Here is a 56,787-nt window from a genome sequence, read left to right on the forward strand (position 1 = left end):
GAAATACACAGTTCATATTGACTTCGCAGTTATTACCGAAGTAGATATTATCTCCATAATCGGCGAAGAAGGGAGCCGTGATCCAGAGATTGGCGCCCCGTCCGCCCAGCAGTTCTGCCAAAATTCTGTCTTTTTCGGCCAGATTTTCAGATTCGGTACAATTGTAGTCACGGACAAGGTTTTTAGCTTTGTGCCATCGGGACAGGAGCTCACCGTCTCCGCAGTCATAGAGCTGTCCGGCTAACATTTTTTCACGTTCCGTCATAAAGTTCCTTTCTTTTGTTCTTTCTCTGATCCCGCTCATAACGGCGTGCTGCGCTCAATAACGTGATTCGTGATGCACGGAAACGGCTGAAGGCCGCTCGCGGAATACTAACTGTAAACAAAATGAGATTTCTTGCGTAATATGGTACGGTTTAAACAGCAGCCGTACGGTTCGGGCAAATAATTTAGAAAAAAGCTCCGTCAATCAAATCTTAAAAATTTCAGGCCTGCCTATTTCTTCCAGGTAAGCGGCCTTAACAAATGGCCGGGAATACGCGTTCCGCTATTACCTGCGGCTGTGTTAAGCTGGCTTTGGGTTAAGAAAATACATTCGCTGAGGTCTGCGTTTTTGATGTTGGCATCCCTTAAATCAGCGCCCAGAAGGCAGCTTCCCGTCAGGCGGCAGCCTTCCAGATTTGCCGCTATCAGGAGCGAAGAACTGAAATCAGCACCGTCCAACACGGCTCTCTGAAAGTTATGTGCAATGAGATTGGTTTTCCGCGGAGCGCCGTTTGAATGGTTCACCTTCATTTTAACAAATTTTATTGTGTTTTTAAACAGGAGGTTCACCTTTAATTTAAAGTTTTCGATATCAAATTCTAAAATTTCTTCGGGCGAGGAATGAAGCAGGCAATGCAGTTTTAAAATATGAATCCTGCTTTCTTCCCAGAGCGGTTCTGCCGGCAGCAGGTTAAGGATTTCCGTCAGATACAACTGTATCTGCTGCAGATAAAATGCTTTAACAAAAACATCAAAAATCTCACCGGCTTTATCGGGAGCCGATTTCCAGTTTATACCCGGGTACAGGGCGGCTGTAACCGGCCCGGCTCCGCAGCAGTCATAAGACAGACAGCCTTTTAGCTGCTTCGAACCAAGTTCACCGTGAATCAGGCAGCGGAAATTGCCGTCCAGGCCGCGGCACGGTTCCCCTGCCTTCTTATCGGAGGGGAAGCCGTCGTATCTGGAAAAATACAGGGCGACGCAGCAAAGCCCGGAGCAGCTGCCGCAATTGATACGGAATTTATTAAAATCATGATATTCATGCTGATACAGATGAAGTTTCAAGTTTGTACCTCCTTTTACAAAGCCGATCCCGAAAATAGAACTGTCACACTTGTGCCACTTTCTAACTGATAGTATAATATTTACAGCAGTATTTCAACCGTTTGCGAAGAAGTGCTACAAAGGAGCGCGAAACGTGACACAAAAGGAGAAGATATGAAAAAAGTAAATCCGATTGCGGAGCAGTCCAGAAAGTGGCTTGCCGATTCATTGTTTGAGTTGATGAAAAAACAGCGCTATTCCGACATTACAATCACGGCTATATCGGAGAATGCCCAGCTGGCCCGAAGGACATTTTACAGGAATTTCAGTTCCAGGGAGGAGGTAATCATTTACGCCTGCACGCAGATTTGTGAAGAATACATACGGTATTTAGACAGGGATATCGAATATTCGGTCCGTCATATCATAGAGGTTTATTTTACGTTCTGGCAGGAACATATGGACTTTCTGGAACTGCTGGCAGGTAATAATCTATTATGCCACTTAATCGATGTTTCCAACCGATACTGGCCGCAGATTTATGAGCGTTTCAGGAAATATTGGGGAGAGGAGTGCTCGGATAAGGAATTGGAATACTGCCTGCTCTTTAACATGGGCGGACTGTGGAATATTTTGATCAAATGGATTTACAGCAGGGAGAGGGAAAATCCCTGGGAGATGGAGCGGATGGCAGGCAAATCGCTCCGCTGTTTTGTGAAAAGCATTTAATGCACAATTAAAAAAAATCAGGATGAAACTTTATCCGCCCTTTCTCCGTCTAATATTCAGTACAGAAGAAAAGGAGTTGTTATGATGAGGCGGAAGAGAAGAAAGATTAAAAAGATGGCGCTGGCAATGCTGGTTCTTGGATGCATGATTGCGGCGGCTACGGCTGCATATGCAGGAGCTCCGTCTGCCTCTGGAAGTTCCGGGACAGAAAACAGAATTCCCAGTGAGAGACAGATGAGCCGGGAAGGACAGACGCTTCAGAATGAACAGGCGTCCCCCGTGGGAACGGCAGTCTCCGGGCAGACTGTGAGTCAGGAGACACAGGCGGAACTGGAATCCCGGGCCGCCGAATCCCTGGCGGCGGAAGTAGAGAAGGAGGCCGAAGAAGCAGGTCCTGTTCTAAGCGGCGGAAGATATATTGATCCTTCCAAACCGATGATTGCACTGACCTTCGACGACGGGCCGTATGCGCCGGTAGGAAACCGCATTATGGACAGTATGGAAAAATATAACGGCCGCGCCACTTTCTTTGTTGTGGGAAACCGCGTGGCGGATTACAAGACGGAAATCAAGAGAATGCATGACAACGGCCATGAAATTGCCAATCATACATATGACCATAAATATCTGAACAGGCTGAGTGCGGACGAAATTGTCAGCCAGGTGGAGCTTTGCAACCAGGCTGTTGCGGCTATAACGGGGGAGAGCCCCAGACTGGTGCGTCTGCCGGGAGGAAGCAAAAACAGCACGGTTTTAGACAACGTCCATTATCCGATCATTTTGTGGAATATCGATACATTGGACTGGAAAACAAAGAGTGCCGACAAGGCGGCGGAGGCCGTGCTCGGTAAGGTGAAGGACGGAGATATTATCCTGATGCACGAGCTTTATAATTCGTCGGGAGACGCGGCGGTCCGGATTATCCCGGCCCTGTCCGAACAGGGCTACCAGTTTGTGACCGTGAGCGAACTGATCCGCTTCCGGGGCGGGGTAAAGAACGGGGGAATCTACTATAGCTTCCATCAGCAAAAATAAAGAAAATAATGAATGATTACAGAAAAAGGGACTTTCCAGTGGACAGATGGAGAATCCCTTTTTCTGTGCATGGAAACCGCCGTCTTGTTTTGAAGAACGAGGTAAGCTATAATAACCAGAGGGCAGATGTTATGCCGGTGTATTCCGGCATTCCTGCTCACTGGAAAGGGGCGGGAAAATGAAGTCTATTATAAAATACATCATCCGTATATTCTACGCTGTCATCCTGTTTGCGACGGCCAATATACCGGCTCTCGGACTGCTTTACAGGAGGCCTCAGTGGCTTTTTCTGATTCTGCCGTGTTTTGTGCTGGTGAATATCCTGCCGCTGCCGGAAGGCAGGAAACTGCCGAAACGGCGGCTTGCCGTGTGTGCGGGCGGCTGTGAGCTTTTAATCCTTTTTCTCATCTCTATGGCCGCGTCGGCTGTGTACCTACTGTCATTGATACCGTCTTCATTTCCCGGCAATGCAGTGCTGTGGTTTGGAAATCTTCTCTGCGTCGTGCTTGTGGAGGCTGCTGTGTTCTGGAATGGAATTATCAGGGTCTACGCTACATCGGCCCAGATTGGAATCAAATGGCGGGTGATAGGCATTATCTGCGGCTGGATTCCGGCGGCCAACCTGATTGCCCTGTGGAAAATCATCAGAACGGCTTCGGAGGAAGTGAAATTTGAAAGCGGTAAGATACTGAAAAACCGCGAAAGAGAGCAGGAGCAGATTTGCAGGACCAGATATCCCATACTGATGGTCCACGGTGTATTCTTCCGGGATTTCAAATATTTTAACTATTGGGGCAGGATACCAAGTGAGCTTAAGCAGAACGGAGCCGTGATTTATTACGGCAACCACCAGTCGGCGGCCTCGGTTGCGGACTGCGGGGAAGAGCTTGCAAAACGCATCCTGCAGACCGTCAGGGAGACCGGCTGCGGGAAGGTCAATATCATAGCCCATTCGAAAGGCGGGCTGGACAGCCGGTATGCGATCAGCCTGCTGGGCATGGAGCGGTATGTGGCAACGCTGACAACGGTGAATACACCCCACAGGGGATGCATCTTCGCCGATTACCTTCTGGGGAAAATTCCGGTGCAGGTGAAGGAAAAAGTGGCGGCCAGCTACAACACGGCGCTGAAAAAGCTGGGTGATCAGAATCCGGATTTTCTGGCTGCGGTTGGTGATCTCACGGCCTCTTCCTGTAGCCATTTTAACGAGATTGCCCCGGATAAACCGGGCGTATATTACCAGAGTACAGGATCCAAGTTAAACGTTGCTTCCGGCGGCCGTTTTCCTCTGAACTTCTCCCATGAGCTTGTGAAACATTTTGACGGGCCCAACGACGGACTTGTGGCCGAGAGCTCATTCCAGTGGGGAGAACGGTATACACTTCTCACAACAAAGGGGCGCAGGGGCATCTCACACGGAGATATGATTGATCTGAACAGGGAAAATATCAGTGATTTTGACGTGAGGGAGTTCTTTGTCGGCCTGGTAAGCGATTTAAAAAACAGAGGATTTTAGAGACGGGACAGAAAGAGATTGAACAGAAGGAGATTAAATATATGAAAATGATACTCGATGTGGACACCGGAATTGACGATGCACTCGCAATTGCTTATGCCGTGGGCGCAGAGGAAGCAGAACTTAAGGGAATTACCTGCTGTTTCGGCAATGTCAGGGTGGAGACGGCGGTCAGGAATACGCTTCAGATCCTGCACGTCCTCGGAGCCGGAGACATACCGGTCTATGCCGGAGAAAACACCACATTTGCCGGAAAAGATTTTATTCCGGCCGAGGTGTGTAAAAGAGTCCACGGTTTAAATGGAATCGGGGACGTCGAACTGCCGGAAACTACAAAAAATGCAGAAAAAGAAGATGCTGTTACTTTTATGGCATCCATGGCGGATCAATACGGGAGGGAACTTGTCATCGTGGCGACGGCGGCCATGACCAATCTGGCCCGTTTTATCGAGCGATATCCGGAAAAAGCGGCCGGGGTCGGCTGCATCTGCGTCATGGGCGGCGCAGTTACCGTTCCAGGCAATGTGAACCGCTACGCCGAGGCCAATATCCTGGCCGATCCCGAGGCGGCGAAATATGTTCTGGAAAGCGGAATCCATATCCTGATGATCGGTCTGGATGTGACACTTAAGACGATGATGAGCGCGGAGGCGATGGAAGAATGGATTCGTCCGTGGCGGGAGGCCGGGACAAGAGCGGGAGATAAGTTTGCAGAGATGGTCCATTATTACTGTTCCCATGAGGTAGGGAAAGAGGGAAAACGGGAAGGCGCGATCCATGACCCGCTGGCGGTTGCCGCAGCGATTCATCCGGAGCTTATGGAATTCTTTGAGACAAACCTGACCGTGGAGACGGACGGAAAGTCGAGGGGCAGGACAACAGGGGATTTGAGCCGGCTGAAATGTCGGGAAAAGACGGTAAAGGTCTGTGTGGATGCCCAGGTTGATTCATTTTTAAATGATTTTGTAGGAACAGTTCAAAAAGCGATACATAGGATTTAGCCGCTTTTGCCATACTATATCAGAGACATCATGTCGCACAAAGCGATCCGCCGCAGGCGGAGGATTCTTTAAACGGAATTCTTTCATATAGTTTGGCAAAAGGAGGCATTGTATGCAGAGCATAAGACTGAAGGAAGATTTTTACTGGACGGGAATTATAGACGAAGGCCTGCGGGTATTTGATATCATCATGTATACGGAATTTGGCACCACCTACAATTCTTATGTACTTAAAACGGGGGACAAGACAGTCCTTTTTGAGACGGCAAAGGCTAAATTTTTCGACGAGTACCTTACAGAGCTTAAGAAAATTACCGATATCGATAAAATCGATTATCTGGTGGTTGACCACACGGAGCCGGATCATGCGGGCAGCGTGGAACTTCTTCTGGATATCAATCCCAATCTGAAGGTGATTGCAACCAGCTGCGCGCTGAATTTCCTTAAAAATATCGTAAACCGGGATTTTTACAGCATCCAGGTCAAGGACAATGAGACAATGAAAATCGGAGACAAGACGCTCCGGTTTATGACGGTTCCAAACCTCCACTGGCCGGATACGATGTATACCTGGATAGAGGAGGACAAGATTCTTGTCACCTGTGACTCATTCGGCGCCCATTACGGTGTGGAGGGCGTGCTGAGAAGTCAGGTAAAGGATGAGGAGAATTATAAAAAAGCGGCCAGATATTATTTTGACTGCATCATAGGCCCCTTTAAAGGATTTATGATGAAAGCGCTCCGGAGAGTGAAGGAGCTTGATCCGGTTATGATTTGTACGGGCCATGGCCCGGTGCTTGACACAAAGATTGAGGAAGTATTTGAAATGTATGAGGACTGGTGCACCGTCACCAATCCAAACAGCAGGAAAACCGTGATTATTCCCTATGTCAGCGCCTACGGCTATACGGAGGAGCTGGCCGAAAAAATCGCCGACGGAATCCGCGGCAGCGGCCCGGTGGAGGTGAGGCTCTACGATATGGTGACGGCCGACGCTGCAAAGGTAGTGGGGGAACTGGAGTTTGCCGACGGAATTCTCTTCGGGACGCCAACGATTGTAGGCGAGGCGCTGAAACCCATATGGGATTTGACCACATCTATTTTTCCGGCCACCCACGGGGGAAAATATGCTTCCGCGTTCGGCAGTTACGGCTGGAGCGGAGAGGGTGTTCCCCACATTATCGGACGCCTGAAACAGCTTAAGATGAAGGTGCCGGATGACGGTTTCAGGGTGAAGTTTAAACCGGACGAGGTGGCGTTAATGGACGCCTATGAATACGGTTATCAGTTTGGATGCCTTGTGCAGGGAAAAGAAAAAACGGAAGGAAAACGGGCTGAAAATGCGGCAAAAGGACCGAGGAAACTCGTAAAATGTCTGGTCTGCGGTGAGATTTTCGATTCCTCGCTTGATACCTGCCCTGTCTGCGGGGTGGGGCGTGAATACTTTGTGGAGGTTGATACGGAAGAAACCGATTATCATCACGACACGGAGGACTTCTATGTAATCATCGGAAACGGAACGGCGGGACTTTCTGCCGCCGAGGAGATACGAAAGAGGGATAAAACGGCTTCGGTTGTCATGGTATCCGATGAACCTTATGACACCTACAACCGCCCTATGCTGACAAAATCCATGCTGGCCGGGCTGCAGCCGGAACAGATTGCCGTGAAAGAAAACGAGTGGTACGAAAAAAACAATATTATCCGTGTCCTTGGCAGGCACGTGGCGTCCATCGATACGGAGATTAAACAGATTGTTCTGGAGGACGGCACAAAAATGGTGTATACGAAGCTGATTTACGCGCTGGGGGCCGAGTGCTTTATTCCCCCGATTAAAGGCGCCGGACAGGAGCATGTGGCAGCCGTCCGCCGTCTGGACGACGTAATGAAAATTATCAGCCTTCTGCCTGAAACCAGGAACGTATGTGTCATCGGCGGAGGCGTCCTGGGTCTGGAAGCGGCCTGGGAGTTCAGAAAATCCGGCAGGGAAGTAGCCGTTGCGGAAGCGGCCCCGGGGCTCATGATGCGGCAGTTGGATCAGGGTGCTTCCGACATGATAAAAGAGATTGCAGCCAGAGAAAAGATTCGGATTTTCACCGGGGTTCAGGCCGAGGAAATCCTGGCAAAAGGAAAGGGCGTGAGGCTCTCAAACGGGGAGAAGCTCCCTGCCGATCTCGTCATAATCTCAGCCGGAATCAGCCCCAACACGGAGCTGGCAAAGCAGTCCGGCATTGCCGCACAGAGAGCTGTGGTCGTCAATGAGAAAATGGAAACCAATGTGAAGGATGTCTACGCATGCGGAGACTGCGCCCAGTATCAGGGCATGAATTATGCACTGTGGAGCGAGGCGTCGGCCCAGGGTAAGGTGGCCGGAGCCAATGCGGCAGGAGAGGCGGTCGAATACGAACCGCCGTCCATGGGACTTTCCTTCCACGGAATGAATACAGCTCTGTACGCGATTGGAGATACGGGAAAGAACGAAGCGCTGTCATACCGGACCGAGGAGAAAAAAGACGAGGCCAGGAAACAGTATGAAAAATATTACTACGCCAACGGGCAGTTAAAAGGCGCGATTCTCATCGGCGATCTTTCCAGAATGGCAGAAGTGACGGAGAGAATAAAATAGGAAACAGCAACAAAAAACAGCAACAAAAAACAGGCGGCATGGGTGCGGATTAACTCTGCATTCATACTGCCTGTTTTTCTTCCTTTTCCGAACAATTAAATGCAATGGAACGTCTGTCACGGGCGTCTCTCACCGATTTCCGGCCTCCTCTTCCTACTGACAACGGCAAAAACCAAGCTTTTCTATCAGTTCATCAGGATTTCCGTAATGCAGCTTGAGATTTAAAAGTTTTCCGATCCCGAGGCTTAAAATTCCAAGCATGGATTTTCCGTCCACAATCTGGCTTCCGAACTGCAGATCCAAATCACCGTTAAAACCGTCGACTGCCCGCAGGTATTGCCTGATATCCTCTAACGTATCAAATTTCACCTTAACTTCACTCATGTGAGATCCCCTCCTATATATTTATATTTTTCTTTCTCAGAATGGTGAATGATGTTTACATTGTAAGGGGTAACGGGGAGAATAGCAAATAAAGATTTCGTTAATCTTTTACACATGCGGAAGGTTAGTTGAGATGGGAGGACGCCTCTGTAAGACGGCGGACGGGGTAGTGGGAGGTTGTGTATGAGTCTTCAGTCCCGGTTTGTAAGTTGTGGTGAGGGGGAATCCAGGAGAAAAAATTCCTGCGGGGACTCGCTCCCGCTTGTGGAATGCGCAACGGATGCTAAGCTCGAAAGAACCTCGCTAAGCACCGGCGGATTCCAAGGTCCCCTTCGGAAAGTTTTCTCCTTCCTTCCCCGGGCAGGTTGTTGACGGGACTGAAGACTCAGGGAAGGTTATTGCCCCGTCCGCCGGCTTCAGGGGCTGATTGTCTCTTTCGTCAAGTGTGGAAGAGGTATTGTCGCTTCCACTATATAGTCGTAACTATTTTACATTCTGATGATATTGTGGGCTGCATAAAAAGAGTATCAGAATAATAACTCTAAGATTATAAGATTATAAGTTTACATAGTATCATAGTGTACAGGATGTAGTTTTCAGGCATCCAAAGCAACGTAGTGGCAGCGACAAGCGCCTCCTCCATTGAAGAAAAAGGACAGATCAGCCGCCGCAGGCCGGGGACCGGGCAGCTATCTTGGCTGAGTCTTTCGTCCCGGTCATAACCTTCCTGCGGGGAAGAAGGGAGAAAAAGATTCCGGAGGGAACCTGGGAGTTCATCGGCACTTACCGAGGTCTTTTCGAGGTTAGTGTCCGTTATGTACTCCAACGAGCGCGAGCGTTTCCCGCAGGAACTTTTTCTGCCCGGATTCCCCGCCCGCGACACCCTGACGCCCGGGACGAAAAACTCATCGATCCCCCTCACCATCCCGGTCCCCGGCCTGACGGCGGCGTCCTCATTTCTCAACCACCCCCTATTTTATTGTAACAATCACTTTATTAGGAAGACATGTAATCGCCTCGCCTTTCTGCCTTTTCTCCCCTTCCTGCACACAGATTTTATCGGGGCAGGAGGCCTCGAAGACAGAAACGGCGCCATTTTTAATAATCATATGGTTGGTCCCGCCGTCAACGCCTTCAATCATGAAATCTGCATCCTGGCCAAGTGGAAATTCCCGGATCGTTTTCCCGTTTACGCTGACCACAACCACCGACGCCTCCCCTCTGTTCAGAAAACGGTATCCTGTGAAGAAAATCAGGGCGGCGGCGAGGAGGCCGCAGATGAGAAAGATTTCATTTTTCTTTTTTCTGCTGTCGCTGTTTAAACTGCTGTCTTTTAAGCCGTCATCTTTCATAATAAGCCTCCTTTTTTGTTAACCGGCATCGGGGAGAGGAAGAACTAGCTGTTCTGCTCCATCCGAATAGTGAATTTCATAATCGTCTGTTATAAAGTAAGCGTAAATGCCATCCATTGAATTGACAAGCTCAAGCCCTTTTTCAAGCCCCAGTGAAAAACAGGTGGTGCTCAAAGCATCGCCGTCCACCGAGCGCGGTGAGACGATCGTGACGGCAATCAGGCCGTTGTCATAGGGATAGCCGGTGGAGGGATTTAGAAGGTGGTGATAATTCTTTCCATCCACAATAAAATGGCGCTCATAGACCCCGGAGGAGACGACGGAGAGGTCGTTAATGCTCAGGTTTGCGATAATCTCATTGCGCCCCTCAAACGGCTTCTGCAGCCCGATTTTAAACGGTTCTCCGTCCGGCTTTTCACCGACGCAGAGTACATTGCCTCCCAGATTAATAATTGCGCTTTTCACATTCCGGCTTATCAGGTATTCCTTCAAACGGTCTGCGATAAAGCCTTTAGCAATAGAACCGAGATCGATTGTAGTGCCCGGTGAGTGAAACGTGAGCACATCGCCCTCCAGGCTTACATTTTTCCAGTCCACGCGTTGCGCCGCAGCCTGAATTTCGTCTGACGGTGGAACGGCCTTTTTACCATCCGTGAAATTCCACAGTGAGCTCAGCGGTTCAATCGTGATATCAAAAGCGCCGTCCGAAATCCTGCTGTATTGGAGTCCTTCGCGGATCAGGGCCGCCGTATCCTTCGTGAGTATAAATGTATCTTCTCCGGGAGCACGGTGGTTCAGCCGGTAAACTTCACTGGTCGTTATTGTTTTGCTGAGCCGGTTTTCATATTCGCGGCACAGCGCCATACACTGTTCCAATATCTCCTCATCATCGCTGTCATACAGGGTAACCGTGACAAATGTATTGAGAAGAAAGTCCGAACGGGTAATCGGCTCCGTCTGCCTGGGCCGGAGTGTTAAAACAACGGCAAAGACCAGAAAAAGCACACCCAGCGCGGATAAAAAGATCTGAAATTGTTTTTTTTCCATTGTATAGGGATTCCTCTGTGAAAGTATTTGTGATTTGAACCATACCAATCTTAGCAAAGAGGGTAATCAAAGTCAAGGGGAGGAAGCGGCGGAGGTAAGGACACGGGTTACTATTTACAGCCCTGCAAAAACCAATTAAATCCCTCCCTCTTTACAAACCCCCCATATTCCGATAAAATAATAACAAAACTTGCACTTCCCGGAAACCCGTCGACCCGACCTCCCATTTTCAAGTATAAAACAGAAAGAGGACACCCTCTATGAACTATAGAAAAGAAACACGCAGAGGAGACCGTAAAGCGGTAAAAGTGGCGCTCTATGGAATCCTGCTCTCACTTGCCATGCTGCTCGGCTATGTGGAAACCCTGATTCCGATCAGTCTCGGCGTTCCCGGTGTGAAGCTGGGACTTGCCAATCTTGTAAGTATCGTATCCCTCTATATTATTGGAACAGGGGGAACGATTGCTATTGCGCTCTGCCGCATCGTTCTGCTGACCGGTTTTGCATACGGCAATATGGCCATGATGATGTACAGTCTTGCAGGGGGGGCGCTCAGCCTCGCTTTGATGATTTTCTGCAGAAAGAGGGATTTATTCGGTCAGGTGGGAGTCAGCATCATCGGCGGCGTGGGGCACAATGTGGGGCAGATTCTGGTGGCTGCAGCCGTGGTGGAAAACACCGGTGTGTTTTACTATCTGCCTTTTCTTTTGGCGGCCGGAACCGTGGCAGGGGCAGTGATAGGCCTGCTCGGCGGAATTGTGACAAAACGTCTGGAATCGTACCTGTGAATGTGCTATACTAATAAGCCGGGCACAACGCAGATTCTGCCCGCAGACGGCACCAACAAAAAGACAATAAATGAAGCAGATTGCGCGAAGCGCATTAAAAATATGAGGAGGCGTGGTATGGTATACGAAGCAATTAAAAAACTGGTTGAATATGGTCTGGCGACAGGACTGATTGAGGAAGAAGACCGGATTTATGCGACGAATCAGATCCTGGATGTGATGAAGCTGGACGAGTATGAAGAACCGGAGACGGAGCTCGGGGAAGTGAATCTGGAAGAAACGCTGAAAGAGCTGATGGATTTTGCACATGAGTCAGGAGTACTGCCGGAAGACAGCGTGGTTTACAGAGATTTATTCGACACAAGGCTGATGAACTGCCTGATGCCGAGGCCGTCCGAGGTCGTGCGGAAATTCTTTGGCCTTTATAACCACCAGTCGCCTCAGGCCGCCACGGAATATTACTATAAGTTAAGCCAGGACTCCGATTACATCAGAAGATACCGCGTCTGTAAAGATATGAAATGGGTGACTGAGACAAAGTACGGTGATTTGGATATTACGGTAAATCTCTCAAAGCCGGAGAAGGATCCGAAGGCAATTGCCGCCGCCAAGCTTGCAAAACAGAGCGGTTATCCCAAATGCCTGCTCTGCCGCGAAAATGAGGGGTATGCGGGACGCGTAAACCATCCGGCCAGGAATAACCACCGCACGATTCCGATCACGGTAAATGACAGCCGGTGGGGCTTTCAGTATTCGCCTTATGTTTATTATAATGAGCATTGCATCGTATTTAACGGACAGCATATACCGATGAAAATCGAGAAAGCTACCTTTATCAAACTCTTTGATTTTGTCAAAATGTTTCCTCACTATTTCCTGGGTTCCAATGCGGATCTCCCGATTGTCGGCGGCTCCATTTTAAGCCATGATCATTTCCAGGGCGGCCATTATACTTTTGCCATGGCGAAAGCGCCGATTGAAAAGTATTTTACATTTGAGGGTTTTGAGGATGTGGAGGCCGGTATTGTATACTGGCCGATGTCGGTGCTTCGCACGCGCGCCAAAGATCCGGAGCGTCTGATTGAACTGGGGGATAAAGTCCTCACGGCCTGGAGAAACTATACGGATGAGGCTGCATTTATCTTGGCCGAGACGGATGGGGAGCCGCACAACACGATCACTCCGATTGCCAGAAAAAACGGCGAAATGTTTGAGCTGGATCTGGTGCTGAGAAACAATATAACAACGGAGGAGTTTCCTCTGGGACTTTATCATCCCCATCAGGAACTTCACCATATCAAGAAAGAAAATATCGGATTAATTGAGGTGATGGGCTTGGCGGTGCTTCCATCCAGACTGAAAGACGAGCTGGCAGAACTGGGAGAGTACATTACCGCGGGTAAAAATATAAGGGGCAGCGAGGAACTTGAAAAGCATGCCGACTGGGTGGAGGCGTTCCTTCCCAAATATGGAAAAATTACAAAGGATAATGTGGAAGAGATCCTGAAAGACGAGGTGGGACTCGTATTCGGGAGAGTACTGGAAGATGCCGGAGTCTATAAATGCACGGAGGAGGGCAGGACGGCTTTTGCCAGATTCCTGAATTCCGTTGGTGCCGGAGAGGTATAGAGATCGAATGCTGGACATAAAAGAATTTTTTGAGAAGTACAACATGGAATACGGCGACTATGAGTCGGCAGGCATTGACTGGGAAGAGCTTCAGGCAATCCACGATCACTACGGGAACATAGAGCAGAAGCTGCGCGGGATAGGAAAAGATTTTGTGGATGAGTATCTTTATGACATTGAGAAAGCCGGAATCCATTCCTACCGCTACAGGACGAAGGAACCGGGGCATCTGGTTGAGAAGATTATCAGGAAACGAAGTGAACTGCCTGAGAAATTTGCACGTATTGACCGCACCAATTACTGGAAATATGTAACGGATCTAATCGGCATCCGGGTGTTTTTCCTGTACCGGGAGGACTGGAGACATTTTCACGAATATATTACATCTGTGTTTGAGAACGACCCGGAGCAGTATGTCGGGGACCGGGAGGCGGATTTTGACGGTAATGTAAATCATTATTATATCGCCGAGCGGCCGAAGGTTTACAGGAGAACCGGAGACAGCCGTATCTATGACGAGGAGCTTATTGACATTAAATCGGACGGCATTTACCGCTCTCTGCATTACATCGTGAAATACAAGGGATATTATGTGGAGATCCAGGCCAGAACCTTGTTTGAGGAGGGATGGAGCGAGGTGGATCATGATATTGTCTATCCTTATTTCCAGGACGATGAGATGCTCAAGGACTTTTCTACCCTGTTAAACCGTCTGTCGGGAATGGCGGACGAGATGAGTTCTTATTTCCGGAGAATGAAGCAGAAAAAGGAAGGCATGGGCAGACCGGAAGAGCATTAAAAATACCTGTTAATAAAAAGCATCTGTCGGGGAATCAAATTTCCAGCGGCAGATGCTTTTTTATTGTTTTTATGTAATTACAAATCCAGTTTCAGATCCCCTTCCCTAATCCAGCCTGCTTTCCGGCACATGAAACCGAAGAGAGGAGTCAGAACAGCCGGGAGGATGAAGCAGACAAGCAGGATGCCGAGCCACATATTGGTTCCGCCGGTTTCCTGCATTGCGGTGTAGATTCCGATAGGGCCTACCAGTCCGCAGGTTCCCATACCCGAACCCGTCGGGATATTTTCCAGTTTAAATACCATGGTTGAAATGGGACCGGTCACCATGGAGGCCAGCGTCGGCGGAATCCAGATTCTCGGGTTCCGGACAATATTACCCATCTGGAGCATGGAAGTTCCAAGGCCCTGTGCCAGAAGGCCGCCCCATTTATTTTCACGGAAACTCAGGATGGCAAAACCGACCATCTGCGCGCAGCAGCCGGCTGTGGCAGCGCCTCCGGCCAGGCCGTCCAGGCTGAGCATGATACAGATTGCAGCGCTGCTGATAGGAAGCGTCAGGGCAATGCCGATGAGGGCGGAAACCAGGATACCCATAAAGAGGGGCTGCATCACGGTAGCTGTTTTTACAAGATTGCCGAAGGCGGTCATGAATGCGGAGACACCGGGGCCTACAAACTGTGAGGCCAGAACACCGGAGATAATGGTGACTCCGGGAGTGACGAGGATGTCCACCGGCGTTTCTTTGGAAACGATCTTACCAAGCTCCGTGGCGATAATTGTGGCAACCAGGGCTCCTACGGGACCGCCCAGTTCGTTGCCTGCAATACCGACGGTGGCGGCGGAAAAAAGTACGAGCGGCGGCGCCTTCAGGGCAAAGGCGATAGAGACGCCGAGGGCGGCGCCGGTAGCGCTTTTGGCATAGGCGGAAATGGTGGTAAAGATTTCGATATGGGTTTTATCGCCAAGTGTAGCGAAGATAGTACCAATGAGCAGAGAAGCGAAAAGACCGAAGGCCATTGCGCCCAGTGCATCGATGAGGTAAGTCTGAACGGAAACATTGACCTGCTTCCGTTTCAGGAAATCCTTAAATGTGCTTTGACTCATAATAAATCCCCCTGTTGTAATACTGTATTTTTATAGTTACTGTATTCTAGCATATTTTCCAGTAAATTCAAGCTTATTACAGAATTTAACAAGAATTCGTTAAAATAATAACAGGGAAACGGATAAGAAAAGAGACGGGAGGCGCCCGCCTATAACTGATTGCAGATGTACCGGGGAACATGGTATAATGTCCACAAAGTGGCATTATACCTGCGCATGCTGATTTCTGCGTCCACCGCAGAAATTCGGGTGCTAAGTTCCGTCGGAGACACGTGTTCACGAAGTGAACATGTTATAATGTCCACAAGGTAGAATTTAAATGCGCATAATGATTTCTGCATAAATCTCAGAAATATAAGCGCTTAATTCCGTTCAGAAAGGAGAGGAGCGGCATGGCAAAAAGAATATGTCCTGTCTGTGATCAGAGGATGAAGAGTGCACATTACTGTTCTGTCTGCAGAAGTTTTGTGAGACATCCGAGAATCGTGGAAAGGGATTTTTATCTGAATGAAAGTCATCCTTCATCGGAGGGAAACTGTGAATACCATAATCCGTCGTTTATGAAGGAGAACCCTAAAAAACAGGGAATTCCGGCTTCCGGCTGGAAGGGAGGAGCGGGAACTTCCGCTCCGAAGTATGGGGCCGGCCGTCAGGCAGGAAGTCAGGGCGGATCTGTAAAATATGGAGGGCAGACCTACAGGAACGGCCAAAAAGGATATTACGCCGGCAAGAACAGCAGCAGCCAGGTAACTTCGGCAATTATCATTATCTTCGTAATCATGTTTCTGATTGTGCTTTTATCAGCCATTATTCCTGTTCTGATGTTTGCCATATAAAGAACTGAGACCGGACTGTGAACAGTACAACATGAGGCCATATTTTCAGGAATATTGGGAAATAATTGACATAGGGGGAAAGATGGATCGCAGCGATAAGATAGAAGTAAAACGTTCCGAGGTATACAGATACCTTGGATTTGGGCATAATCTGCCGGATGAGAAGACGGTAAGTCTGGTGGAAGATAGTATCAAAGAGCTGGAACGCGTTGTTTCGCCCCGGTTCTTTTCGAGATCCTTTCCGCTCAAACACCTCAAAGACGGCCGTCTGGATTTCACCTGCTTTCAGGTGGAGAGCCTCGACCTCTCAAAGAATTTAAAAGATTGTGAAAGGGTAATTCTGTTTGCGGCGACCCTGGGAGCGGGACCTGATTTACTGGCGCGCCGTTACGGCCGTCTTGAAATGAGCCGTGCCGTTGTGCTGCAGGCAGCCTCCGCCGCCATGATTGAGGCGTGGTGTGACAGAAAGAATGAGGAGCTGAAAGAGGAAGCGCTCAGGCAGGGAGAGTTCCTGCGGCCAAGGTTCAGCCCTGGTTACGGCGATTTTTCCCTCGAATATCAGAAGATTCTGACGAAGGTGCTGGAAACGGGAAAGACGGTGGGGGTTACCCTCACGGACAGTCTTCTGATGGTGCCCTCCAAGTCGGTAACGGCTGTGATAGGCGCCGGCAGAAGAGAAGTGCAGGGTGAAAAGAATGACTGCGGGGTGTGCGGCAAGGCGGACTGCGCCTACCGGAAAGGTTAAGAGATGAATGTACTGCAAGAATTAAAAACAAAAATTTTGCTGTTTGACGGAGGCACCGGCAGTCTTTTGCAGGAGGCAGGCCTGAAACCGGGAGAACTTCCGGAAACATGGAATATCACCCGTCCCGATTTCATAGTGAAGCTTCACAGGGACTATCTGGAAGCAGGATGTGACATTATCAAAACGAACACATTCGGGGCCAACCGCTTTAAATATAACAGCAGTTTCGAATACGGCCTGAAGGAAATCGTCACCGCAGCCATGGAAAATGCAAAACGGGCGGTAAGGGAGGCCGGAAAGGGATATATTGCCCTGGATCTCGGCCCTACAGGCAAGCTTTTAAAACCTATAGGCCAGCTTGAGTTTGAGGAGGCTGTCACCGTTTACCGCGAGGTGGTGGAGATTGGGGCGGCACAGGGAGCCGATCTGATTCTGATCGAGACAATGAGCGACACCTATGAATTAAAGGCGGCTGTGCTTGCAGCCAGGGAAAACAGCGCGCTTCCGGTCTTTGCAACGGTAATCTTCGACGAAAAAGGGAAAATGCTGACGGGCGGCACTCCGAAAGCGGTTATCGGATTGCTGGAAGGTCTGAGAGTGGATGCAATCGGAATGAACTGCGGCCTCGGTCCCATCCAGATGAAACCTCTGGCAGCTGAATTTTTAAAATATGCCTCAGTTCCCGTGATAGTCAACCCCAATGCCGGCCTTCCCAGAAGTGAAGACGGAAAAACTGTTTATGACATAGGTCCCGATGAATTTGAGACGGCAATGAAGGAGATACTGGATCTGGGGATTAACGTGGCAGGAGGCTGCTGCGGGACTACGCCGGAGCATATAAAACGGCTGGACCGCCTGCGGAAGGGTAGAGAACAGAAACTTCCCGGAGACAAACAGCTTACGGTCGCCACCTCTTATGCCTCGGCGGTGGAGTTTGGCGCCGATCCCGTGATTATCGGCGAACGTATCAACCCGACAGGCAAAGCAAAGTATAAACAGGCCCTGAATGAAAAAAACATGGAGTTTATCCTGGAGGAAGGAATCTCGCAGCAGGAAAGCGGAGCCCATGTCCTGGATATCAATGTGGGGCTGCCGGAGATAGATGAACCGGAGATAATGGCTCTGGCGGTGCAGGAGCTTCAGGGAATCACCGAGCTGCCGCTTCAGATAGACACTACGAATACGGAGGCGATGGCCCGCGCCATGCGGATTTACAACGGAAAAATTATGGTCAATTCCGTCAATGGAAAACAGGAGATAATGGATGCCGTCTTTCCGCTTGTGAAGCGCTATGGCGGTGTCGTAGTCGCACTGACACTGGACGAGCAGGGAATTCCCGGGACATCCGAAGGACGGATTGAGGTAGCCCAAAAAATCTACCGGGAAGCGGAGAAATACGGGATTGGCAAAAAGGATATTCTGATAGACGCCCTCTGCATGACCGTCAGCTCCGATCCGCTTGGCGCCCTGACTACGCTTGAGACTGTGAGGCGGATTCGGGACGAACTGGGAGGAAAGACGATACTGGGTGTCTCCAATATTTCCTTCGGACTTCCGGTGAGGGAGAACATCAATGCCAATTTCTTTACAATGGCTCTTTACAGCGGGCTGAATGCGGCGATTATCAATCCCGGTTCCGAGCCGATGATGTGTGCCTATCGCAGCTTCCGTGCGCTGGCCGCCTTGGACGAGAACTGTGCCGGTTATATTGACGCCTATAAGGATGCCGGGCAGACTTCGGCGGCAGGGGCAGGGCTTATTTCAGGAGATATGTATTCTAAGTCCCCGGAGACGCCTGAGACCGCCGGGACGCCTGAGACTTCAGAGACTCCGGGCGGCGTACCTTCCGGGGAAGGCGGCGAAGCCCGCCTGTTTCTCAGTGTCTTAAAGGGGCTTAAGGAACAGGCTGGCAGGGCGGCGGAAGAGCTGCTCTTTGATAAGGAGCCTTTAGATGTCATCAATACCTGCATGATTCCGGCCCTCGATCGCGTAGGAAAGGGATATGAGGCGGGAACGGTGTTCCTGCCCCAGCTTCTGATGAGCGCGGAGGCGGCCAAAGCGGCTTTTGATGTGATTCGGGAGAAGCTTGACGAATCGGGCCGGAGCGGCGGGAAAAAAGGGAAAATCATTCTGGCTACGGTGAAGGGCGATATTCACGATATTGGAAAGAATATTGTCAGAGTGCTCCTGGAAAACTACGGCTATGAAGTGATCGATTTAGGAAAGGACGTGCCGCCGGAAAGAATTGTCCGGGAGGCGGAGGAGAAGCATGTGCCTCTTGTGGGGCTCAGCGCCCTTATGACGACGACGGTGCCCGCGATGCAGAGGACAATCGCAGGACTGAAAGAAAAGGCTCCCTGGGTGAAAGTGATGGTGGGAGGCGCCGTCCTGACGCCGGAATACGCGGAAATGATCGGCGCGGATGCCTATTGCAGCGATGCGCTGGCATCGGTCTCCTATGCCAGGAAAATTATCGGTTAATAAATTGATAAATCTATGTCATTTACACGAAAATACCATTGTAAATCTTGAAACGCTGTGATATAATCACGTCATGAAATAAAATTACATGTGTAAGAGGAATGGTGAAATATGGACGAGGCAAAAAGTGTAATCGGCGTGATTTGTTCCTCCTATGATTCATTTTTTGATTCTGAAAAGAAAATTGCAAACTGTATCATGGAACGCAGGCGTGAAGTCGTGGATATGACCGTTGCCGAGCTGGCCCAGGCCAGCGGGGCCAGCGATGCATCCGTGTCGCGTTTTTGCAGAAGATGCGGTTTCAAGGGATTTCATCAGCTCAAAATGACACTGGCCGGGGAACTGGCGGAAGAATCCCGGGGGACGGTCGGCAACGACATCAGCCGCAGGGATATCGGACAGTCGCTTCAGAATATCCTGGCGAATAAGACGGAGGAGCTGAAACAGACGGTGGCTATGATGGAGCCTGAGAATCTGGATCGGATTCTGGATGTAATACAGAAAGCGGGAACGGTTCAGTTTGTGGCTGTTGGCAATACCATCCCGGTGGCGATGGATGCGGTTTTCAAATTCAACCAACTGGGCATTCCGGCCGTGACGGGCACGATACTTGAGACACAGACAGCCTATGCCTTTAATCTCGGGAAGAAAGACGTCATTATCGCGATTTCCAATTCGGGGGTATCCAGGAGACTAATCAGGTTGCTTGAAGGAGCTTCGGGGAACGGGGTTACGATTATTTCCATTACGAACAGTCCCGACTCACCGGTGGCAAAGCTTTCCAACTATCATATCACGACGGCAACAAGGGAGAAACTGCTGAGAGAGGATTTCCTCTTTTCCAGAGTTCCGGCAACAATGGTAATAGAGATACTTTATCTTCTTTTATCTGTCAGCATCAGGGGTGCGACGGAGAGTGTAAGGAGGCACGAGACTGCCATCATGGAGGACAAGCAGATTCGATAACATAATTTAGTCCATATAAAAGAGGCGATGGCACTTGACAGTCAATACAACTTATACTAGAATTTATATAAACTCAGATAAAAGAACGTAAAGCACTATAAATAAAGACAATAATAGTGAAGGAGAAGAAAATATGTTATCTAAAAAATTAACAATCATGAATCCATCAGGTCTCCACTTAAGACCGGCAGGCATCTTATCCCAGACGGCAATGAAGTTCAAGAGTGACACAACAATCGAATGCGGAGAGAAGAAAATTACTGCAAAGAGTGTTTTAAATGTTATGGCGGCAGGAATTAAGTGCGGTACAGAGATTACTCTCATCTGTGAAGGTCCGGATGAGGAAGAGGCTTTAAAGACGATTTCCGAGGCAATTGAGAACGGACTCGGCGAATAGTGACTGGGAACGGTAAGAAATCCGCAGAGAGTATTGCACATTGGGCGATACTCTCTTTTGCGCTATAATCAAAGGAGAAAGGAGAATTATATTATGAAATTCGATGTTTACGAACATAAAACACAATATTACGAAACGGATCAGATGGGAATTATCCATCATGCCAATTACCTGCACTGGTTTGAAGAGGCGAGGATCGATATCATGGAACAGATGGGCATGGGTTACGACATGATGGAAAAGCAGGGAATTATATGCCCGGTTCTGGCTGTCCGCTGTGACTATAAGAGCATGTCCCGCTTCGGGGAAACCGTCCAGGTATTAACCAACCTGAAAGAATACAACGGGATCCGTATGGCCTTAGAGTATACGGTTATCGATAAAGAAACGGCGCAGGTGCGCTGCGTGGGGGAAAGCCGTCACTGCTTCCTGACGAGGGACGGAAAACCCGTTTCACTGAAACGCAATTACATTGAGATGGACAAGGCATTCCGGGAGTATTCGGACGCCCAGGCAGAGGAAACGTAATTTATGGCCTTTCTGGAACTGGAGTTTTCAATTCTTTATTTTTTACAGGAGCTTCATACGCCGTTTCTGGACCGCTTTATGACGGCCGCCACATCACTCGGCGATAAGGGATGGTTCTTTATCGTCCTGGGAGTGGTTCTTTTCTGCTTCAGGAAGACGAGAAAGGCGGGGCTGGCGGTTTTACTGTCATTAGCAGCGGGGGCCTTAATCGGGAATGTGCTCATAAAAAACATTGTGATGCGCGACCGGCCATGCTGGATAGATGAGAGCGTTCAATTGCTGATACACAATCCGAAGGATTTTTCCTTCCCATCCGGTCACACCCTGGCCTCCTTTGAAGCGGCGGCCAGCGTCTTTCTTTACAACCGGAAATGGGGGATTGCGCTGCTCATTCTGGCGTCGCTTATTGCACTTTCCAGATTGTATCTTTTCGTGCATTTTCCGACGGATGTGTTAAGCGGAATGGCCCTTGGAATTTTTATTGGATGGTATATTCACAGAACTATTGAAAAGTATGATTTAAGTGATATACTGAGGCTATAAAAAAATAAGAACGCAGAGTAGGTATGCAGGCGTCAAGTGTCGGATGAACAGGGAGTTGACATCCGGACGAAGGGGATTTCCCCGCGGCCTGTATCCCGCATCCCGCTGCATCGCTGATATCATATATCTCCTGATGTGGACCGAGAGTTCTGCAAAAGGAGGTATTTTTTATGAAGAAATTTGTAACTGTTTACCGTGATTCCTACCGTGAGCTTAAAAAGGTCAGGACAATCACGACGGCCGCCATGTTCATGGCCGTCGCCGTAGTGCTCGGGTACTTTACAATCGAGGCCGGCCCTTATCTGAAAATCGGATTTGGCGCCGTAGTCAACCAGTTTGTATACTTCATGTTCGGACCGGTAGTGGGCGGATTTTACGGCGGTGTACTGGATTTGATTAAGTATATCATCAAACCGACCGGAGCGTTCTTCCCCGGCTTTACGTTTAATGCGATCCTTGCCGGAATTATCTACGGAACGTTCCTGTACCAGAGACCGCTTACGTTTAAGAGAACCCTGGCCGTCCATTTTATCGTAATCATGGTCTGCAACGTGTTTCTTAACACGTTATGGCTCAGTATGATGTCGGGCAAGGGGATTCTGGCGCTGATTCCGATGCGTTTTGTAAAGAATATTATTATGTGGCCTATCGACACGGCCATCTTCTACCTGATTGCGAAAAAGATGGAAGAAGCGGGAATTGTGAAGGCAATCAGGCAGTTCAAGCTGCCGGGCGCAAGAGCCTGAGATACGCAAACTTTTCGTTGCCACTCAATAAAATGATACTGCCGGCAAAACTTCCAAAGTGGGAGGAGTTGCCGGCAGTATCCGATCTGCGGCCGTTCAGGGACGCATTGTGCGAAGCAGACCGTAGTCCGCCGTTTTCCTGCTCGCTTAATAGAACAAGACAAAAATAAAAGAATGTGCTAATATAATAGTCAGGCATTGGGAAAACTCAAAAACAGGGCGTGCCTTCCATCTGCCCGGGAGAGAATTCCCGAAGAATTATTATAAAAATTATCAGGTAAGGAGTTAAGGCAATGAGCGAGAATTGTAACCATAACTGCAGCAGCTGCAGCGAGAATTGTGAAAGCCGGACTGCGGAGAGTTTTTTAGAGCCGTTAAATCCTCAAAGCACAGTCAAAAAAGTCATAGGCGTAGTCAGTGGTAAAGGCGGAGTAGGCAAGTCACTTGTGACATCCCTGATGGCATGCAAGATGAGAGCCAGAAATTATCGTACGGCCATTCTGGATGCTGATATTACAGGTCCCTCCATCCCCAAGGCGTTTGGCCTCCATGAAATGGTGAAGGTGACGGAAGACAGCCTGATGCTGCCGGGCGTGAGCGCAACGGGCATTGAGATCCTGTCTGCCAATATGATCCTGGAACATGAGACGGATCCGGTTATCTGGAGAGGCCCGATTGTGGGCGGAGTGATTAAACAGTTCTGGGGTGAGGCGCTCTGGAAAGATATTGATTACATGTTTGTCGATATGCCTCCTGGAACGGGAGACGTTCCGCTGACCGTATTCCAGTCGCTTCCTCTTGCAGGAATCATCATTGTGACGTCACCGCAGGAACTGGTTTCCATGATTGTAGCGAAGGCGGTTAACATGGCGAAAAAGATGGATATTCCGATTCTGGGACTGGTGGAAAACATGAGTTATCTGGAATGTCCCGACTGCGGAAAGAGAATTTCCGTGTTTGGCGAGAGCCATATCGAGGAAACGGCTAAAGAGTACGGCATCCCGGTTCTGGCCCAAATCCCGATCAACCCGCAGATTGCAAACAGCGTTGACCAGGGAGTTGTTGAGTATATCGAGACGCCGTGGCTTGAAAAGGCGGCGGATGTAATAGAGAATGCGTAGAATAAACAACTGAAATACGGCTGCTGCCGGTTCGGATTCCATAGGAAAGTAACCTGGAATTCCGGTCCGGCGGCAGCCGTATTTTTTATCATAGAAAAGCGGAACCAGGAGAGGAGAACTCTTCCCCGGTCAAGCTTTTTGCTGTTACAGAACGGTTGCCTCGTCAAAACGCTCAAAATAGGAGGACTGCACTTTTTTCCAAAGCTCGGTCGCTTTACCTCCGACGGGATGTCCGTCAATCTCGCTGGCAATGAGGCCAAGTCTGGAAGAACTGGAAACGATGACCTCGTCGGCCTCCATCATCTCTTTTACGGTGAATGGACGCTCATCTACCGGAATTCCCAGCTTTTTACACTGCTGGATCAGATGCATCCTGGAGATGCCGGGGAGGATGTAATGATCGGTGGGATGTGTGATGAATACGCCGTCCTTCAGGATGGAAATATTGCAGGAACTGCATTCTGTGACAATATCGCCGCGGTGGAAGACACATTCGTCACAGCCTGCCTCATGCGCTTTCTGGTAAGCCATAACATTGGGGATCAGGTTCAGGGTCTTGATATTGCAGTGAAGGAACCTTGTATCCTCCTCGGTGATGAGCTTCATGGTCTTCGAAGGAGAGGCCGGTGCACCGGGTTTCATCATGATCCAGAGATTCGGCTTAACGGGAGCTTCGGGGAAGGAATGAATCCGGATGGCTGTCCCTCTTGTAAGCTGCCAGTATACGAAAATTTCCGAATCATCCATCTCTTTCAGAAGAGAAGTGAGAATTTCCGTCAGCTCCTCCCTTGTATAGGGAACCTTCATGCGGAGCAGGCCTGCGCTGTTGTAAAAACGATCCAGATGCTCCTCCAGGGCAAAGATTTTACCGTTTCTGGCCAGAGTGGCTTCATATACACCGTCACCGAAGTAGCAGGCGCGGTCATTCATTGGGACTTTCATTTCTTCCAGCGGTCCGTAAGTTCCGTTATAGTATCCGAGATATTTCATAGTAACCTCCTGTATTAATGTATTTTTGAACACTTGCGAGGTATTGCACGAGCAAAACTTCTGGTTTGAGCATACCACAGAGACCTCATATTTGTAAATGAACAGGGAAGGTTTTTAGGAAAATTTAAGGATTCTTTCATTGTTTATACTGCTGCTTTCGGGTATAATGAAATAAGATTACGACCATGAAAAACTATTGGGGTGTTGACAATGAATATTAACTTGAATCCAAACAGCGAACTGACCCAGTTTGCTGTGAATGCACCGAAGGAAGTTGAGGTTCCGGATACTTTAATCGGAGTGGCGAAACAGTTCCAGGAATGCATGATGCAGTATACCTGTGCGATCAGAGAGGTGAAGACGAAGCTGGAAGTTCTCAATGACGAGCTTTCCGTCAGGAATTCCAGAAATCCGATAGAGATGATTAAGTCGCGCGTGAAGAAACCGCACAGTATCATTGAGAAGCTGCAGAGAAGGGGGCTTCCGGTATCTGTGGAATCGATGATGCAGAACCTGGACGACATTGCGGGAATCCGTGTGATCTGTTCCTTTATTGATGATATCTACGAGATTAGCAAGATGCTGGCGCGCCAGGATGATGTGAAGGTGATTGCCATTAAGGACTATATCAGATGCCCGAAAGAGAACGGATACAGAAGCTATCATATGATTATCGAAGTTCCTGTTTTCTTTTCGGACAGCAAGAAGCAGATTCGGGTGGAAGTTCAGATCAGGACGATCGCCATGGACTTCTGGGCCAGCCTGGATCACCAGCTTAAGTACAAGAAGGATCTGGAGGAAGAGGACGCGGCGGAGATTGGACAGGAACTGAGAAACTGCGCCGAGATCATTGCGGAGACGGACTGGAAGATGCTGGAAGTCAGACAGCGGATCGAGGAGAAGGGAATCATCATCCAGAGATGATGTGCGGTAACCCGCGTGTCTTGAGTACAGGCCACCGCCATCAATACAGATAATAGGACAGGGTTTCGGTAATCCGGAATCCTGTCTTTTTATAAAGACTCACGGCAGCATCATTATCGCCCGATACGTGGAGGAACAGAACATCGTTCCCCCGGCTGCGCAGAATTTCGATAACAGATAAAAGCGCTTCCTCTCCAAAGCCGCGTCCGCGATAGTCTTCCTCCACCAGGAAGGAATAGAGGCAGACATTGGCGCCGAAAGAAGCCGTCCGGCAGACGGCAATGGGAAGGGGTGCATCAGACTCCAATGAGAACGAGTAGGAGACAGAGGAATCGGGGCCGTTTAAAGAGCGGCAGATGAGCCGTCTGCCGGACAGCGGCGGGGCGTCATTTAGGCATGGGCAGGAGAGGGCAAGTTCCATTCTGTATTCGCAGGAATCGTATTCCGCACCGATTGTTTCCAGAACGGGGATGACGGCGGGATCCTGCCCGTCCACCGGAATCAGAAGGCTGGTTTCTTCAAATTCAGTCCCGGCTTCCTCAAAGACAGCTGAAAAGTATCCTTTTTTTCTGAAAGACGGATGGGTGAAAGCCAGACATTCGGCCGTTTCATCAAAACCGTCTGTTTCGGGCATAATAAGCGCAAGAGCGCAGACCAGAACCGGAATGGAAGAGGCGCATTTTTCATAAGCCAGAAAAAATACGGAACCATCCTCAAAAGGAAAGCTGGTTCTTATCGGGTGAAGGGAGCGGCATTCATCAATAAGATGTCCGATTTCTTTTACCTGCTGCACAGTAAGTCTGTCTGTTTTAATAATCTGCATATGATATCTCCTGTCATGCCTGCCGCGGGAAAGAATCCCGGCGCGCGGTTATGGTCTGTGTCCGTCTATTCCGCGGTGAAAAAAGGTTTTAATCCAAAACCGGCGGCTTACTGACAACGTTTTATTAAGTATAGTACATAAAAGGCAAATTTTTCAACAAATTTTCTCTGAATTTATTGTACTTTTCATATTGTCCTATAAAAAATGGAGTGATAGAATTAAAACGTTCAGACGAGAGGAGATATGACAGAATGAAGTACCTGAAAGAAGCTACAATTATTTTTGGAATAACAATGGTGGGAGAAATCTTGAATCACCTGCTTCCGCTTCCGGTGCCGGCCGGTGTATACGGCCTTTTTATCCTTCTGGTCCTGCTGTGTGCGGGGACGCTGAAGGTGGAGGATGTGTCGGGCGTCGGCGATTTTTTCCTGGATACGATGCCGCTTATGTTTATCCCGGCAGGAGCCGGTCTTTTAAACAGTGTGCAGGAAGTGAAAGACATTCTGATACCGCTCACCGTGATATCAGTGGTTTCCACGATATTTGTCATGGCGGTAACGGGCAGAATGGCCCAGCGTATCATACGGGGAACGGGAAAAAGAAAGGAAAAAGGATACCGCTTATGAATCAGTTAGTCGAATCGTCACTCTATTTCGGAATGCTGATCAGCGTGGGAGCCTACCTTTTCGGAGTGTGGCTGAGGAAGAAGACGGGTCTTGCAATCCTGAACCCTCTGCTGGTTGCGATTATACTTGTAATTGCATTTTTATCGGTATTTCATATTAACTATGAAGAATATAATAAAGGAGCAGGCTTTTTGAGCTATCTGCTCACCCCGGCCACAGTCTGTCTGGCCATTCCGCTTTACAGGCAGCTTGAGCTTCTTAAGAAGAACCTGGTGGCCGTGGCAGCGGCAATTGTGACGGGAGTGCTCGGCAGCGCCGGCAGTATTTTCGTCATGGCGAAGGCATTTGGCCTGGAGCACACTCATTACGTATCCCTTCTTCCCAAGTCCATCACAACGGCAATCGGCATGGGCGTCAGCGAGGAAGCGGGAGGTATTGTGACACTTACCATCGTCAGCATAATAATCACGGGAATACTGGGGAATATTATTGCGGACTGGCTGTTTGGAATATTTAAAATTGAAGAGCCTATGGCTAAAGGCCTGGCGCTTGGGACAGCAGCCCACGCCATCGGAACCGCCAGGGCTTTGGAACTGGGAGAAATAGAGGGCGCCATGGGCAGCCTGGCTATTGCGGTGGCCGGACTTCTTACCGTGCTTGTGGTGCCTCTTGTGTCGGGGCTTATCTAGTTTTTGTCCCGTTTCTGTGAGGCAAACCTGGCTGAACAGCAACGGGACCGGATGGCGGCTCTGACTGCGGCGATAGAAAAAGGGGGAGACCAGGATGAACCTGTACGAGGCAATCGGAAGCAGACATTCCGTTAGAAAATATGCGGACCGGGAAGTTCCGGAGAGACTGCAGGCGCAGATTCTTGCATACTTTGAAAAAACCTCCAGACTGAATGATCGGATTCGGACAGAGCTGGAGATTCTTGACAACACGAAAAAGAAAGCTGAGGTCAAGGGCCTGTGGAAAGCAGAAGCGCCTTATTACCTGGCTTTTTACTCCGAACCGGAAGAGGGCTATGAAAGAAACGGCGGTTATATAATGGAACAATTAATTCTTTATATGACGGTCAAGGGTCTGGGAACGTGTTATCTGGGCGGAAGCCGGCTGAAACAGCCGGTTAAGAACGGAAAACGCCTCGTGATGCTCGTAGCTTTTGGATGGCCCGAAGGGAAATTGTACAGGGAAAGTCCCCTTGCCAAGCGACTGCCGTTAAACGAACTCTGTGTCTTCAAGGAGGAAGCGGGAGAGCAGATTAAGACAGTGCTGAAGGCGGCCCGTCTGGCGCCTTCCGCTTTTAACGCCCAGCCCTGGCGTTTCATCGTGTATGCAGACAGGATTTACGTCTTTGCCAAAAAAAGCAGATTCGCCCTGAATGCGGCGGAGAGTATGAAGGAGTTCAGTATCGGAATTATGCTTTCACACATCATGCTGGCCGCCGAAGAGCTGTGGATGGAGCTGGAAACAGTGACGGAGGAGCAGTTTGCGGCGAAGGTGTATAAAAATGGGGATTATGTGGCGACTCTGTCATTACATTAAGGAGTTGAAAAATGAGGCCGCCGGTACGGCCGGGGACCGGGTTGGTGAGTGAGGATTTTGAGGCATCAGTTCCGGGCTATGGTCAGTGGTGGGTGGGAAATTCAGAAGATAGAAATCTCCTTCCCCACCGTAACGTTTTCGGCCGGAACTGATGCCGTGCAGGTTATCACCCACCATCCGGTCCCTGTAGAAGCTGTTGTAAACGAAATTTTCTGGACAAGATGTGAGAATCGGGAATAACCGTAAGCTATATCTTAGAGAAAAATTTCATTTGCGGCAGCTTCTTTTTTTCGTTTTTTACATATAGTCCTATGAATATAAAAAATTTAAGGCAATTCATAAAGCATTAGTTCTTAATAGACTAAGTAGTGGCTGCGATAAACCCCTTATCCAACTTGACGAAAGGGACAAAGAGCCGATGTTGGGATGGCGGCGGGGCGATCCGTTTCGCATTCCACAAGCGGGAGCGGGTCCCCGTAGGAATGTTTCCGGCCCGGATTCCCCCTTCACGACAATCTCCGGCCGGGACTGAAGACCCCCAATCCATCTCTCCCCCGCTCCCCCACTAGAGGCGTCCCGCATCTCAATTTGCCTTGAAACCAATTTGGACTTATGATAAAATAAGGAAGATTATAACACGAAAAGAACCACCAAACACAAGAAAAATGCAAAGCAGCAGTAACCTGAAGGAGGAAATAATGGTCAGCAAATTAATTGAAAAGATACAGAAGACAAAGGCGCCAATCTGTGTGGGACTTGATCCGATGTTAAGCTATATACCGGAGCATGTGACAAAGAAAGCGTATGAGCAGTATGGAGAGACTCTGGAGGGAGCGGCAGAGGCCATCTGGCAGTTTAATAAGGAGATTGTGGATGCGACTGCCGATTTGATTCCTTCCGTAAAACCGCAGATTGCCATGTATGAGCAGTTCGGGATCGAGGGACTGAAGGCTTACGATAAGACTGTAAAATACTGCCAGCAGAAGGGCCTTGTAGTAATTGGAGATGTAAAGCGCGGTGATATTGGTTCAACCTCCACTGCGTATGCGACGGGCCATATTGGCAAAGTGAAGGTTGGAAATACGGTTTGTACCGGTTTTGATACGGAATATATTACGGTGAATCCTTATCTGGGTACAGACGGAGTGAAACCTTTTGTAGATGTCTGCAATGAATATGACAGAGGCATCTTTGTACTGGTCAAGACATCCAATCCTTCCAGCGGTGAATTCCAGGATCGTCTGATTGACGGAAGGCCGCTCTATGAGCTGGTGGCCGAGAAGGTGGTAGAGTGGGGAGAAGCATCCATGGACGGCGCATACAGCAATGTTGGCGCGGTAGTAGGAGCAACCTATCCCGAGATGAGCAGAGTGCTCAGAAAACTGATGCCGAAGACATATTTCCTGGTACCGGGATACGGCGCTCAGGGCGGAACGGCTGAAGATTTGAAATACTGCTTCAATGAGGATGGACTGGGGGCGGTTGTCAACTCTTCCAGAGGAATCATTGCGGCTTATAAGAAAGAACCATATACGAAATTTGGCGCAGAGCATTTTGCAGAGGCATCCAGACAGGCTGTCATAGATATGATTGCCGATATCAACAGCGTATTATAGGAGGAACCAATGGCACAGGTGAAAGAAACAGCAGTTGTCTACAGCCAGGAAGAACTGGCTCCTGAGATTTACAGTATGTGGATTACGACGGAGGCCGCAAAGGAAGCCAGACCCGGACAGTTTATCTCTGTATACAGCAAGGACGGTTCCAGATTACTTCCGCGTCCGATCAGCATCTGTGAAGCAGATGCCGATGAAGGGAGACTGCGCATTGTATACAGGATTGCGGGGGCCGGAACAAAGGAATTTTCCTCCTTTGAATCGGGAGACCCTATCGATATTATGGGACCTCTTGGGAACGGTTTTCCTCAGGAGGGAGAGAACGTATTCCTGATTGGCGGAGGAATCGGAATTCCGCCGATGCTGGAACTGGCAAAGAACTTAAACTGTGAAAAACAGATGGTGCTCGGCTATCGCGATGAGAGCCTCTTTCTTAAGGATGAATTCGAGGCGTATGGGGAAGTATTTGTGGCTACCGAGGACGGCAGTGTGGGGACAAAAGGTAATGTGCTGGATGCCATCCGGGAAAACGGACTGACTGCCGACGTCATGTATGCCTGCGGCCCCACTCCGATGCTGCGTGCGCTGAAGCAGTACGCAGAGGAACATAATATCCGCTGCTATATCTCCCTGGAAGAGAAGATGGCGTGTGGTATCGGAGCCTGTCTTGCCTGCGTCTGCCAGAGTAAAGAGGTAGATCACCACAGTAATGTACACAATAAACGGATCTGTAAGGACGGTCCCGTTTTTCTGGCACAGGAGGTGGATTTATAATGAATACAAAAGTAAATCTGGCCGGCGTGGAGCTTAAGAATCCGGTTATGACGGCCTCAGGCACTTTCGGTTCCGGTGCGGAATACGGCGAGATGCTGGACCTGAACAGGCTGGGAGCCGTTGTCACCAAAGGGGTGGCGAACATTCCCTGGCCGGGCAACCCGACACCGAGGATTGCCGAAACTTACGGCGGTATGATCAACGCCATCGGCCTCCAGAATCCGGGATATGACGTATTTGCAAAGAGGGACATTCCTTATTTAACCCAGTTTGACACAAAAATCATTGTCAATGTCTGCGGTAAGACGACGGAGGATTACATCGACGTGGTGGAGAAACTTTCCGACCAGCCGGTGGACATGCTGGAGATCAATATCTCCTGCCCCAATGTGAAAGAAGGCGGTATCGCCTTCGGACAGGATCCGAAAGCGGTGGAAGCTATCACACGGGAAGTCAAAAAGTATGCAAAACAGCCCGTTATCATGAAACTCAGCCCCAACGTGACGGATATCACCGTCATGGCAAAGGCGGCCGAGGCCGGCGGAGCCGACGTTCTTTCGCTGATAAACACCCTGACGGGAATGAAGATCGACATACACAAACGTGCCTTTGCCGTAGCCAACAAGACAGGAGGCCTTTCAGGCCCTGCCATCAAGCCGGTGGCTGTCAGAATGGTTTACCAGGTGGCTAACGCTGTCAAACTTCCCATTATCGGAATGGGAGGAATCATGACGGCCGACGATGCGGTAGAGTTTATTCTGGCCGGTGCGACGGCGGTATCCGTAGGTACGGCGAACTTCCATAATCCTTATGCAACCGTAGAGATTGTGGAGGGAATCGAGGCTTATATGAAGAAATATCATGTGGATGATATTAATGAGTTGGTTGGGGCGGTAAAATGAGGATTTAGTTTAGTTGAGATGCGAGGACGCCTCTGTAAGACGGCGGACGGGGTGGTGGGAGGTTGTGTATGAGTCTTCAGTCCCGGTTGGTAAGTTGTCGTGAGGGGGAATCCAGGAGAAAAAATTCCTACGGGGACTCGCTCCCGCTGGTGGAATGCGCAACGGATGCTAGATTCGAAAATACCTCATCAAGCACCGGCGGATTCCAAGGTCCCCTACGGAAAGTTTTCTCCTTCCTTCCCCGGGCAGGTTGTTGACGGGACTGAAGACTCAGGGAAGGTTATTGCCCCGTCCGCCGGTTTCAGGGGCTGATTGTCTCTTTCGTCAAGTGGGGAGGAGGTATTGTCGCTTCCACGATATAGTCGTAACTAGTTTATATTCTGACGACATCCTGGGCTGCATAAAAAGAGTATCAGAATAAACACTCTAAGATTATAAAATTATAAATGTACATAGTCTCATAGTGAACAGGATGCAGTTTTCAGGCATCCAGAGAAACGTAGCGGCAGCGACAAGCGCCTCCCCCATTGAAGAAAAAGGACAAATCAGCTGCCGCAGGCCAGGGGCCGGGCAGCCGTCTTGGCTGAGTCTTTCGTCCCGGCCATAACCTTCCTGTGGGGAAGAAGGGAGAAAAAGATTCCGGAGGGAACCTGGGAGTTCATTGGTACTTACCGAGGTCTTTTCGAGGTTAGTACCATTATGTACTCCAACGAGCGCAAGCGTTTCCCGCAGGAACTTTTTCTGCCCGGATTCCCCGCCCGCGACAACCTGACGCCCGGGACGAAAGACTCATCGATCCCCCTCACCACTCCGGCCCCTGGCCTGACGGCGGCGTCCTCATTTCTCAACTAAATCCCCTCATAGGACAAAAAAATCTTGATATTCCCCTTGCGAACGGTTATAATAAAATACACAAGTCGATGCTGGTATCACGGCATCAGGTTTTAAATTCTGCAATACATTGCAAACGGCAAATTCTGCCATATTTCAACAGACAAAAACATATGGCAGGATCAAGAAACTCCTGTCATAACTGTTCATGAGATAATGATTCCGCCAGGTGTTTTCATTCGCTTTTAATGTGAAAATCCCAAGTCTTTTCAGAATAAAAGCAGCATCTTATGCGTTTCCCGTACATCGCTGGGCGGTGGCTGCAAAAACATAGAATTATTATCTCCTGTCACGAAAGAGAGGAGTTACAAATGAATAATGAGAGGCCGGAGAGCAGCCTGGACAGCCGGACGCAGTCCTATGAGGAACGCCGGAGAAAGGTCGGCCGGTTCAACATGACAAGTGATGTGTTTTTCTGCAAGGTACTGGAGGATAGGGAAGCATGTGAAGAGGCAATCCGTATTCTGCTTTGCGATCCGGGATTTACGGTGAAGGAGGTAAAGGCACAGTATTCAATCCGGAATATTGAAAATCATTCCGTAGTTTTAGATATTCTGGCCGAGGACATGGAAGGGCGCCTGATTAATATTGAAATGCAGGTGTCGGATGACGGTGCTCACCAGAAAAGAGTAAGATACTACCAGGCAAGTATTGATATGAGCTATTTGGAAAAGGGGGTGCCCTATCAGGCCCTGCCGGATATTTACATGATTTTTATAACGGAAAAGGATTTTCTTGCACATAACAGGGGAATTTACCGTGTGGGCAGGGTTTTAGAGTGCAGCGGAAGTGCCTTATACAACGGCGTTCATGAGATTTATGCAAATCTGGAGTGCCGCTGCGGTGATGAAAAGATTGATGAGCTTTTACACTATATGAAAAATTCGGACAGTGGCTACAAAACGGATTCCTTTCCGAATATAGTGAGAAAAGTCAGATATCTGAAGGAGAAAAAGGAGGGATTGGAAAGTATGTGCAGCATACTTGATGAAGAGAGAAAAGAAGGAATAAAAGAGGGGATTGAGCAGGGAATCAAAGCTCTTATCCTGGACAATCTGGAGGAAGGAAAGAGCCGGGAACAGATTATAGAGAAGCTGTCCAAACGCTTTTTGTTAAGCCGGGAAGAGGCAGAAAAATATTATGACAGCCTGTAATGGCACTTAACCTGGAATTTTGTGAATATATGGTACAAAACACCTCACGGAATTCTGCCTGTGAACAATACACGCTTCGTGATGCACAGAAATGGCACAAGCGCCATTACGTGCTGTTTAGCTCAGGATTTTCAAGCATATTACGCTTGAAAACACCTCTTGGCAGATTGCCGGTGGACAGTACCTCGGGTCATCGGAGGACTCAAATTTTATACATGCGCAGATTGAAAAACCAGCCTAGCTGTGGTAAAATAGGGAAAATAATGTCTTGGTGCCGACAATCTGCATTTATATGAAAATGGGTATCCGGACAAGATTTAAGAATAAAAGTGCGGAGAAATCTGCAATATATAGAAGGAGAAGATGAGATGGAACAGTACAAGCAGGAATTTATCGAATTCATGGTGGAGAGCGAGGTGCTCAAGTTTGGAGAGTTCACATTAAAAAGCGGCAGGAAATCCCCGTTTTTCATGAATGCGGGAGCCTATGTGACGGGAACGCAGCTTCGCAGACTGGGTGAATATTATGCAAAGGCTATCCATGACAACTACGGACTCGATTTTGATGTACTTTTTGGACCGGCCTATAAGGGAATTCCTCTCAGCGTAGCTACCACTATGGCCATCAGCGAGCTTTACGGAAAAGATATCCGTTACTGTTCCAACAGAAAAGAAGCAAAGGATCATGGAGATACCGGAATTCTTCTGGGAAGTAAACTGAAGGACGGAGACCGCGTCGTTATCATCGAAGACGTAACCACATCCGGCAAATCAATCGAGGAGACATTCCCCATTATCAAAGCACAGGCTAATGTGGAAGTAAAGGGATTGATGGTTTCCTTAAACCGTATGGAGAGAGGTAAAGGGGACAAGAGTGCGCTTGAGGAAGTGAAGGAACTTTACGGCTTCCCTACCGCTGCCATCGTTTCCATGGCGGACGTGGTTGAGCACTTATATAACAGGGAGTGCCAGGGTAAGGTAGTGATCGACGATGTGCTGAAAGCAGCAATTGACGCATATTACGTGCAGTACGGCGCGAAATAAAGGCACGGAACGAATAAAGCTGGAATTAGAAAACAACATGCAAGGAGTGGCCGATATGGAGAAAGTATATAAGACGATGCGCAATACGGGCATTATCAATATTGTAATTGGCAGTGTGATTATTACGGCCGGAGTGGCAACCGGAGTGATGGCTATCATCAGCGGTGCCGTGCTGCTGAAACGCAAAGCAGAGATAACATTCTAATCGTGGAACCGGAGAGTATGTTCCCCGGACTCTTTATTGTGACTTACACCGTATCGAATGAGAAACGGCAGCCCCCATTTTAAGGCTGTCTGGAATACAATGAGTGCTGCAGAGGTCTGGCTTCTGCTGAAGAGACGGATTAACCTGTCGAAGAACAGCAGAGCCCTTTGCAGTATTCTTTTTTGCCTGCCGGGGACACACCCGGATAATATGAAATGGAAAGCTCAGGCGCTGCCCGGCAGGGCAGTTGTTTATTAATGGCGGAGGCAGGCCGTAAGACCGGACTGCTATGGCCGATAGATGGGGAATATATGATTAAAAATACAAAAATGCACCAGAAGATATGTTGGATACTGTTTATCTGCTATCTGGTGGTGCTGACATATTTTATGTTTTTTTCGGATGGGTTTGGCCGTTCGGGGCATGAAGAATATGCCTATAATCTCGTTTTGTTTAAGGAAATCAAACGATTTTACAGATACAGGGAGCTTCTTGGAATGCGCTCTTTTTTGCTGAACACGGTGGGTAATGTCGTCTGTTTCATGCCTTTTGGATTTATCCTGCCGATTATCAGCCGCAGGGGAAAGAAATGGTACAATACGTTTCTGCTGAGCTTTCTTATGAGTTTTGGCATTGAGACGATTCAGCTAGTGTTCAAGGTGGGAAGTTTTGATGTGGATGATATGTTTTTGAATACATTAGGAGGAATTGCAGGCTATATCTGCGTCTGTATTGTAAGAGGAGTCAGGAGGATGGCAAGTGGCGCGTCAGACAGATAACAGAATTTCATATATCAAGAAGCCGATGGCGGAGAACAGTTTTATGTGCTTAATCACTGCGGCTGTGGGGCTGGCGCTCTGTGTGGCAGGAATGGTTTTCAGTGTCAGGAGCCAGGGGGATACGCCGCTGGGAGCCGTGGCCGCCTGTTTTTCAGGCGTGTTATTTTCCGTTGTGTCGCTGCGCTATGGATACCGTTCCTTTAAGGAACCGGAGAAGAATTATATTCTGGCAAAGATAGGGACAGTGGCTGCGGCCGCTATGGTAATTCTGTGTTTTGTAATATTACTGATAGGATTTAAGAGGTGATAAATATGAAGTATTGGGAAATGTTCAGAGAAGAGAATGAGGCAGTGGAAGAACGCCATGAACTGGCCCTGGAGAGAATCGGGCAGTTTGCAGGCGAGGAGACGGTGGAGGAACCGTACAGGGATTATTTCAGAAGAACAGCGGAATTTATTCTGATGATCCAGGATGTTTTCGTGATGCAGAATAGAGGAGGACTTGAAAAGCTGGACCTGGAAGAAATGAAGGCGCTGAACCACCGGCTCTATGAGGATGTATTGCCGGGACAGTACGGTGAGAGTTATGCGAACCCGGCTTATGCAGTGGAACGCCTGGGGCAGGATTTAGGTCAGTATCTGTCATTTTTGTACACCGAGATCCGGGGAATGATCGTATACGCCTTTGAGAGCAGACTGGCCGATATGACAATCCTGGAAGAAGTTTTCATCGAGGCATACAACCTGTTTGAAGGTGAGACGCCGGAGCTTAAGGAACTGAAAGAGATTCTCTACTATTTTGTCAGTGATTACTGCGATGTAATGCTGACCTACAGGGTGCGTGAGACACTGGATCCTTCTCTGGATTTTGCAAAATCCATTATCATGGACAGTGATCTCTCCGATCTCAGATATCTTTACCTGTTTGGGGAGTATATCTCGGAATCAGAGCATAAGGTGGCCTCATTTTTAAATTCTCTTCCGGAGGAAACCGTCAGAAAGATGGCGGACACTTATACCGAGGGACTGAGAAAGGGATTTGTGGCAAGCGGCCGCGAGTACAAAGGAAAGAAGACGGTCCAGATCCGGTATCACATCGGATTTGAGCGAATGATCCGCATGGCCGTGGAGAATTTCAGAAATATGGGCTTGGAGCCGGTCATCAGCAGGGCTGCCGTGGGAACGATCAACCGCGCTGCCACGAGGACGAACGGTTACTATGCAACGCCTGCCAACAGGCAGTATGATTACGACCACCGCTATGACAGCGCAATTTATCTGGACAAGGCGTTTAAGGAAAGAAAACTGTCGGTTCTCAAGGTGGCGTACGAAGAGTATAAGACGCTGGCAAGAGGATATGCAGGACCGGCTGTTGTGGAGACCTTCGGTGAGGAAGGTTTTGCACCGGAAAATAAGAAAGAAGCATTTGCTCTGAATGAGAAACAGGAAAAGCTGCTTCTCGCCTACGCAAATGAATCAATGCAGATTACCGATACTTATGTGCCTGGAATGGAGACCAGCTTTACCATCATTGCATTCCCGCTGCCCGAGATCGGCAGAGACTTTGAGGCGATTTTTGAGGAAACCATCAGGATCAACACACTGGACTACGAGCTTTACAGGGATATCCAGCAGTTGATTATAGATGCCCTCGATCAGGCGGAATATGTCCGTGTTTACGGCATGGGGGAGAACAGGACCAATTTAAGGATCAATCTCCGTAAACTTTCCGATCCGGATAAAGAGACAAAATTTGAGAACTGTGTGGCCGACGTGAATATTCCGGTGGGAGAGGTTTTCACATCTCCCGTACTGTCAGGGACGGAAGGCACACTTTTTGTAGGCTGTGTCTACATTGGCGATTACCAGTTCAAAGACCTCTATATGGAATTTAAAGATGGAACGGTTACAGATTACGGCTGTGCGAACTTTGCGGATGAGAAAGAAGGAAAAGCACTGGTAAAACAGGCTATTATGAAGAATCATGACAGCCTTCCGATGGGGGAATTTGCCATCGGCACCAATACGACGGCTTATGCGGTCGCACAAAAATACCAGATTCTCGATAAATTCCCGATTCTGATCGCTGAGAAGATGGGACCGCATTTTGCAGTAGGAGATACTTGCTACAGCTGGATGGAGGACTGCCCGATGCACAATCCAGACGGGAAAGAGATTGTGGCAAAAGAGAATGAGATTTCCGTCCGCAGGAACGAAGATCCGTCCGAGGCCTATTTTAACTGCCATACGGATATTACAATTCCTTACTCCGAGCTGGACCGCATTGAAGCGGTTCACGCAGACGGAACCGTAACACCTGTTATTGCAGGCGGACGCTTTGTTCTGCCGGGAACGGAAAAGCTTAATGAGCCGCTGGAATAAATGATTTTTTACCCGCATATAGTTTTCCTGAGGAGATTTTCGGGAGAGCGGGGATGAGAGATAGAATAATAAAAATTGCTGCCGCCGTATTTCTGGGGCTGTTTCTCGTGATTTTGGGGACAGACCGGAAAGCGGCGGTATTTTGCCAGGCAGCCGGGACAGGAGTGGAAACATTTCAGGAAACTGTGCAGGGGACGGAGCACGAAACCACCGGGGAGGCGGAACCCGGTCCGATATCCCAGCCGAAATTGTGCGCCCAGTCGGCAGTGCTCATGGACGCCGCGACAGGGCGCATTTTATATGGAAAAGAGGAAGCCGAGAAGAGGCCGATGGCCAGCACGACAAAGATTATGACGTGCATTCTGGCTCTGGAACAGGGAAATCTGGATGATATGGTAGAGGTGAGCTCTTACGCTGCCTCCATGCCGGATGTCCAGCTGAGTATAAGAGCGGGTGAGAAATACCGTCTGGGGGATTTACTATATTCCCTGATGCTTGAATCCCATAATGACACGGCGGTAGCAATAGCGGAGCATATTGGCGGAACGGTGGACGGCTTTGCGAAGATGATGAACCAGAAGGCCCGTGATATCGGCTGCACGGATACCTGTTTTGTTACGCCCAACGGCCTGGACGGAACCAGGAAAGAAGACGGGGAGCCCCACTCCACGACCGCCGCCGATCTGGCGAGGATTATGCGCTACTGCGTGGAACAGTCCCCGAAGAGCAGTGAATTCCTGGAAATTACGAGGACCGCGTCGCGAACAATTAGCGATGAGAGCGGAAAACGTTCCTTTTATCTTGGAAACCACAATGCATTGCTTTCGATGATGCCGGAGGCGCTGTCGGGAAAGACGGGATTTACCGGGAATGCCGGATATTGTTATGTCGGCGCGCTTAAGAAGGATGGAAGAGAGTTTACGGTGGCTCTGCTCGGCTGCGGCTGGCCTCCCCACAAGACGTATAAATGGGATGATATGAGAAAACTGGCCGGCTACGCCTTTGAAAATTACGACTATTACGAAATTTTTGAAAAAAATAAGGACTTTCCCTCGTTAAAGATAATAGACGGCAAGAAAGACGAGGTTCCCATGTCCCTGTGCCTGGGAGAAGAGGAACAGACACTGAAAATTCTGATGAGAAAAGATGAGACGCCGGACATCCGATATGAGTATCCGAAAGAACGGCCGGCTCCGGTTGAGGCCGGAACCCCGGTTGGCAGCGTTTCCTATTATGTGGGAGGCGAGCTGGTGGCGAGTTATCCGATCTATGCATCGGATACTGCAGAAAAGATAGATTTAAAGTGGTGCATTGAAAAATGTATCGGAAAAATCACCCTTTAACCGGCAGCGGCGACTTGTACATAAAATATTTTTTCACCGTCAACAAGGCTCTGAAGAATACAATAGTTTGCAGAATTTTACCGCCTCCATAAAAAGGTAAAGGATTTTATTTTAAATTGTAAGAAAAGATGCTTTATTTTGCATAAGGATTTTGATATAACTATAGGTAAGACAAATTACTCCTGCAGGTTCCGGAAGGAATGCAGGGGAAAAAGATTCAAGAGAGGAAAAAGAAATGAAAACTTCACTTAGCAGGGAACAGGCACTGGAATTATTGAAGAAATATAATAAGGAACCATTTCACATCCTTCACGCTCTGACGGTAGAGGGGGTTATGCGCTGGTACGCAGAAGAACTGGGCTATGGAGAGGATGCTGATTTCTGGGGCATTGTCGGACTCCTTCATGATATTGACTTTGAATTATATCCGGAAGAGCACTGTGAGAAAGCTCCGGAGCTTTTGAGGGAGGGAGGAGCCGAGGAGGAGCTGATTCATGCTGTTGTCAGCCACGGCTACGGTCTCCGCGTTGATACGGCGCCGGAACACGAGATGGAGAAGGTTCTATTTGCCTCTGATGAATTAACAGGTTTAATCGGTGCGGCAGCCAGGATGCGCCCCTCCAAAAGTTCAAAAGATATGGAGCTTTCCAGCTTAAAGAAGAAGTTCAAAGATAAAAAATTTGCTGCGGGCTGTTCCAGGGATGTTATTTCCAGAGGCGCGGACCAGCTTGGATGGGAACTTGACCGTCTGCTGGATCAGACAATTCTGGCGATGCGCTCCTGTGAGGATCAGGTAAACGCGGAGATGGAGCAGTTGGCTTGATTCGTTACCGCCTGGCTGTTTTGAAAGAGAGAGAAGAATACGGCAGGGAAGATATCCTGCAAATCCGTTTTTTCAGGAAGAAAAATCTGCTGTAACCAATTAAACATACAGAAAAAATAATGGAGGTAAAGACCATTGAAACTTTTATCAGTTGCAATCCCCTGCTATAATTCCGCTGCCTATATGAGGCACTGCATCGAGTCGCTCCTTCCGGGAGGAGATGAGGTGGAGATCCTGATTGTTGACGACGGTTCCACGAAGGACGATACGGCGGAGATTGCGGACGAATATGAGAGGCGTTATCCGGGTATCTGCCGTGCCATCCATCAGGAGAACGGCGGACACGGTGAAGCGGTCAACGCCGGCCTGAGAAATGCCTCCGGTGTTTTTTTCAAGGTAGTGGACAGTGACGACTGGGTCAATGAGGAGGCCTACCGTGAGGTTTTGAAAACCCTGCGTAAGTTCTGCCATGACAATGTCACCCTCGATATGCTGATTACAAACTTTGTATATGAGAAGCAGGGCGTGAAGCGGAAGAAGGTCATGAATTACAGGACCGCTATTCCAAAGGAAGAGCTGATTGACTGGAGCGGAGTGAAGATATTCATGCTGGGCCAGTATATCCTGATGCATTCCGTTATCTACCGCACGGAGATGCTGCGGGAGTGCGGCCTGGAGCTTCCGAAGCATACATTCTATGTGGACAACATATTTGTGTACCAGCCGCTGCCGCATGTGAAATCCATGTATTATCTGGATGTCAATTTCTACCGGTATTTTATCGGAAGGGAAGACCAGTCGGTGAATGAAGCGGTTATGATCGGCCGTCTGGATCAGCAGATCCGTGTGACAAAGCTGATGCTTGGATATTATGACGTCATGAAGATGACCAACAGGAAACTCCGCAGATACATGATCCGCTATTTGGAGATTATGATGACGGTTTCTTCGATTCTGGCCATCCGCTCCGAGACGGAGGAGAACCTGGCCAAGAAGAAAGAGCTGTGGCAGTATCTGAAACAGAAGAACCTGGGGCTTTATATCAGGCTCCGCTGGGGTTTTCTCGGCCAGGGTACAAACCTGCCCGGCAAGAGCGGCAGGAAGGTGTCGATTGCCTGCTATAAGATCACACAGAAGTTCTATGGATTTAATTAAAGGAACCAATTATAAAACCCCCGGCAGAATCATTCCTGCCGAGGGTTTTCGTTTTCGGTTGTTTGATATTAACGTATGAATTCCGGTCTTGTCTCTTCCGCACTGCTGCCTGCATAAGCCAGAGGATAAATCGCTCCGCACAGGAGAACTGCGCCGACCACATCGATGATGGAGTGCTGTTTTAAGAATACGGTTGCCATACAGATGGAAACCATCAGGATGAAGGACAGTACCCGTACGGCTTTGTATTTCTTCAGGCTTTCACTCTTCATAATTGCAATATGTGTTCCGATAGAGTTGTAAACGTGTACGCTCGGAAATACATTAGTACATGTATCAGTCTGGTAGAGCATCGCGACCATCCCGGAGAACACATTCTTATTCGGGTCTATTACAGGCCTGAAATCGGTGCCGTTCGGGAAGAGGGTGCAGATTAAAAGGCTGAGTGTCATGCCTGTAAATAAAAAGATACAGAGCCGGTAATAATCTTCTTTGTTAACAAAAAAGAAATAAGCGATGGTAATGGCCACATATGCAAACCACAGGAAGTAGGGGATGATAAAATATTCATTGAACGGGATATAATCATCCACCACGGAATGCATGATATGGTAATGCTTTGTAATGGTCTTCTCAAGGTATATGAACCATGGCAGATAAATAAAACCATATCCAAGTATCCAAAGGTGTCCATACTTCTTTAGGAAATTCTTCATAAAATCACCTTCCATAGTATTGGAATTTTTTTAGGAATATTAACACTTTTTTAACAAGTCTCTCAACTTTGACTGATTATAGCACACTCTCTGGACGACTTCAAGGGGATTTAGAAAAGGTTAATAAAATTTAAGGAAGCTAATGGTTTCCTTACTTTATTCTTCCAATTTAAAGATATGCCGGTTACAGTGGTTTATGTTGTTTATAAAATTTTAATAAATGGAAGGCGGGAGGACGGGCCGGAGTTGGTTGGCATGGAGAAAGTGTGGAACCCGGATATCGTACAAACAGTTTCACAGTCCGGAATACAACAGTCGTAAAAGCAAATCCGTAAAGAAATCCGGTTATAACCCGTTTTAAATTATTCGACCGGTAAGAGGTAAAATACTGCAGGATCCCGTCAACGGCCATAGGAAGCATGAAAAGAGAGACTTCATATTTAAAAGTATAAAACGGCGCTGCTGCGATTGCCGCAATATGGCCCAGGGCAATACCCGTGCACCTGGCGCACAGGGGAAACTGGTAATCACCCAGGAAAAAGCTGCGCTGGGGCATCTGGTGGCAGCCGCAGTATTTTTTGCACCACTGCATTGAATTGATCCAAAGCTGATCCTGATTGAAATTCATGCCCGGAACTTCTTTCCGCAGTGTGGGCAGACCCAGAACGTGGTGGAATTGATCTGTTTGCCTTTTCCGCAGGCGCCGCAGAGGATTCCAATCGGCCCGAGCAGAAGAGCGCCGCAGCATCCTTTTCCGGCCGAAAAATCCTTTCCCGATGAAGTTACTTCTGTTGTGATCTGACAATTCTCATTTCCGCATTTCGGACATCTCATTTATGTACCTCCTGAATGTACTGTATATTATGCTGTGTCATTTTGGTTAACGATTCTCCGCAGGGGAGATGGAGTCTGAATAGTCTGCAAATATTTTCTGCGTGATTGCAATGAAATCTTCTGCGTATCTGGGAAGCGGATAGTCGTTTCTGTGTGCCAGGCAGATCAGATTCTCCGGCATTTCATTCAGAATAGGGCAGGTAATAAGGGAGTCTCTATCGGGATTACCAAGCCGCTCTGTCTGATAAATCAGAAAGGGGGAGATGATTCCGACCCCGTAGCCGTCTCTTGACATCCGGTAAATCAAATCCTGGTGGTTGCTCTCCATGATAATGTGGGGGTGTATCTGGTTGGAGAGAAAAAACGCATCAATATTCCTGCGCAGCCGGTTCCCAGAGGCCAGCATGATAAAAGGCAGCTGGGCAATCTGGAGCAAGTCGACGCCCTGCCGCAGCGAGTCTGCCACCGCCTCCGGATGTTCGGGATAGTGCTTTTGTATCAGCGAATAAGGGATGCAGCAAAACAGGCGGTCTTTAGCCAGTGGCAGCAGGGTGACATTGGGCCTTGCCGCGATATTAAGTCCCACATACAGATCAATATCCCCTTTTTGCAAAAGCTCTGCATAGGTTTGTGAGGCGCCGTCCGCAATTGAAATATCAATATTGGGATGCAGGCGGTGAAATTCCTCCCAGATTTTCGGGAAGAAGACCTGGCAGCGGAGCCTCGACAGGCCGATGGAAAAATGGCCTTTATAATTGGAAGAGAGATCGGCAAAGTCGGCCTCCATCCGGGCATGCGTATTCAGAAATTGACGGGCATAGAATACCATGCTGTCCCCGGCCGGCGTCAGATGGAGCGATGGGCGGCGGCAGAAAAGCTCTACATTGTATTCCTCCTCCAGCCGTTTAATATGACCGCTCAGGGCCTGCTGTGAGATAAAAAGCCGTTCGGCGGCTTTGGTAAAATTCATCTCTTCCGCGGCGATCAGAAAATATTCCAGACTCTTTAAATTCATCGATATTCTCCTGTTCAACACAAGTATGCTGCCTGATTGGCAACACAACAATCTTCTTGTCAAAATAACAATTTTATACTGTTTGTAATTGGTATATTTACTATGATACCATATGCTTATCGGGGAAATCAATCTAAATGCATGGAAATTGAGGACGACAAAACAACCGCAGACTATCGAATGAGATAGAACGGAAGCTTAAAAATGAACATCATAAGAAGTAATATCAGGAGAAGCAAATACTAGCAGAAACAAATATCAGCAGAAACAAATACCAGGAGGGGACTGCGATGAAGCAGAAAAAAGAGAAGAAGTTATTTAAGATGCCTAATATTTTTATTATAATACTGGCGCTGTGTGTGATAGCGGTAGTGATGACATGGATAATCCCGGCGGGAGAGTATTCAAGGATTCAGAATGCGGCAGGAAACACAGTCGTGATACCGGAGGAGTTTTCTTTTATTGCGCAGCATCCGGTCAATCTTTTTATGATACCGTCCTATCTGGTGACGGGAATGAACAGCATGGCCGCGACCATTTTTTTCGTAATGATTATCTCGGGCGTGTTCCAGGTTGTAATTGCAACCGAGACGTTTGACGGACTTACGATGACGGTGGCCAGGAAACTTCAGGGGAAGGAGAAGCTGATTATTCCGATCCTGACGATTCTCTTTTCCCTGCTTTGCACGACCCAGGGTATTAATACGCTGATTGGTTTTACGCCGATTGCGGTTTTACTGATGAGGGGCGTTGGATTTGACGCTATGACCGGTGTGGCGACGGTTATCCTGGGAGGCGGCATCGGCTTTAGCTGCGGTGCGCTGAATCCCCAGACGACGGGAATCGCCGATGTGATAGCGGAACTTCCTTTGTACTCCGGAGTGGGCTACCGGTTTTTCTGCATGGCGGTGCTGCTGGTTCCGACCTGCATCTACATTATGCGCTATGCGGAGCAGGTAAAACGGAATCGGACGGTCAGCTATACATATGAACTGGAACTGCGGGAGAATGCGGAAGCAATTGATTTGAGCGGCAGGGCATCGCTGAATTTCAGGCATGTTCTGATACTTCTTACCGTCATCGGCGGTTATATCGCGGTGATGTACGGTTCTATCCGGCTTGGCTGGGGCGTCAACAATCAGTCGGCGGTATTTATCTGGGTACTATTTATCGTGGCGGCCTGCTCGGGAATGAAGGCCGATACGGTCATCAAAGAATTTATTAACGGGGCCAAGGGAGTCGTGTTCCCTCTGATTCTGATTGGAATGGCTTCGGCAATTTCCAAAATACTGACAGACGGTAAAATTATGGATTCCTGTGTGTACTATATTGCCGGAACACTTCAATTTCTGCCGGCGTCTCTGCAGAGCCTCGGCATGTATCTGGCCCAGATTCTGGTAAATTTTGTAATCGTATCGGGCAGCGGGCAGGTTGTGGTGACGATGCCCATTATGACTCCGGTTGCCGATATTATCGGCCTGTCCAGGCAGACAGCTATTCTGGCATTCAATTTTGGAGACGGATTTCTGACTCACATCCTTCCATGGTCGGGAGCGGTAATGAGCGTTATCGGCGTGGTCAATGTGGACTTTACACAGTGGTTTAAATTCGCCTTTAAGATTGTCATGCTGTGGGCGGCTATCGGGGCGGTTTTGGTGATGCTTTCCCAGTTCATCTGGTAGCGTGTGAAACTTTCGACACAGGAATGTGACGGGAAAATATGGGTAAGGGGGAGACGTAAGATGTATGATTTGATTTTGAGAAACGGCCAGCTGACCGATCCGGAAAATGGGCTTGACGGGGCCGGGAAAGATATTGGCGTGAAGGACGGCAGGATTGAAAAGATCGCTCCCTCCATCGGGGAGGGGGGCCTGCATGAGATCGATGTTTCAGGAAGGGCGGTGCTGCCGGGACTGATTGACTTCCATGCCCATTTTTACGCGGGAGGAACCCTGACCTCGCTTCACGCTTCGTCCTATCTGTCTACCGGAGTAACCGGAGCCGTGGATGCGGGAAGCGCCGGAGTATCCAATTTTGAAGCGTTTCTCAAAAGCCTCACGGAGCGGGAGCGGAGAAACTGCAGAATGTACTTAAACGTGGCGTCTGAAGGTTTAAGCTGTCTGGGAAGCCATAATGAGAACATTAACCCGGCTTACTTTGACAAAAGCAGGATTTTAAAAATGTGCAATACGCACCGGGAACAAATCATTGGCCTGAAGATACGGATCAGCAGTGAGATTGCAAAACAGAGCAATACAACCAGCTTCGATGCCCTGCGCGGCGCTGTGGAGGCGGCAAATGCATGCGGGCTTCCACTTTCAGTCCATATGCCCGATTTCCAGGGATCACTGTCTGAACTGATCGATATTCTGCGGCCAGGGGACATTTTCTGTCACGTGTTCACACCGCAAAAGGGAATTCTGGAAAATGGCAGTGTGTCCGGTGAAATGATCAGGGCCAGGAAAAAGGGGATCATACTGGAATCGGCATGCGGAAAGGGCCATTTTGGCCATGAAACCGCCAGAAAGGCAATGGGACTGGGACTCCTCCCAGATTTGATTTCAGGGGATTTTACCAGAAATACGTTTCTCTATGAACCGGCCTTTTCCCTTCCTTATCTGATGTCGCGTTTTATGGCGCTTGGGATGACCCTGCCTCAGGTGACGGCCTGCTGCGCATCATTTCCAGCAAAACTGATGGGAATGAAGGGGGAAATTGGCTGCCTTAAGGAAGGCGCGAAGGCGAACCTGTCTGTATTTGAGAGAAGAAAAGGTGAATTCATGTTTACCGATGTCCTTCACGACACGGTAACCGGTTCGGAAATGCTCTGTCCGTCCCTGACGGTTCTGGAAGGGGAAACGGTATATAGAGCTCTGGCGTAAATTGATAGATTAGAGAGATATATAAGAGAAATCTTGTTATCACGTATCGGACAGGGTCAGGATTTGTATCAGCCCCGCTGTCATCAGGCAGCGGGGCTTTAGACGTTTGGAATAAAAGGGAATCGACAAAACAGGCCAGTAATCACAATATAATTATTGGGAAAAACTCAAAATTATGCTGTTAGACATTGTCTATAGAACGTGATACGATCCAGTTAAGTAAAGAGAAAAGGAGAGAAATACAATGACTGTTCGGACATTTTGTAACGACATGCTTCTGCTGGCGGTGTTCATGTTACTGGGATTTTTCATCAGGGAGTATGTCAAACCGCTGCAAAAATTATTTTTGCCGTCATCGCTGATTGGAGGGCTGGTGATCCTGATACTGGGGCCGCAGATTCTCAATTTGGTTCCGGTGCCGGAAACTTACGCAAAGGTTCCAAACGTTTTAATCGATATCGTGATGGCGTCTCTGGTGTTCGGTGTTAACTTTAACCGGGATCGCATCGGTTCCTATCTGGATTATATTTGTGTACCTATGACGGCATATGGAATGCAGATGTGCGTGGGAACAGGACTCGGATACCTTCTGTCTAAAATATGGCCAGGTCTGCCGAAGGGCTGGGGAATTATGGGAGTGTTTTCCTTTCATGGCGGCCATGGGACGGCAAGCGCTGCCGCCGCAACCTTTGAATCGCTGGGAATAGAAGGAAATATGGCGGTTGGGATGGTTCTGTCCACCTTTGGCCTTATCGTTTCAATGCTTGTCGGAATGATTCTGGTGAACTACGGCGTCAGAAAAGGCTGGGCCAGTTATGTAAAAGAACCAAAGAAACAGCCGTCCTGGTTCTATGGCGGAGTTCTTCCGGAGGAAAACAGAAAGCCTTCCGGCCAGACGGTAACGACGGGAATCAGCATTAATCACCTGGCGCTTCAGGCCAGCTGGCTGCTTGCGGCTCTGTTTCTGGGGCAAAGGCTGTTCGAGATTACAGGACGTTACTGGGGATTCATTAGTACCCTTCCCAGCGTGCTGCACGGTGTAATCGGAGGAGCCGTTTTATGGCAGATTTTGAAAATCCTTAAATGGGATCGTTATGTAGATTTAAAGACCATCAAACTCCTTAGTGGCTTTTTACTGGAAATTGTGGTGTTTACGGCTATGGCGACGCTGGACGTGGAGTTTATTTCTACCTACATAGTTCCAATTTTAATCTATACTTTTACCCTTTGCCTCCTGACCGTTCCGATTATTCTTATCACGGCAAACAGGTTCTGCAAGCATGAGTGGTTTGAAAAAGCAATGATGGCATTCGGAGCTGCTACAGGAAACACTTCCACCGGCCTGGCGCTGGTGCGGGCTGTGGATCCGGATTCCTGTTCCTCAGCGGGAGATACCCATGGCGTTTATACGACTCTGACCTGTTGGAAAGATTCTTTTGTAGGTTTTGCCCCGGTCTGGTTAATGACCGGAATCTCCCTGACCATGGGCGTGGGGGCAGCGCTTATGATTGGATTTGCCGTTGTAGGAATTATCCTGTTTGACAAAAAGAGGAGACGGATTTAAGGAGACGGGAAAAGAGGAAGTTGTATTCAGAAATCGTATTTATAAAACTAATCAAAAATTGTATCCAGTAATCATATTCAGGGAGGTTTAAAATGAAGATTAAATTAATGGACTGTACACTCAGAGATGGGGCAAATGTGGTAGGAAAAGGGTTTTCGGCAGAAATAACAGACATGGTTCTGGACGGCCTGACGGCCTGCCATGTTCCGATTATCGAATTTGGGAACGCAGGAGGAATCGGAGCCTATGAGGTAGCCGGTTTTACGGATGCATTGACGGATCAGGAATATCTGGACATTGCGGAAAAATATAAGGGGCGTTCTTCGGAACTGGGCATGTTTTTAAATGCGAACCGATACCGCGAAAAGAACGTGGAACTGGCGGCGGAAAGAGGACTTTCTTTTCTGCGGGTCGGAGCGGACGCAGGAGATGCCGATATTTCCCTTCAGGCAATAAAAGATATCAAGAAAAATAATTTAAAAGCGTTCTATTCTTCCATGAAAGCATACCTTTTAAACCCCACAGAGCTGGCGGAAGAGGGCAAAAAGCTGGAGGCGGCAGGTCTGGACGAGATTACGATTATGGATTCGGCTGGAACGATGCTGCCGGATGAGGTTGCCGTTTATACGGAAAAGCTGGCAGACGCCGTATCAATTCCTGTAGCGTTTCACGGCCACAATAATCTGGGGCTTTCGGCGGCGAATGCAATGGCGGCATACCAGAACGGAGCGGCAATATTAGACTGCGGCCTGATGGGAATGGCGAGGAGCGCCGGAAATCTCGCTACGGAGATTTGCACGGCAATGATGCAGCGATGTGGACAAATGGAAGAAATTGATCTCTATGGAATGCTGGATTTTATTGAAAAGCGCCTGCAGCCCGCCATGGAGCCGTACAATTACCACAATCCTGTAACGCCTCTGGATCTCACCCTCGGATTTTCGGGCTGCCATTCCAGCTTTATAAAGCTGTTCAGGAAAGTGGCGGAGGAAAAACAGGTGAATCTGTACCGGCTGATTATAAAGGTGTCCGCAATTGATAAAAAGAAACCGTCGGAAGCTCTCATAGCAGAGATTGCCGATACGCTGAAACAGGATATGAGGTAACGGAAAAAAAGAAAGTAAGTAAAAAATGGAAAAAAGTTAAAAGAATGGAAGAAGTAAATAGAATGGAACAGGAGAATGATATGATAAAGGTAGTTCTTGCAGGAAATTATCCCGCAAATACATATGAGGCGGTCTGTAAGGCTCTTCCGGAGGAACGGTTTGAGGTAATCCGGGTAGACACGGAAGAGGCCTACAAAACAATGACAGACGCGGAAATTATGATACTGCGCGTTTTTAAAGCTCCGAGAGAGGTGATTGAAAGAAACAAGAATTTAAAAATGATTATGCGCTGGGGAGCCGGCTATGATTCGGTGGACACCGGGGCGGCGACAGAGCATGGAGTGCTCGTCACCAACACGCCGGGAGCAAATGCGGCGGCCGTAGCGGAGCTCAGCGTCCTGATGATGCTGGCCGTGGGAAGAAAATTACTGTGCCATACGGAAAGTCTGGGCAGAGGAAGCTGGAGCAAGAATACATTTATCAATGATTCCGTTTCCCTGAATCACAAGCTGGTGGGTATTGTTGGTGGCGGCAATATCGGCCGCCAGGTGGCGAAAAGGGTACAGAGTTTTGGAGCAAAGGTGCAGTATTACGATACATTCCGACTCCCTCTGGAGATGGAAGAAGAGTACCGGATGAAGTATGTTTCTTTTGATACCCTGCTTGAAACGTCCGATATTGTAAGCCTCCATATTCCTCTGACGGACAGTAACCACCATATGATAGGCGGAGAGGAGATCACCCGGATGAAGGACGGGGCGATCTTAATCAATGCCGCCAGGGGCGGCTTGGTGGACGACCACGCACTTGCCGCGGCCGTCGCATACGGGAAACTTAGGGGAGCCGGACTGGACTGTGTAGAGCAGGAACCCCTGCCCCAGGGACATGAGCTGCTTGAAAACCCCAATATTGTGGTTACTCCCCATGTGGGCGGAGGAACGGCCGATATAGGGGAAACAATTATTCCAATGCTGGTGAAGGATATTGTTGATTTTGCGGATGGGAAAGAGCCGGGACATGTGGTTAACGGGAAATAGTGAGGGCGTATGTTCCTGGTTCCATTTTACGAATATGGGATCATAGTAAAATGTATTAACGTGAATTCCAGAAGAAAGGCTATGCTCAACAGGCGATTTTACTAGCAGAAGATTTATATCCAGATGCCCGGAGATGGGAGTTGGATACAATTGAACAAGAAGCTTCACTTTGCCATTTGTATGAGAAAATGGGATATATCAAAACCGGAAAAGTCCATAAGATTACAGAGAAAATGAACCTTGCAGATTATTTCAAAAACATATAGTACACAGATGCCGGAAGAGCGATTTACCGGCCGGTTAATCATTAAAATTTATACTAACCATAATAAAAAGTGCAAAGCCTTATTAATTTGATACGCTTTGCACTTTTTATTTTTATTGAGAGGCAATGAAAAGTTCGCAAAGCGTGCGTTTCGTTGTTTAAGGTTAGTGGTTAAAGGTGGAGCAGAATTAAAACGGGAGAAGTAACTCCGAAAATATAAAATATAGAACATATACAGTATCAGGGAGGCTAGTGTTGGCATACATGAGCTGTAATGTTGATGAACAAATAATATTTAGCCAACCACTCCTCTTTGAGGGGGGGGTTTTTTGTATTGTAATTGACTCCTTGCTTATTTTACAAGAAATCCTTTTTGAATGGAGAAATAAGTAATGTAGATAAAAACAGGAGGACAATTATCAAAGTGCAAAGAAAAGAGAATGGTGTAATCCGTATAAAAAGTGTCCAGGCGGCAAGTTTATACCGATATAACAATGGATATAAATTTCCTGCCAAAAGGAAAAAAGAGAATGATAATTATATATTAGAGTATAAAGAACCTTACATTGATTTTGGAAATGCGGTGATAAACAGCAGTTTATTTTCCCGGTTTGTTTTCAAACATGGTGTAACTGTAAATAAGAAAGGATTTAGCCGGGATTTCGTTGTAATGAAATTTGATTGGGGAGTCGACATGGATGCTTCAGATCCGGATGAAATAAAATCTGCGAAAACGGCACAGGAGTTAAGAGCACATTATTACCAAAATGGAGCAATGATTCCCTGGATTACTTATCATTCTGAGACGGGCGGAAATACGGAGGAATTATTCGTGTTATATCGCATGCTTATGAGAAATCCGGGCAAAGCGAAAGAGGGACAGTGCATTTTTATCAGAGATGAATTGTATGCAAAGACGTTAAACTATATTACCATGGGGTTATGGAATAAAATGCCGGATAAAAAAGGCGCAAAGATTGTTGAAATGTCAGCCTATGCGCCGTTAATTACCGCCACAGCAATTGACTTTATACACATTCCTTTAAAAAACATTTTTGTAGTTAAAGATCAGGAGGTCTCGGTACAAAAGAAGGCAGTATCAGTTAAAATAAGAGAAACAGAGCGTATAAAATATAAAAAAGATTATACCGCCTTTGAAAATGATATTAATCTCCTGGGTTACACATTTTATAGCAAAAAGGCTAAAAAGAATCCAAATTTGACTATGATAAAACAGACGGACCGCGCTCTTGCAGAGCATGGAATCCCCATCGGACAATGTCCGGTACAAGCCATAGCGCATTACAAAAATGAATGTTATGTTGAAAGAGACAACGAAAAAACTGAAATGACGAATATTTTGTGGGACGGAATGGGATTGATAGATGAATCTATTTTTCCTGATGATAAAAACGGTTTTATTTACTGTAGAAGCCATTTCTTTAAGTCGTGCCTTTTTAGAGGAAATGTCCAGGAATATTTTAGAGACTACTACGGCCGCGGTTACGATACTGCATATGCGACAGACATGTTGGGACGCAAGATAAAAATAACAGATATTAAGGTGATTATAACAGAGAATTCCTTGAAATGGTTCAAATTTATCGATCTGATGAGCAAAACGGGGGATGCCGCTGAGGCTTTCCGTTATTATGAAAAGTTCATGAAAAAAGATGGAGAAATGTTTGCTGTTGTAAAAACGGGACACAGTAGTAAATATGGAAGATTACAGAGAGTTTCCTTTCAGATAAACAATACATTACTGACAAAGGATGAGAATGTCCTTAGAAAAATTGCGGAAGTAAGTACGGAGTTTTGTAACAGGCTTAAACTTGATGATGATTTTTTTGTTGATTATCTGGAAATGGAAGGTACTGCAAAATACAGCATCTATAACGTATTGGGCGCCTTGTACCGGTGGAACGACGAATTTCGGTTTATGGAGTATTTTAAATGTAAAAAAGATAAAAGAATAAGTGAATTCAAGAAAAGGCTGAAATTAGGAAAGTTATTACAAGTGGGAGATAACCTGACGATATGCGGAAATCCGGTTGCCATGCTTATGAAGGTTACAGGACAAAATTTCATCGATGAAACATGTTTTAACCAGCTTAGGGAAGGGATACAATGCTATACTTCCCGGTTTGAGGAGAATGAAAGAATGGCGGGTTTTCGTTCTCCGCACAATTCTCCGAACAATATTATACATTTGATAAATGTATATCCTCCCAAACTGATAAGATATTTTCCGAATTTGGGAAACAGTGTAATTGTAATTAATGGGATCGAAACGGATGTCCAGTGCAGATTGAACGGACAGGATTTGGACAGTGACAGTATTTTTGTAACAAATCAGGAGGAAATGGTTACATTAGCTAAACAGGCATACATAGAATATCCTACGATTATAAATAGTATCCATCCCGATTCCGCTGGTGAATACGATAAAAGTATGCTTTCTTATGCAAAAATGGATTCTGCCATATCATCCGCACAATATCATGTGGGGGTCGCAAGCAATATCGCGCAGTTAGCTTTGAGCTATTATTTTGATGAGGGCTGCAATAACCGTGAATTGGAAGACATATTTATTATTTGCAGTGTGCTGGCCCAAGTAGCCATCGATTCGGCAAAAAAAAGTTATAAAATAAATATCGGTTCTGAACTACTGAGACTCAATAAAATGCAATGTATGGAACGGTACAGGAAATATCCCGTTTTTTACGCGGAAGTTCAAAAGTATAATAATAAAAAGAAAAAGAAAAAATTGAACATAAAAGAGGAGGAAGTTGAATTTTTTAATTGCCCGATGGACGTTTTGTACCGCATTCTTGATAAGAATATTCTGGATAAGAGAGTCTATAAGGAGACAAATACAAAAACATATAAAGAAAGTGTATATGGAGTGAAACCCATTTTTGAAAACAGAGGGAATAAAGCGAATTCAGACAGAAAACAGTGCAAAAAAATGATAGATTTAGTAAATGAATACAGTGAAATAGTTGGTAAACTCGATGGTGCGGATGAAACATATTATGACGAGCGTATGAACGAATTTAATATTTTGATGGACAGGATAAAAAACATCACGATAACATCGGACACAATGTATGCTTTACTGGAGTTTGCTCTTAAATCGGGAAACGAATATTTAAGGGATGACTTGCTGATTACATTATATGACAAAGATAAAAATAAATTTTTAAATTGCTTTAAAAAAACGGAAAAAAGTCCACGAAAAAATGGGGAAAGCGCTGAAAAATAAGGAAATTCAATCTCTGCCTATGGAGGGAAAGCGAAGGGAACTTATTGCCATGGTTATGCATGGTTGGGAGATCGTTGGGGGAGCTTTTGGAATAAAAAGATTCATATGAAAAGGAAAGGAGGATATGATGACTCAGGAAGAATTAAGAATTCTCTATAACGAGAGGCTGAAGAGAGAAAAACAGTTATTTATTGCGCAGGAGACGGGAATCTGTATAACAGTGTTATCAAAATTCCGAAATGGAAAGCTCGATCTTTATGACTATCTTTTTGAAAAATTAGAAAAATATCTTTGTAATTAAATCAAAGGCATATCGCCATAAATTCCTATGAAAAATAATTACCGGCTTTGCTGCTTTGGAGGTTACTGTTCACTCCGTGCCCAGTAACACGCTGCGCGATGCACAGAAACGGCAAAAAACGCCGTTTCGCGCCGCAACCCTCGGGTTTTCTGTGACTTTCGCTGCGCTCCACTCACAAAAAACACCTCGCGGAATACTACCTGTGAACAGTAACTTTGGAGTACCTGCATTATCGTAAACCAGGGTATAAAACATAGATATAAATAGTAAAATATGGTACGATATAGAAAAAGAATGTGGGTTCGTACAAAACCAGAGATAAAATCAGGTATGACGGCTGAGGTGAGAATAATTGTTTGAATTGTCATTCATAAACAGTAAATTAAGAGGGGCGATATAATGGGAAGAAAAATAATTTGTGAATCATGTGGAACAATTTTTAAAGAGGAAATATTAGGTGATGCAACTATATGTCCAGTATGTGGCGCTGATTTAAGTGGAGATGATGTCCAGAGTGGAGAGGATGAGCATCCGGGATGGGTTACGTGGTGGTATTTAAGAAGTAAAAAATATAATAGTTTGTCTCTATGGGATAAACAGCCTTACCATCCGGAGAATTATGAAGTAGTTAAGGAATTCAAAGCACCTCCAAGAGATGCAAATGGCTCTGAAAAGGCCAGAGAAATTCTCCGCACCTATATCCCCGATGCATTCGCCCCGGCCGAGGAACAGCCACCTGTCAGGTGCCCATACTGCTCTAGCACAGAATACACACTTATGAACCGGGGGTACGGTCTACTTACCGGCTTTTTAGGAAGCGGAAAAGTTAAAAGAGTTTGTAATCGGTGCAAACGGGAATTTTAAGAGGTAATTAATAAGAATTCAGGGAGGAATCGTAATGGGAAGAAGAATAGTATGTCCATCATGCAATACAATTTTTGATGAAGATTTATTGAAAGCAAAAAGTAGTGAAAATAATTGTTTGGTATGTGGGGCTAATTTAAGTGGAGATGGTGAGCCGAATGTAACGGATGAGCATTCCGATTGGATTACGTGGTGGTATTTAAGAGATAAGCGATTCGAAGATGATTATAGTATCTGGGATAAACTGCCTTACCACCCGGAGTATTTTGAAGTTATTAAAGAATTCAAAGCTCCTCCAAAGGATAGTCCGGGTGGACTAGATGAGGCAAAAAGAATCCTTCGAACCTACATTCCCGATGCATTCCCCCCGGCCCAGGAAGAGCCTGTTATCAGCTGCCCTTATTGCTCTAGCACAGAATATACACTTATGAACCGAGGTTACGGTCTACTTACCGGCTTTTTAGGAAGTGGAAAAGTTAAAAGAGTTTGTAATCGGTGCAAGCGTGAATTTTAAGAGGTAAATAATAAGAATTCAGGGAGGAATCGTAATGGGAAGAAGAATAGTATGTCCATCATGCAATACAATTTTTGATGAAGATTTATTAAAAGCAAAAAGTAGTGAAAATAATTGTTTAGTATGCGGGGCTAATTTGAGCGGATATGGTGAGACGAATGTAACGGATGAGCATTCCGATTGGGTTACGTGGTGGTATTATGGTTTTAAAGAGGATAATGGGAAAACAGCTTCCTTAAGAGACAAGCCGATAGATTTAACACGGTTTGGAGACACATACTTTCTAATTAAGGAATTTAAAGCACCGCCTAGAGATGCTAATGGCTCAGATAAAGCGAAAAAAATTCTACGCACCTACATCCCCGATGCGTTTGCTCCGGCAGCGGAAGAACCTGTAATACGCTGTCCTTACTGTTTTAGCACAGAATACACGCTTATGAACCGAGGTTACGGTCTGCTCACCGGCTTTTTGGGAAGCGGAAAAGTTAAAAGAGTTTGTAACCGGTGTAAACGGGAATTTTAAGAGGTAATTAATAAGAATAGGCGATTGCGAAATTCACTGACCAGAATTTATGCACCTCGTATAGAAATAAGTCGGAATTGAATATAACAAGCTAGATATTTATGCAAGGCGAACATAAAAATTCAAAATTTGGTGAGGAAAAACGTAAAAACAAGACTCAAAAAAGCTAGGTTTTATGCGGCTTTCAGAGTTTCGCAATTATCTAATTAATAAGATTTTGGGAGGAATCGTAATTGGAAAGAA

The 56,787-nt window shown here is 47.5% G+C and carries 59 protein-coding genes and 1 riboswitch (2 of these 60 running past the window's edge); of the genes, 46 read left to right on the plus strand and 13 right to left on the minus strand.

Annotated elements, in window-relative coordinates; translation table 11 throughout:
- Together EJL91_RS18660 and EJL91_RS18665 are read right to left on the minus strand one after the other, a co-directional pair.
- Nucleotides 1-265 carry the start of a sugar O-acetyltransferase gene (locus EJL91_RS18660; protein WP_125143471.1) on the minus strand. It extends 320 nt beyond the left edge of the window, so 265 of the gene's 585 nt are visible here — the first part of the coding sequence; it begins with the start codon at nt 263-265; the stop codon falls past the left edge of the window.
- Between the two features lie 230 nt (nt 266-495).
- Entirely contained in the window at nt 496-1,329 is an 834-nt protein-coding gene (locus EJL91_RS18665; RefSeq protein WP_125143472.1) for a pentapeptide repeat-containing protein, read from the minus strand.
- Nucleotides 1,330-1,482: 153 nt separating this feature from the next.
- Here EJL91_RS18665 and EJL91_RS18670 point away from each other — a divergent pair, with 153 nt between their 5' ends.
- The 5 genes from EJL91_RS18670 (at nt 1,483) to EJL91_RS18690 (ending at nt 8,215) form a co-directional block, all read left to right on the plus strand.
- A complete protein-coding gene (locus EJL91_RS18670) occupies nt 1,483-2,037 on the plus strand; it encodes a TetR/AcrR family transcriptional regulator (protein WP_125143473.1) in 555 nt (184 codons plus the stop codon).
- An 81-nt stretch (nt 2,038-2,118) separates the two neighbouring features.
- On the plus strand, nt 2,119-3,072 hold the full coding sequence (locus EJL91_RS18675; RefSeq protein ID WP_341467033.1) for a polysaccharide deacetylase family protein: 954 nt from the start codon (nt 2,119-2,121) through the stop codon (nt 3,070-3,072).
- A gap of 178 nt (nt 3,073-3,250) precedes the next feature.
- Nucleotides 3,251-4,588, plus strand: a complete 1,338-nt coding sequence (locus EJL91_RS18680) for an esterase/lipase family protein (protein ID WP_164516887.1) — start codon at nt 3,251-3,253, stop codon at nt 4,586-4,588.
- Between the two features lie 41 nt (nt 4,589-4,629).
- On the plus strand, nt 4,630-5,589 hold the full coding sequence (locus EJL91_RS18685) for a nucleoside hydrolase (protein WP_125143474.1): 960 nt from the start codon (nt 4,630-4,632) through the stop codon (nt 5,587-5,589).
- Nucleotides 5,590-5,701: 112 nt separating this feature from the next.
- Nucleotides 5,702-8,215, plus strand: coding sequence for an FAD-dependent oxidoreductase (locus EJL91_RS18690; protein ID WP_125143475.1), 2,514 nt, complete (start codon nt 5,702-5,704; stop codon nt 8,213-8,215).
- A gap of 153 nt (nt 8,216-8,368) precedes the next feature.
- Here the strand turns inward: EJL91_RS18690 and EJL91_RS18695 are convergent, their stop codons facing one another.
- From EJL91_RS18695 to EJL91_RS18710, 4 genes are all read right to left on the minus strand, one after another.
- Nucleotides 8,369-8,599, minus strand: coding sequence for an HPr family phosphocarrier protein (locus tag EJL91_RS18695; protein ID WP_125143476.1), 231 nt, complete (start codon nt 8,597-8,599; stop codon nt 8,369-8,371).
- Nucleotides 8,600-9,146: 547 nt separating this feature from the next.
- Nucleotides 9,147-9,563 (minus strand): hypothetical protein, encoded by a 417-nt coding sequence (locus EJL91_RS18700; protein ID WP_125143477.1) that lies wholly within the window; start codon nt 9,561-9,563, stop codon nt 9,147-9,149.
- 7 nt (nt 9,564-9,570) lie between these two features.
- Complete coding sequence (locus tag EJL91_RS18705; RefSeq protein WP_125143478.1) at nt 9,571-9,951, minus strand: NusG domain II-containing protein; 381 nt, start codon at nt 9,949-9,951, stop codon at nt 9,571-9,573.
- An 18-nt stretch (nt 9,952-9,969) separates the two neighbouring features.
- Nucleotides 9,970-10,998 (minus strand): FAD:protein FMN transferase, encoded by a 1,029-nt coding sequence (locus tag EJL91_RS18710; RefSeq protein ID WP_125143479.1) that lies wholly within the window; start codon nt 10,996-10,998, stop codon nt 9,970-9,972.
- A 260-nt stretch (nt 10,999-11,258) separates the two neighbouring features.
- On the opposite strand from EJL91_RS18710, the gene EJL91_RS18715 reads away from it, so the two are divergent.
- The 3 genes from EJL91_RS18715 to EJL91_RS18725 all read left to right on the plus strand — a co-directional run bounded on the left by EJL91_RS18715 (nt 11,259) and on the right by EJL91_RS18725 (nt 14,214).
- Nucleotides 11,259-11,786 carry a Gx transporter family protein gene (locus EJL91_RS18715; RefSeq protein WP_125143480.1) on the plus strand — a complete coding sequence of 176 codons (528 nt, stop codon included), beginning with the start codon at nt 11,259-11,261 and terminating at the stop codon, nt 11,784-11,786.
- 117 nt (nt 11,787-11,903) lie between these two features.
- Nucleotides 11,904-13,415: a UDP-glucose--hexose-1-phosphate uridylyltransferase gene (gene galT, locus EJL91_RS18720; protein ID WP_125143481.1), complete on the plus strand. Its 1,512-nt coding sequence runs from the start codon at nt 11,904-11,906 to the stop codon at nt 13,413-13,415.
- A 7-nt stretch (nt 13,416-13,422) separates the two neighbouring features.
- Nucleotides 13,423-14,214 (plus strand): RelA/SpoT domain-containing protein, encoded by a 792-nt coding sequence (locus EJL91_RS18725; protein WP_125143482.1) that lies wholly within the window; start codon nt 13,423-13,425, stop codon nt 14,212-14,214.
- A 77-nt stretch (nt 14,215-14,291) separates the two neighbouring features.
- Here EJL91_RS18725 and EJL91_RS18730 read toward each other — a convergent pair whose 3' ends face one another.
- On the minus strand, nt 14,292-15,320 hold the full coding sequence (locus EJL91_RS18730) for a PTS sugar transporter subunit IIC (RefSeq protein ID WP_125143483.1): 1,029 nt from the start codon (nt 15,318-15,320) through the stop codon (nt 14,292-14,294).
- A 392-nt stretch (nt 15,321-15,712) separates the two neighbouring features.
- On the opposite strand from EJL91_RS18730, the gene EJL91_RS18735 reads away from it, so the two are divergent.
- The 9 genes from EJL91_RS18735 (at nt 15,713) to EJL91_RS18775 (ending at nt 23,683) form a co-directional block, all read left to right on the plus strand.
- Nucleotides 15,713-16,156 (plus strand): hypothetical protein, encoded by a 444-nt coding sequence (locus EJL91_RS18735; protein WP_125143484.1) that lies wholly within the window; start codon nt 15,713-15,715, stop codon nt 16,154-16,156.
- An 82-nt stretch (nt 16,157-16,238) separates the two neighbouring features.
- Complete coding sequence (locus EJL91_RS18740) at nt 16,239-16,901, plus strand: vitamin B12 dependent-methionine synthase activation domain-containing protein (protein WP_125143485.1); 663 nt, start codon at nt 16,239-16,241, stop codon at nt 16,899-16,901.
- A 3-nt stretch (nt 16,902-16,904) separates the two neighbouring features.
- A complete protein-coding gene (locus EJL91_RS18745) occupies nt 16,905-19,382 on the plus strand; it encodes a homocysteine S-methyltransferase family protein (protein ID WP_125143486.1) in 2,478 nt (825 codons plus the stop codon).
- Nucleotides 19,383-19,493: 111 nt separating this feature from the next.
- Nucleotides 19,494-20,348 carry a MurR/RpiR family transcriptional regulator gene (locus EJL91_RS18750; RefSeq protein ID WP_125143487.1) on the plus strand — a complete coding sequence of 285 codons (855 nt, stop codon included), beginning with the start codon at nt 19,494-19,496 and terminating at the stop codon, nt 20,346-20,348.
- 133 nt (nt 20,349-20,481) lie between these two features.
- Nucleotides 20,482-20,745: an HPr family phosphocarrier protein gene (locus tag EJL91_RS18755; RefSeq protein WP_125143488.1), complete on the plus strand. Its 264-nt coding sequence runs from the start codon at nt 20,482-20,484 to the stop codon at nt 20,743-20,745.
- 93 nt (nt 20,746-20,838) lie between these two features.
- Complete coding sequence (locus tag EJL91_RS18760; RefSeq protein WP_125143489.1) at nt 20,839-21,273, plus strand: acyl-CoA thioesterase; 435 nt, start codon at nt 20,839-20,841, stop codon at nt 21,271-21,273.
- 3 nt (nt 21,274-21,276) lie between these two features.
- On the plus strand, nt 21,277-21,816 hold the full coding sequence (locus EJL91_RS18765; RefSeq protein ID WP_125143490.1) for a phosphatase PAP2 family protein: 540 nt from the start codon (nt 21,277-21,279) through the stop codon (nt 21,814-21,816).
- An 11-nt stretch (nt 21,817-21,827) separates the two neighbouring features.
- Nucleotides 21,828-21,926, plus strand: a riboswitch (THF riboswitch).
- Between the two features lie 60 nt (nt 21,927-21,986).
- On the plus strand, nt 21,987-22,562 hold the full coding sequence (locus EJL91_RS18770; protein WP_125143491.1) for a folate family ECF transporter S component: 576 nt from the start codon (nt 21,987-21,989) through the stop codon (nt 22,560-22,562).
- A 293-nt stretch (nt 22,563-22,855) separates the two neighbouring features.
- The gene (locus EJL91_RS18775; RefSeq protein WP_125143492.1) at nt 22,856-23,683 is read left to right on the plus strand and encodes an Mrp/NBP35 family ATP-binding protein; all 828 of its coding nucleotides are present in this window, start codon (nt 22,856-22,858) and stop codon (nt 23,681-23,683) included.
- Nucleotides 23,684-23,827: 144 nt separating this feature from the next.
- On the opposite strand, the gene EJL91_RS18780 is transcribed toward EJL91_RS18775, so the two are convergent.
- Nucleotides 23,828-24,673: a D-amino acid aminotransferase gene (locus tag EJL91_RS18780; RefSeq protein ID WP_125143493.1), complete on the minus strand. Its 846-nt coding sequence runs from the start codon at nt 24,671-24,673 to the stop codon at nt 23,828-23,830.
- 210 nt (nt 24,674-24,883) lie between these two features.
- Here EJL91_RS18780 and EJL91_RS18785 point away from each other — a divergent pair, with 210 nt between their 5' ends.
- Nucleotides 24,884-25,597, plus strand: a complete 714-nt coding sequence (locus tag EJL91_RS18785) for a GTP pyrophosphokinase (RefSeq protein ID WP_125143494.1) — start codon at nt 24,884-24,886, stop codon at nt 25,595-25,597.
- Between the two features lie 40 nt (nt 25,598-25,637).
- Here EJL91_RS18785 and EJL91_RS18790 read toward each other — a convergent pair whose 3' ends face one another.
- A complete protein-coding gene (locus EJL91_RS18790) occupies nt 25,638-26,420 on the minus strand; it encodes a GNAT family N-acetyltransferase (RefSeq protein ID WP_125143495.1) in 783 nt (260 codons plus the stop codon).
- A 251-nt stretch (nt 26,421-26,671) separates the two neighbouring features.
- Between EJL91_RS18790 and EJL91_RS18795 the strand changes: the two genes are divergently transcribed.
- The 16 genes from EJL91_RS18795 to EJL91_RS18865 all read left to right on the plus strand — a co-directional run bounded on the left by EJL91_RS18795 (nt 26,672) and on the right by EJL91_RS18865 (nt 41,658).
- A complete protein-coding gene (locus EJL91_RS18795; protein WP_125143496.1) occupies nt 26,672-27,046 on the plus strand; it encodes a CidA/LrgA family protein in 375 nt (124 codons plus the stop codon).
- Complete coding sequence (locus EJL91_RS18800) at nt 27,043-27,735, plus strand: LrgB family protein (RefSeq protein WP_125143497.1); 693 nt, start codon at nt 27,043-27,045, stop codon at nt 27,733-27,735. The genes EJL91_RS18795 and EJL91_RS18800 overlap by 4 nt, the downstream gene beginning before the upstream one ends.
- Before the next feature lie 94 nt (nt 27,736-27,829).
- Nucleotides 27,830-28,591: a nitroreductase family protein gene (locus EJL91_RS18805; protein ID WP_125143498.1), complete on the plus strand. Its 762-nt coding sequence runs from the start codon at nt 27,830-27,832 to the stop codon at nt 28,589-28,591.
- 698 nt (nt 28,592-29,289) lie between these two features.
- Entirely contained in the window at nt 29,290-30,207 is a 918-nt protein-coding gene (gene pyrF / locus EJL91_RS18810; RefSeq protein WP_125143499.1) for an orotidine-5'-phosphate decarboxylase, read from the plus strand.
- A gap of 9 nt (nt 30,208-30,216) precedes the next feature.
- Nucleotides 30,217-30,981 carry a dihydroorotate dehydrogenase electron transfer subunit gene (locus EJL91_RS18815; RefSeq protein ID WP_125143500.1) on the plus strand — a complete coding sequence of 255 codons (765 nt, stop codon included), beginning with the start codon at nt 30,217-30,219 and terminating at the stop codon, nt 30,979-30,981.
- Nucleotides 30,981-31,883 carry a dihydroorotate dehydrogenase gene (locus tag EJL91_RS18820; protein WP_125143501.1) on the plus strand — a complete coding sequence of 301 codons (903 nt, stop codon included), beginning with the start codon at nt 30,981-30,983 and terminating at the stop codon, nt 31,881-31,883. Before EJL91_RS18815 ends, EJL91_RS18820 begins: the two co-directional genes overlap by 1 nt.
- Before the next feature lie 579 nt (nt 31,884-32,462).
- Nucleotides 32,463-32,735: a hypothetical protein gene (locus EJL91_RS18825; protein WP_125143502.1), complete on the plus strand. Its 273-nt coding sequence runs from the start codon at nt 32,463-32,465 to the stop codon at nt 32,733-32,735.
- 350 nt (nt 32,736-33,085) lie between these two features.
- Complete coding sequence (locus EJL91_RS18830; protein ID WP_125143503.1) at nt 33,086-33,928, plus strand: Rpn family recombination-promoting nuclease/putative transposase; 843 nt, start codon at nt 33,086-33,088, stop codon at nt 33,926-33,928.
- Between the two features lie 368 nt (nt 33,929-34,296).
- A complete protein-coding gene (gene pyrE, locus EJL91_RS18835) occupies nt 34,297-34,971 on the plus strand; it encodes an orotate phosphoribosyltransferase (RefSeq protein WP_125143504.1) in 675 nt (224 codons plus the stop codon).
- A gap of 55 nt (nt 34,972-35,026) precedes the next feature.
- The gene (locus tag EJL91_RS24660) at nt 35,027-35,176 is read left to right on the plus strand and encodes a hypothetical protein (protein ID WP_164516888.1); all 150 of its coding nucleotides are present in this window, start codon (nt 35,027-35,029) and stop codon (nt 35,174-35,176) included.
- A 215-nt stretch (nt 35,177-35,391) separates the two neighbouring features.
- Nucleotides 35,392-35,955 carry a VanZ family protein gene (locus tag EJL91_RS18840; RefSeq protein WP_125143505.1) on the plus strand — a complete coding sequence of 188 codons (564 nt, stop codon included), beginning with the start codon at nt 35,392-35,394 and terminating at the stop codon, nt 35,953-35,955.
- Nucleotides 35,936-36,262 carry a hypothetical protein gene (locus EJL91_RS18845; protein WP_125143506.1) on the plus strand — a complete coding sequence of 109 codons (327 nt, stop codon included), beginning with the start codon at nt 35,936-35,938 and terminating at the stop codon, nt 36,260-36,262. Before EJL91_RS18840 ends, EJL91_RS18845 begins: the two co-directional genes overlap by 20 nt.
- Nucleotides 36,263-36,267: 5 nt before the next feature.
- Nucleotides 36,268-38,337: an aminopeptidase gene (locus EJL91_RS18850; RefSeq protein WP_125143507.1), complete on the plus strand. Its 2,070-nt coding sequence runs from the start codon at nt 36,268-36,270 to the stop codon at nt 38,335-38,337.
- A gap of 53 nt (nt 38,338-38,390) precedes the next feature.
- Entirely contained in the window at nt 38,391-39,680 is a 1,290-nt protein-coding gene (locus tag EJL91_RS18855; protein ID WP_125143508.1) for a D-alanyl-D-alanine carboxypeptidase family protein, read from the plus strand.
- 235 nt (nt 39,681-39,915) lie between these two features.
- Nucleotides 39,916-40,503: a hydrolase gene (locus EJL91_RS18860; protein ID WP_125143509.1), complete on the plus strand. Its 588-nt coding sequence runs from the start codon at nt 39,916-39,918 to the stop codon at nt 40,501-40,503.
- A 135-nt stretch (nt 40,504-40,638) separates the two neighbouring features.
- On the plus strand, nt 40,639-41,658 hold the full coding sequence (locus EJL91_RS18865) for a glycosyltransferase family 2 protein (protein ID WP_125143510.1): 1,020 nt from the start codon (nt 40,639-40,641) through the stop codon (nt 41,656-41,658).
- Nucleotides 41,659-41,726: 68 nt separating this feature from the next.
- On the opposite strand, the gene EJL91_RS18870 is transcribed toward EJL91_RS18865, so the two are convergent.
- The 4 genes from EJL91_RS18870 to EJL91_RS18885 form a co-directional block, all read right to left on the minus strand.
- A complete protein-coding gene (locus EJL91_RS18870; RefSeq protein ID WP_206429522.1) occupies nt 41,727-42,374 on the minus strand; it encodes a phosphatase PAP2 family protein in 648 nt (215 codons plus the stop codon).
- 184 nt (nt 42,375-42,558) lie between these two features.
- Nucleotides 42,559-43,002 (minus strand): DUF2085 domain-containing protein, encoded by a 444-nt coding sequence (locus EJL91_RS18875; RefSeq protein WP_164516889.1) that lies wholly within the window; start codon nt 43,000-43,002, stop codon nt 42,559-42,561.
- A complete protein-coding gene (locus EJL91_RS18880; RefSeq protein WP_125143513.1) occupies nt 42,999-43,208 on the minus strand; it encodes a hypothetical protein in 210 nt (69 codons plus the stop codon). The genes EJL91_RS18875 and EJL91_RS18880 overlap by 4 nt, the downstream gene beginning before the upstream one ends.
- 46 nt (nt 43,209-43,254) lie before the next feature.
- Complete coding sequence (locus EJL91_RS18885; protein WP_125143514.1) at nt 43,255-44,223, minus strand: LysR family transcriptional regulator; 969 nt, start codon at nt 44,221-44,223, stop codon at nt 43,255-43,257.
- 290 nt (nt 44,224-44,513) lie between these two features.
- On the opposite strand from EJL91_RS18885, the gene EJL91_RS18890 reads away from it, so the two are divergent.
- The 12 genes from EJL91_RS18890 to EJL91_RS18940 all read left to right on the plus strand — a co-directional run.
- Complete coding sequence (locus tag EJL91_RS18890) at nt 44,514-45,905, plus strand: YfcC family protein (RefSeq protein ID WP_125143515.1); 1,392 nt, start codon at nt 44,514-44,516, stop codon at nt 45,903-45,905.
- A gap of 60 nt (nt 45,906-45,965) precedes the next feature.
- On the plus strand, nt 45,966-47,105 hold the full coding sequence (locus EJL91_RS18895) for an amidohydrolase family protein (RefSeq protein WP_125143516.1): 1,140 nt from the start codon (nt 45,966-45,968) through the stop codon (nt 47,103-47,105).
- A gap of 244 nt (nt 47,106-47,349) precedes the next feature.
- Nucleotides 47,350-48,669 (plus strand): sodium/glutamate symporter, encoded by a 1,320-nt coding sequence (locus EJL91_RS18900; RefSeq protein WP_125143517.1) that lies wholly within the window; start codon nt 47,350-47,352, stop codon nt 48,667-48,669.
- Nucleotides 48,670-48,761: 92 nt separating this feature from the next.
- The gene (locus tag EJL91_RS18905; protein ID WP_125143518.1) at nt 48,762-49,775 is read left to right on the plus strand and encodes a beta/alpha barrel domain-containing protein; all 1,014 of its coding nucleotides are present in this window, start codon (nt 48,762-48,764) and stop codon (nt 49,773-49,775) included.
- Nucleotides 49,776-49,855: 80 nt separating this feature from the next.
- Nucleotides 49,856-50,812: a 2-hydroxyacid dehydrogenase gene (locus tag EJL91_RS18910; protein WP_125143519.1), complete on the plus strand. Its 957-nt coding sequence runs from the start codon at nt 49,856-49,858 to the stop codon at nt 50,810-50,812.
- Nucleotides 50,813-50,952: 140 nt separating this feature from the next.
- Nucleotides 50,953-51,078, plus strand: a complete 126-nt coding sequence (locus EJL91_RS25170) for a hypothetical protein (protein ID WP_279230052.1) — start codon at nt 50,953-50,955, stop codon at nt 51,076-51,078.
- 372 nt (nt 51,079-51,450) lie between these two features.
- Nucleotides 51,451-54,342 carry a hypothetical protein gene (locus EJL91_RS18920; RefSeq protein WP_243125477.1) on the plus strand — a complete coding sequence of 964 codons (2,892 nt, stop codon included), beginning with the start codon at nt 51,451-51,453 and terminating at the stop codon, nt 54,340-54,342.
- Nucleotides 54,343-54,466: 124 nt separating this feature from the next.
- Nucleotides 54,467-54,643 (plus strand): hypothetical protein, encoded by a 177-nt coding sequence (locus EJL91_RS24665; RefSeq protein WP_164516875.1) that lies wholly within the window; start codon nt 54,467-54,469, stop codon nt 54,641-54,643.
- Between the two features lie 399 nt (nt 54,644-55,042).
- Nucleotides 55,043-55,507 (plus strand): hypothetical protein, encoded by a 465-nt coding sequence (locus tag EJL91_RS18925; protein ID WP_125143521.1) that lies wholly within the window; start codon nt 55,043-55,045, stop codon nt 55,505-55,507.
- A gap of 34 nt (nt 55,508-55,541) precedes the next feature.
- Nucleotides 55,542-56,021, plus strand: coding sequence for a hypothetical protein (locus EJL91_RS18930; RefSeq protein ID WP_125143522.1), 480 nt, complete (start codon nt 55,542-55,544; stop codon nt 56,019-56,021).
- Nucleotides 56,022-56,055: 34 nt separating this feature from the next.
- On the plus strand, nt 56,056-56,544 hold the full coding sequence (locus EJL91_RS18935; RefSeq protein WP_125143523.1) for a hypothetical protein: 489 nt from the start codon (nt 56,056-56,058) through the stop codon (nt 56,542-56,544).
- Nucleotides 56,545-56,777: 233 nt separating this feature from the next.
- A protein-coding gene (locus EJL91_RS18940) for a hypothetical protein (protein ID WP_125143524.1) crosses the window boundary here: on the plus strand, nt 56,778-56,787 show its beginning. 482 nt of this gene lie beyond the right edge of the window; the window shows 10 of its 492 coding nt (coding positions 1-10); it begins with the start codon at nt 56,778-56,780; its stop codon lies beyond the right edge, outside the window.

Origin of the sequence: Clostridium transplantifaecale (assembly GCF_900626075.1) — a bacterium.
Classification (GTDB): domain Bacteria; phylum Bacillota; class Clostridia; order Lachnospirales; family Lachnospiraceae; genus Otoolea; species Otoolea transplantifaecalis.

What these genes read in the sequence shown, in the direction of transcription:
- EJL91_RS18900 (WP_125143517.1), top strand. Translation starts at nt 47,350, where the DNA reads ATGACTGTTCGGACATTTTGTAACGACATGCTTCTGCTGGCGGTGTTC.
- EJL91_RS18925 (WP_125143521.1), top strand. Translation starts at nt 55,043, where the DNA reads ATGGGAAGAAAAATAATTTGTGAATCATGTGGAACAATTTTTAAAGAG.
- EJL91_RS18750 (WP_125143487.1), top strand. Translation starts at nt 19,494, where the DNA reads ATGGACGAGGCAAAAAGTGTAATCGGCGTGATTTGTTCCTCCTATGAT.
- EJL91_RS18745 (WP_125143486.1), top strand. Translation starts at nt 16,905, where the DNA reads ATGAATGTACTGCAAGAATTAAAAACAAAAATTTTGCTGTTTGACGGA.
- EJL91_RS18905 (WP_125143518.1), top strand. Translation starts at nt 48,762, where the DNA reads ATGAAGATTAAATTAATGGACTGTACACTCAGAGATGGGGCAAATGTG.
- EJL91_RS18930 (WP_125143522.1), top strand. Translation starts at nt 55,542, where the DNA reads ATGGGAAGAAGAATAGTATGTCCATCATGCAATACAATTTTTGATGAA.
- EJL91_RS18820 (WP_125143501.1), top strand. Translation starts at nt 30,981, where the DNA reads ATGAATACAAAAGTAAATCTGGCCGGCGTGGAGCTTAAGAATCCGGTT.
- EJL91_RS18895 (WP_125143516.1), top strand. Translation starts at nt 45,966, where the DNA reads ATGTATGATTTGATTTTGAGAAACGGCCAGCTGACCGATCCGGAAAAT.
- EJL91_RS18800 (WP_125143497.1), top strand. Translation starts at nt 27,043, where the DNA reads ATGAATCAGTTAGTCGAATCGTCACTCTATTTCGGAATGCTGATCAGC.
- EJL91_RS18730 (WP_125143483.1), bottom strand. Translation starts at nt 15,320, where the DNA reads ATGAGTCAAAGCACATTTAAGGATTTCCTGAAACGGAAGCAGGTCAAT.
- EJL91_RS18860 (WP_125143509.1), top strand. Translation starts at nt 39,916, where the DNA reads ATGAAAACTTCACTTAGCAGGGAACAGGCACTGGAATTATTGAAGAAA.
- EJL91_RS18695 (WP_125143476.1), bottom strand. Translation starts at nt 8,599, where the DNA reads ATGAGTGAAGTTAAGGTGAAATTTGATACGTTAGAGGATATCAGGCAA.
- EJL91_RS18725 (WP_125143482.1), top strand. Translation starts at nt 13,423, where the DNA reads ATGCTGGACATAAAAGAATTTTTTGAGAAGTACAACATGGAATACGGC.
- EJL91_RS18790 (WP_125143495.1), bottom strand. Translation starts at nt 26,420, where the DNA reads ATGCAGATTATTAAAACAGACAGACTTACTGTGCAGCAGGTAAAAGAA.
- galT (WP_125143481.1), top strand. Translation starts at nt 11,904, where the DNA reads ATGGTATACGAAGCAATTAAAAAACTGGTTGAATATGGTCTGGCGACA.
- EJL91_RS18735 (WP_125143484.1), top strand. Translation starts at nt 15,713, where the DNA reads ATGGCAAAAAGAATATGTCCTGTCTGTGATCAGAGGATGAAGAGTGCA.
- EJL91_RS18740 (WP_125143485.1), top strand. Translation starts at nt 16,239, where the DNA reads ATGGATCGCAGCGATAAGATAGAAGTAAAACGTTCCGAGGTATACAGA.
- EJL91_RS18840 (WP_125143505.1), top strand. Translation starts at nt 35,392, where the DNA reads ATGGAAAGCTCAGGCGCTGCCCGGCAGGGCAGTTGTTTATTAATGGCG.
- EJL91_RS18885 (WP_125143514.1), bottom strand. Translation starts at nt 44,223, where the DNA reads ATGAATTTAAAGAGTCTGGAATATTTTCTGATCGCCGCGGAAGAGATG.
- EJL91_RS18815 (WP_125143500.1), top strand. Translation starts at nt 30,217, where the DNA reads ATGGCACAGGTGAAAGAAACAGCAGTTGTCTACAGCCAGGAAGAACTG.
- EJL91_RS18760 (WP_125143489.1), top strand. Translation starts at nt 20,839, where the DNA reads ATGAAATTCGATGTTTACGAACATAAAACACAATATTACGAAACGGAT.
- pyrE (WP_125143504.1), top strand. Translation starts at nt 34,297, where the DNA reads ATGGAACAGTACAAGCAGGAATTTATCGAATTCATGGTGGAGAGCGAG.
- EJL91_RS18770 (WP_125143491.1), top strand. Translation starts at nt 21,987, where the DNA reads ATGAAGAAATTTGTAACTGTTTACCGTGATTCCTACCGTGAGCTTAAA.
- EJL91_RS18880 (WP_125143513.1), bottom strand. Translation starts at nt 43,208, where the DNA reads ATGAGATGTCCGAAATGCGGAAATGAGAATTGTCAGATCACAACAGAA.
- EJL91_RS18705 (WP_125143478.1), bottom strand. Translation starts at nt 9,951, where the DNA reads ATGAAAGATGACGGCTTAAAAGACAGCAGTTTAAACAGCGACAGCAGA.
- EJL91_RS18780 (WP_125143493.1), bottom strand. Translation starts at nt 24,673, where the DNA reads ATGAAATATCTCGGATACTATAACGGAACTTACGGACCGCTGGAAGAA.
- EJL91_RS18795 (WP_125143496.1), top strand. Translation starts at nt 26,672, where the DNA reads ATGAAGTACCTGAAAGAAGCTACAATTATTTTTGGAATAACAATGGTG.
- EJL91_RS18870 (WP_206429522.1), bottom strand. Translation starts at nt 42,374, where the DNA reads ATGAAGAATTTCCTAAAGAAGTATGGACACCTTTGGATACTTGGATAT.
- EJL91_RS18935 (WP_125143523.1), top strand. Translation starts at nt 56,056, where the DNA reads ATGGGAAGAAGAATAGTATGTCCATCATGCAATACAATTTTTGATGAA.
- EJL91_RS18680 (WP_164516887.1), top strand. Translation starts at nt 3,251, where the DNA reads ATGAAGTCTATTATAAAATACATCATCCGTATATTCTACGCTGTCATC.
- EJL91_RS18675 (WP_341467033.1), top strand. Translation starts at nt 2,119, where the DNA reads ATGATGAGGCGGAAGAGAAGAAAGATTAAAAAGATGGCGCTGGCAATG.
- EJL91_RS18875 (WP_164516889.1), bottom strand. Translation starts at nt 43,002, where the DNA reads ATGAATTTCAATCAGGATCAGCTTTGGATCAATTCAATGCAGTGGTGC.
- EJL91_RS18910 (WP_125143519.1), top strand. Translation starts at nt 49,856, where the DNA reads ATGATAAAGGTAGTTCTTGCAGGAAATTATCCCGCAAATACATATGAG.
- EJL91_RS18850 (WP_125143507.1), top strand. Translation starts at nt 36,268, where the DNA reads ATGAAGTATTGGGAAATGTTCAGAGAAGAGAATGAGGCAGTGGAAGAA.
- EJL91_RS18890 (WP_125143515.1), top strand. Translation starts at nt 44,514, where the DNA reads ATGAAGCAGAAAAAAGAGAAGAAGTTATTTAAGATGCCTAATATTTTT.
- EJL91_RS18830 (WP_125143503.1), top strand. Translation starts at nt 33,086, where the DNA reads ATGAATAATGAGAGGCCGGAGAGCAGCCTGGACAGCCGGACGCAGTCC.
- EJL91_RS24660 (WP_164516888.1), top strand. Translation starts at nt 35,027, where the DNA reads ATGGAGAAAGTATATAAGACGATGCGCAATACGGGCATTATCAATATT.
- EJL91_RS18690 (WP_125143475.1), top strand. Translation starts at nt 5,702, where the DNA reads ATGCAGAGCATAAGACTGAAGGAAGATTTTTACTGGACGGGAATTATA.
- EJL91_RS18785 (WP_125143494.1), top strand. Translation starts at nt 24,884, where the DNA reads ATGAATATTAACTTGAATCCAAACAGCGAACTGACCCAGTTTGCTGTG.
- EJL91_RS18765 (WP_125143490.1), top strand. Translation starts at nt 21,277, where the DNA reads ATGGCCTTTCTGGAACTGGAGTTTTCAATTCTTTATTTTTTACAGGAG.
- EJL91_RS18670 (WP_125143473.1), top strand. Translation starts at nt 1,483, where the DNA reads ATGAAAAAAGTAAATCCGATTGCGGAGCAGTCCAGAAAGTGGCTTGCC.
- EJL91_RS18710 (WP_125143479.1), bottom strand. Translation starts at nt 10,998, where the DNA reads ATGGAAAAAAAACAATTTCAGATCTTTTTATCCGCGCTGGGTGTGCTT.
- EJL91_RS18855 (WP_125143508.1), top strand. Translation starts at nt 38,391, where the DNA reads ATGAGAGATAGAATAATAAAAATTGCTGCCGCCGTATTTCTGGGGCTG.
- EJL91_RS18685 (WP_125143474.1), top strand. Translation starts at nt 4,630, where the DNA reads ATGAAAATGATACTCGATGTGGACACCGGAATTGACGATGCACTCGCA.
- EJL91_RS18805 (WP_125143498.1), top strand. Translation starts at nt 27,830, where the DNA reads ATGAACCTGTACGAGGCAATCGGAAGCAGACATTCCGTTAGAAAATAT.
- pyrF (WP_125143499.1), top strand. Translation starts at nt 29,290, where the DNA reads ATGGTCAGCAAATTAATTGAAAAGATACAGAAGACAAAGGCGCCAATC.
- EJL91_RS18715 (WP_125143480.1), top strand. Translation starts at nt 11,259, where the DNA reads ATGAACTATAGAAAAGAAACACGCAGAGGAGACCGTAAAGCGGTAAAA.
- EJL91_RS18775 (WP_125143492.1), top strand. Translation starts at nt 22,856, where the DNA reads ATGAGCGAGAATTGTAACCATAACTGCAGCAGCTGCAGCGAGAATTGT.
- EJL91_RS18755 (WP_125143488.1), top strand. Translation starts at nt 20,482, where the DNA reads ATGTTATCTAAAAAATTAACAATCATGAATCCATCAGGTCTCCACTTA.
- EJL91_RS24665 (WP_164516875.1), top strand. Translation starts at nt 54,467, where the DNA reads ATGATGACTCAGGAAGAATTAAGAATTCTCTATAACGAGAGGCTGAAG.